Source organism: Rossellomorea vietnamensis, from assembly GCF_008180615.1.
GTDB classification, from domain to species: Bacteria; Bacillota; Bacilli; order Bacillales; family Bacillaceae_B; genus Rossellomorea; species Rossellomorea vietnamensis_D.
In genome coordinates this window covers 1-57,671 of record NZ_VTEH01000015.1, presented here as the reverse complement: position 1 = coordinate 57,671, position 57,671 = coordinate 1, and the positions used below count along the sequence as shown (strand labels likewise).

The following is a 57,671-nucleotide window of genomic DNA, read 5'->3' as shown; positions in this document are numbered from 1 at the left end:
AGCTTACGCGCCATTGAAATTCCCACTTTCGCACCATAACGGCCCGCAAACGGAGCTTACGGGCCATTGAAATTCTCATTTTCACATCATAACGGCCCGCAAACAGAGCTTACGGGCCGTTGAAATTACAATTTACACAGCTTAACGGCCCGCAAACAAAGCTTACGGGCCATTGAGATTCTCATTTTCACATCATAACGGCCCGCAAACAGAGCTTACGGGCCGTTGAGATTACAATTTTCACATCATAACGGCCCGCAAACAAAGCTTACCGGCCATTGAAATTACAATTTTCACATCATCATAACGGCCCGCAAACGGAGCTTACGGGCCATTGAAATTCTCATTTTCACATCATAACGGCCTGCAAACAAAGCTTACGGGCCATTGAGATTACAATTTACACATCATAACGGCCCGCAAACGGAGCTTACGGGCCATTGAAATTCTCATTTTCACATCATAACGGCCCGCAAACAGAGCTTACGGGCCGTTGAAATTACAATTTACACAGCTTAACGGCCCGCAAACGGAGCTTACGGGCCGTTGAAATTACAATTTACACATCATAACGGCCCGCAAACAAAGCTTACGGGCCATTGAAATTACAATTTACACATCATAGCCGCCCGCAAACCGAGTTTACGGACCTTTGAGATTGCTAGATTCAAAACAAACAGGTCAGTTCAGCTTAACCTCCGACATGATCGGCAGACTCGCCATCAGTCCGTTATACAGTTTCAAGAGAACTAAGAAAACTATCAGGAACAGTGAAGACCACGTAATCACTTGAAAGAAGATGACGCCGAATAATCCCGGTTTTGTCAAAGACGGGCTTATCTTGTAAATGAAATAAACAAAGTAGGCGATGGATGTCAATGCAAAAATCGCCAGAAGCCCCAAGAAGGATTTAAGGCTTATGACCGACACGAGTGCTCCAATGAAATACACCATTGATCCAGAACGGACTCTGTGGAGGATTTCCCCTTCATTATCCTGCGAGAAAAACAGAAGCGATACTTCATTTATCGTTTCGGCGATGAGTTTCAAGGCTGCAAACACCATGAAACAGACGATCATCAGGAGAATAAGGAGAATAATTTTCAATTCAAGATCAGAAAGAAACTCCCGCATTCCAGGATAAATACCGATTTTTTTAAAAAGATCCACAAACACATCAACACCATAGACAGAAAACGTCAAACTGAACAGAAGTATAGAGAATAAAGGCAGATAGCCTGTTAAATATGTATTTCGCACGCAGTTCTCCCCTTGATTTAATTTACCGCATGTCCATCATAATCTTTTACGGCAAAATTGAAAAGGGGAGACGGGCGCCTAAATAAACAATTGGGGCAGCAGTGCATCATAGGCGCCTTCTATTTATTTGTTGTCACTTTGCAAGCCTAATGTACTCTCTCGGTTTGAACGGCTCCCGGGTGACTTCTTTCTGCAGGTCCGCAACAGGTTCTATCTCAATTGCGGCTTCCGCGTCGACGACTTCACCATTCATGCCAGCCGGCTGCAGCAGGTTCTTATTTGCCCATTGATTTCTCTTTTCTTCGTGCTCCTGCTCCTGCACATACCAGGCTCCAATGAACATACTGGAAAAGATCATGGCTGAGACAGTTTTTTTCATTTTCATACTACATCACCACCTAGGGATAGCTTGTGCATTTTTGGCTCATACTATTCGCAGAAATGGACATTTCAAGGGATATGGAATCACGGTAAAAACGCTTACAGAAATAGAATGATGAAATCTTCATAAAAAAAATTAGCTCTTGTTATGCCGTGTTTCTTCATATTTAATATCAAAATTCACCTTTTCGACCAGGCAGCCTTTCATAAATGCACACCTCATTTTTTTACGTTATAATTTCTCAAGAGGTTTCTTTAGGACGATGGACAACTATGAGCAGAAAGATATTAACTCGTGGAAGATGATAAGTGTTGAAGATAAATAAAATTTTATAAGGGGGTTTTTCGGTGACATTATTACATTGGGCAATTATTTCACCTTTTTTAGCAGCTATTCTTGTACCGCTTTTGTATAAAAAGCTGCGTTCGATACATACCGGATGGTTTGTCCTCATTCTTCCCGCAGTGCTCTTTCTTTACTTTTTCCAGTTTCTCGCAATAACTGCAGATGGAAATACAATTAAGGAAACGGCAGAATGGATGCCGTCTTTCGGAATCAATTTCACTGCTTACGTGGACGGTTTAAGTTTATTATTCGCACTGCTGATTACAGGAATAGGTGCCCTGGTTGTTCTTTATTCCATTTATTATTTGTCGAAGGAAAAAGAACAGCTGCACAACTTCTACGTTTATTTACTCCTCTTTATGGGAGCAATGCTTGGGGTTGTCCTATCGGATAACCTGATTGTCCTTTATATGTTCTGGGAATTCACTTCCATTTCATCTTTCCTGTTGATTGGTTATTGGTATCACCGCGAACGCTCCCGTTACGGGGCGCAAAAGTCGATGCTTATCACCGTTTTTGGCGGCCTCTCCATGCTCGGAGGATTTCTGCTTCTTTATTTAATGTCCGGGACATTCAGTATACGGGAACTCGTTGCAATGGCCGATGTACTTATTACAGAGCCTTTGTTCCTTGGTGCCTTGATTCTTGTCCTTCTTGGAGCCTTTACAAAATCGGCGCAATTTCCGTTCCATATCTGGCTGCCGGATGCAATGGAAGCTCCGACACCAGTCAGTGCCTACCTACACTCTGCGACAATGGTCAAGGCGGGTATCTATCTCGTTGCGCGTATGAGTCCGGTTTTTGCTGAGTCGGGTGTTTGGCTGTGGCTGGTTGCCAGTTTTGGGATTTTCACTTTGTTCTGGGGTTCTTTTAATGCTGTAAAACATACAGACTTGAAGGCGATCCTTGCTTATTCGACCATCAGTCAGCTCGGTTTGATCATGTCGCTGCTGGGAATCGGTGCTGCTGCCCTGCATTACGATTACCTGGATGAAAATATCTACGGTGTTGCGACAATGGCAGCGGTTTTCCACTTAATTAATCACGCGACCTTTAAAGGCAGCCTGTTCATGGTTGTTGGTATTATTGACCATGAAACGGGATCCAGAGATATCCGCAAACTTGGCGGACTCATGAACTTCATGCCTATTACATTTACAATAGCGGTGATCGGTGCCTTTTCAATGGCAGGAATTCCTCCATTCAACGGCTTCCTGAGTAAGGAAATGTTCTTTACAGGTATGATTCAGGTCCTTGAAATGGATATTTTCAATCTCCAAACATGGGGTATTCTATTCCCTGTTCTTGCTTGGGTAGGAAGTGTATTTACGTTCATTTACAGTATGATTGTTGTATTTAAGCCATTCACCGGAAAGCATCATCCGGAAAAGCTTGACAAAACGCCTCATGAGGCACCGCTTGGAATGCTGATTCCGCCTGTAATCCTGGCTTCTCTTGTGATCGTATTCGGATTTTTCCCGAATATCCTGACAAGGACGGTGATTGACCCGGCCTTTTCAGCAATCACAAACCTAAATGTAGAAGACACAGAAATTTACTTCTGGCATGGATTCACGATTGAATTATTCATGACCCTGGGTGTCTTCCTGTTCGGTGTCCTTCTGTACACCCAGCTTCCAAAGTGGATCAGCATCTACAATAGAATGCCGGAAAGGCTGACATTGAACTCCTTTTATGACAATGGACTGCTTAATGGTGAAAGAGGAGCCTATAAACTGACAAGCTCCTATATGACCGGCTTCATCAGGAGTTATCTAGTGTATATATTTACCTTCTTAATCGGAATTCTGGCTGTTACTCTGGTAGTAAAAGATGCCTTTACCGTGGATACCTCCGAGCTTGCTTCCATCGGGGTGTATGAAGTGTTGATCGCTATAGTCATGGTGGTCAGCGCCATAGCTATACTATTCGCGAAATCCCGTCTGACGTCGATCATTGCTTTGGGAGCTGTTGGATATTCCGTTGCACTGTTCTTTGTCCTTTTCCGCGCACCTGATCTCGCATTGACACAGCTCGTAATTGAAACTGTTTCTGTCGCGCTGTTCTTGCTGTGCTTCTATCATCTGCCTCCTTTAAGCAGGCATGAAGAAAGAATGAGCTTTAAGCTTGGGAATGCACTGATCGCAATCGGGGTCGGGGTGGTTGTCACACTTATTACCATTGCCTCATACAGCAATAAGCTGTTCGATTCCATATCGGAATATCATATTGAAAATGTTTATGAAGAAGCTGCAGGAAAGAATATGGTTAACGTAATCCTAGTTGACTTCCGCGGATTTGATACATTATTTGAAATCTGCGTTCTCGCTATCGCTGCCCTCGGCATCTTCGCGATGATCAAACTCAGGATGACAAGGAGGAAGGAAGAATGAAAACCAATGATGTAATCCTCCAAACGGTTACCACAATAGTGAGTTTTATTATTATCCTGTTTTCAATCCAGCTTTTCTTTGCGGGCCACTATACCCCCGGAGGAGGTTTCATAGGCGGATTGATGACTTCAGGTGCCTTGGTATTGCTGCTGCTGGCGTTTGATATCAAAACGGTCAATACCATCCTGCCTATCGATTACAGGCTGCTTACGGCCATAGGCTTGCTTTTGGCCGTAGGGACCGGGGCGGGAGCATTATTGTTTGATGTTCCATTCCTGACCCATGCCTATGATTACTTCCACCTCCCTTTGCTTGGGGAAACATCACTGCATACAGCTGTGATATTTGATACTGGTGTTTATTTTGTTGTTATCGGAATCACCATGACCATTATTCAAACGATTGGAGTGAGCGAATAATGGAAATTTTAATGGCCATAGTAGTTGGCATTTTATTTACATGTGCCGTTTACTTGATGCTTTCCAAGAGCTTGCTGCGCATCATTATCGGCACAGCACTGCTAAGTCATGGAGCACATCTCCTGCTCCTTTCCATCAGCGGTTTGAAAGCAGGTGCACCTCCTATCTTGGGTGAAAAAGCCGCATCATATGCTGATCCCTTGCCGCAGGCATTAATATTGACGGCAATCGTTATCAGCTTCGGTGTTACTTCCTTTTTCCTTGTATTGGCTTATCGTGCCTATCAGGAACTTGGAACTGATAACGTGGATCAAATGAGAGGAAACGAAGAAAATGATTAATTTACCGATATTGCCAATTTTAATCCCGTTATTTGCCGCGATAATACTCATGTTTCTAGGAAAGAACATTACCTTACAAAAATGGATCGGTGCCATTGCAACAGGTGGAACCATTGCAGCTTCCATTGTCTTGGTAAATGTTGTACGCACGGAAGGTATACAGACTGTCAATCTTGGCAGCTGGGATGCTCCATTCGGTATAACAATGGTCTCTGATATGCTGTCTGCCCTTCTTGTTACAACAACAAGCATCATTACGTTTTTTGTCCTTCTTTATTCATTCCGCTCCATTGGAAAAGAGAGAGAACAATTTTACTATTACCCTGTAGTCCAGTTTTTGCTGGTCGGGGTAAACGGAGCTTTCACAACCGGGGATATCTTCAACTTGTTCGTATTCTTCGAGGTCATGCTGATGTCTTCATATGTGCTTATCGTGTTAGGAGGAACAAAGGTTCAGCTGCGGGAATCCATTAAATACATTCTGGTGAATATTATTTCATCGGCACTTTTCGTCGTGATGGTTGCCTACCTGTACTCGGTGATTGGTTCCTTGAATATGGCTGATATCTCTGTAAAAATCGCTGAAGTCGACCAGCCAGGTATTCTTACAGTCATAGCTGTAATGTTCCTTGTGGTGTATGGATTAAAAGGAGCCATTTTCCCGCTGTACTTCTGGCTTCCTGGTGCCTATAATGCACCGCCGACACCGGTGCTGGCTTTGTTTGGGGCGTTGTTGACAAAGGTTGGGGTCTACTCCATCATCAGGACCTACACCCTGTTCTTCTATCATGATACAGGCTACACACACACCATCCTTGCATGGCTGGCGATTCTTACAATAGTTGTCGGATGCATCGGCGCCATAGCTTATTGGGATGTAAAGAAAATCCTTATCTACAACATCATTATTGCTGTAGGCGTCATTCTCTTTGGAGTTTCAGTCATGTCTCCTGAATCTCTTGAAGGGTCCATCTACTACTTAATTCATGACATGATTATTAAAGCAGCCTTGTTCCTCTTGGTTGGTGTCATGATTGCTATAACCGGAACGAGCAATCTAAGGAAGATGGGCGGCCTTATAAAAGATTACCCATGGCTTGGATGGACATTCCTGATTGCAACATTGACACTTGCGGGCATCCCGCCATTCAGTGGATTTATCGGGAAAGTGCTCCTTGTAAGAGGCAGCTTTGCAGCAGAAGCTTATGTCGGCGGGGCTCTGATTCTGCTTTCAAGCCTTTTCGTTCTCTATTCAGTAATTAAAATTTTCTTGAATGGAGTATGGGGAGTTCCCAAGGAGTACCACGGAAAGAACAAACACAATGCGTTCTATCTTTGGGGCTCTACCGTCTTTCTGGTCATCCTTGCTGTTGGCTATGGAGTAGGTGCTGAAGCAGTCCGTCCGCTGATTTCCCAAGCGTCAGAGGCACTTTCAGATCCGGGAATCTATATACAAGCAGTACTAAAGGAGTAATGTAGAATGGCCTTTCAAATATTGTTGAATTTCTTTCTTGCTTTTCTGTGGATGTTCTTGCAAGTTTCTTTTACTTCAACATCCTTCATTATTGGGTATCTTCTTGGGCTGATCGTTACCTTTGCATTCAGAAGGTTTTTTAACTCCCGTTTTTATATGGAACGGGTCGTTGCGATCATAAGCTTGATTTTATTGTTTTTAAAAGAGTTGATTCTTTCCAATATTTCAGTGCTGAAAACTCTGCTTAAACCAAAGCTGGATATTAAACCGGGTATCTTCGCTTTGCCGACTGATCTTACAAAAAATTGGGAGATTACCCTGCTTGCCAATTTGATTACTCTTACACCAGGAACACTTGTGGTGGATATTTCTTTTGATAATAAAATCCTCTACATCCATACACTGGATATTCCTGATGTAGACGAAGCCATCGACGATATCAAGAACACTTTTGAAAAAGCAATCATGGAGGTGAGCCGCTGATGCTTCAAACAATCATCCAGATTTCATTGCTCGCCGTTTCCATTTCAATGGTTGGACTTGTATATCGGGTTATCGTCGGTCCCTCGACTCCTGATAGAGTCGTTGCACTGGATGCCTTAGGAATTAACTTGATTGCCATAGTCGCCCTTGTGTCTATGGTATTGCGATCTCACTCATTTCTTGAAGTCATTTTGCTGATTGGTATACTAGCTTTTATCGGGACAGTTGCGTTCTCTAAATTCTTAGAGAAAGGGGAGATCATTGAACATGACCGAAATAATTAGATTTTTCATTGGGTTCTTCCTGATTGTTGGATCATTCCTTACACTGGTCACCGCTTTCGGACTGATCCGCCTTCCGGATGTTTACACACGTAACCATGCTGCATCCAAAAGCGCCACGCTTGGAGTGATGTGTATCCTGCTGGCCACCTTCCTCTTCTTCTATCTGGAAGAAGGGCATTTCAACTCAAGGCTGATCCTGGGTATTATCTTTATCTTCATCACGGCGCCTGTTGCCGGACATTTGATTTCAAGAGCCGCCTATAACAGCGGCGTCCCCCTTTGGGATAAAAGTGTACGAGATGATCTAAAAGGAAAGCAGAAATACGAAGAAAGAAAAAGAAATATGTAGGTACCAAACAAAAATCAAGCAGCATGGAAAGGGGGTTCTCCTCTTTCCATCACTGCTTGATTTTTTTGTTGTGTTGATATAGAAATCTTTTCTGTTGGACAGTAAATGCACCTCGCTTGACAGCCCGGGCGAAGTACATGATCTTTTAGTTTTTCCGGTTTAATGTACCTCGCTTGCTGAGCGAAGTACATTATCTTTCAGTTTTTCCGGTTTGATGTACCTCGCTTGCCGGGCGAGGTACATTATCTTTCAGTTTTTCCGGTTTGATGTACCTCGCTTGCTGAGCGAAGTACATTATCTTTCAGTTTTTCCGGTTTGATGTACCTCGCTTGCCGGGCGAAGTACATTATCTTTCAGTTTTTCCGGTTTGATGTACCTCGCTTGCTGAGCGAAGTACATTATCTTTCAGTTTCCCCGCTTTGATGTACCTCGCTTGCCGAGCGAGGTACATTATCTTTCAGTTTTTCCGGTTTGATGTACCTCGCTTGCTGAGCGAAGTACATTATCTTTCAGTTTCCCCGCTTTGATGTACCTCGCTCCCTGGGCGAAGTACATGATCTTTCAGTTTTTCCGCTTTGATGTACCTCGCTCCCTGGGCGAAGTACATGATCTTTCAATTTCCCCGCTTTGATGTACCTGGCTTGCCGAGCGAGGTACATTATCTTTCAGTTTTTCCGGTTTGATGTACCTCGCTTGCCGGGCGAGGTACATTATCTTTCAGTTTTTCCGGTTTGATGTACCTCGCTTGCCGAGCGAGGTACATTATCTTTCAGTTTCCCCGCTTTGATGTACCTCGCTCCCTGGGCGAAGTACATGATCTTTCAGTTTTTCCGCTTTGATGTACCTCGCTCCCCGGGCGAGGTACATAATCTTTCAGTTTCCCCGCTTTGATGTACCTTGCTCCCCGGGCGAAGAAGGCTTCTTTTCGCTCACTCATGTCCGAAGGCGAGGCTCCAAGAAGCAGCTCGATAAAAAACAGATTTAAGCAGAGAAATTCCGCTTATTCTCTTAAAAGATACGAAAAAGGGTTGGCTTTACTGCTCATAAGCGAAAAACCCAGCTTCTTTACCCATATCGATTTCTATTCAGCAGCTTAAGCGGTAATTTTCCACATAATTTATATAGAATTATTCATGTCCTTAAAAGGCCTACCTCTCTCTATGATGGAATGAGGTGGTCTGGAAACTGACTTTATTCTTTTGTGAAGTGAGGTTTGTTTAATACCACGTTATAAGCTCTTTTGAGCCCCCGGCATAGCCAGGGCTTTCAAGACCATAAAAAAGGGCTGCAGAACCATTCCCCCTGTTCTGCAGCCCTTCTTAATCAGTTGTCATATAACGTGTCCGAGACATCGCCATCCGACTTGTGGACGACAAGGATGCCGTCATGATCATTCACATAAGGCTTGGCTTTTTCAAGCAGATCTTCTTTTGTGTCTTCCGTATAGATTGACTTGCTGCTGCCTTCCTTCTTCAATTCCCATCCATCTCCATTGGATTGCACGTGAAACGTTGGTTTATCCTCAGAATCGCCATCGACATACTTTTCAGCCCGATCTGTCGCTATAGCAATGGCTCTTCCATCATCGTATCCCTCACGAAGCAAGGCATTGCCTATTTCGATCGCCTTATTTCTGACATCAGACGATAGGTTTTTCCATGAAGCCGGATAGTCGTTCTTTGACCAAGGCATGCGATCATCTCCTCATAACGTATTTTTTATTAAAATTCCCCGTTCTTGAGAAGGTAAACATGCTCTTACATACGTAAAAGCGGTGAAAGGGATATTCCCCTTCACCGCACTAAAGTGTTTATTTTTTCGGTACAACCGCCATTGTACAACGTGATACGCAAATCAGATTGTCCTCTTCGTCTGTAATGCGGATATCCCAAACCATCGTACTTTTTCCCTGGTGAATCACTTCAGCGGTCGCTGTCACAATTCCATCTTTCTTCGCCCTGATATGGTTGGCGTTGATTTCCAAGCCAAAGCAGATTTCTTTTTCCAAATCAATCAGTTCCACTGCCCCTACACTTGCAACCGTCTCGGCCAATGCAACCGAAGCACCTCCATGCAGGTACCCGAAAGGCTGCCTTGTTCTTTCATCCACAGGCATAGTCGCCACCACTTTGCCTTTTCCCAGTTCAATAAATTCCATTCCCAATGCACTGATCAGCGTATTTTCGTTATTCAAATTCTTCACCCCTGCTAATTCTTTGTTTAAGCTACCTTTCTCTACTTCTATATAAAAATCCTCTTTTATCACAGGATTCTTTAAAATTTGGTTTCCGAAATTCAGCTGCCTTGAGGCGGAAAATTTTCTAACCGGCATCTCAGCCTCCTAATATAAATGCTATAGAATACAGACAAAATATCAAGCATATAGATTTTTAAGGAAGCAGGAAATGTCTGTAAAAATCTCCACCTGCCTGTACACAGATTGGAAGGAGGAAACGCATGAATAGATATCATCCTTTCTATACTCCCATTCAACGTCCGCAAACGCCGAAATGGCCGCCTGTTAACCCATACTATGCAATGAATCGCTACCCCATCCAGTATCCGCCAATCCAGCCTCAGCAATTCATGGATTCTGCCGGTAAGATGACACCGCTCCTGGATGATGCCAAAATGATCATGGATAAGGTATCTCAATCAAAAGATTTTTCAGAGAAGCTGATGGATGCAGCTCAGAAATCAAACATGGGAGAACTCAACCGCATTATAAAGGGAACCGGGGTCAAACATACACCAGGCATTAAATTTGATCCAGATGGGTTCACCCTTATATTCAGCAATAAGACAGCCAACATCGACTGCTGTCATTTGACGATAATCCTCAGATGGAAATAAAAAAGAGGCGTGGTCCTTTCAGCCCCTGCCAGTAAATGTTTCAAAAGTGAAAAATAAATGGTCTTGTTTATTCTCTTTACATTAGGAACCGCCAGCTTCAGTACCGCAGCCGAATTTTATTCTCACAAACAAAAAAGGAGCCGCTCTATATCCAGAGCAGCTCCTTCTCATATTAATAAGGGTATCCTCCTGGGCCGCCGTACCCTGGGGCTCCATACCCCGGGTAACCATATCCAGGATAGCCGCCTCCTGGGCCGCCGTATCCGTATCCATAGCCATACCCGTAAAATGGCGGTCTGTAATAACGGGGTCTAACAAGTGCACCGCCCAGCACACCGCCTAACACCCCTCCTAGAAAAGGAAGGCCGAACCCCCATCCGAACCGGCTCTGTCCAAAATGCTGGTTCCTCGGTTGAAATCTTGGATGCATCATAATTGAAAACCTCCTCATCTATTTAAGGCTTCATTATTTATGTATGCAAACATGATCCCATCCGCATGGGCTTACTAGGGATAATTCGTTTATCAGGTTCTTGAAAGCAAGCTTTATGGAGATCGGCAGTGGCGGCTGGGCTTTTAGAGGACAGTAAGATCTAGATTAGCTCTGGATAATGGCCCGCAAATCTACTTTACGGGCCATTGAGATGAGGATTGCCTCTGGATAGTGGGCCGCAAACCACTTTTACGGGACAGTGAGATGAGGATTGACTCTGGATATTGGGCCTTAAAACTGCTTTAAGGACCGTTGAGATTAGGATTGGCTCTAGATAGTGGGCCGTAAACCTACTTTACGGGCCAGTGAGATGAGGATTGCCTCTGGATATTGGGCCGCAAACCAACTCTACGGGTTAGCACTTTGTGTTGGTCCCAAAGACTTTAAATAAGATATACGCTGCCTGGTTTTCGCACTCTAAAACATAACAAAAGACCCGTCAACAGACAGGTCTTTTATCAATATTATAGCGGAAACTCTCTCAAGGGATCTAGTTTCCTATAAGATTACTGCGGCAATCCAGCCAAACAAAATCATTGGAATATTAAAGTGCAGGAATGTCGGTACACAGGTATCCCAGATGTGGTTATGCTGCCCGTCTGCGTTTAACCCAGCCGTTGGCCCGAGCGTCGAATCGGATGCCGGTGATCCTGCATCACCCAGCGCTCCGGCTGTACCTACTAATGCAATTGTAGCTAACGGACTGAAGCCCAGCTCTAGTGCAAGCGGTACAAATATAGCGGCTATGATTGGGATTGTCGCAAATGAAGAACCGATTCCCATTGTAACAAGCAAGCCGACTATCAGCATCAGCAAGGCAGCAAGCGCTTGATTGCCTCCGATGATATCCGATGTTGCTTCTACAAGAGTATCTACGTGGCCAGTCGATTGAACAACGGCTGCAAAACCATTTGCGGCAATCATGACAAACCCTATGAATGCCATCATTTTCATTCCTTCAGTAAGGACACCGTCAGCATCCTTCCACTTCACAGATCCTGAAGCATAAAGAATGGCAATACCCGCCAATGCGCCAAAAATCATGGAATCCAATGCCAGCTGCACATACAAAGCAGCCACAATCGAAATGAGTGCAAACACTATTGCCTTATTAGAATAGGTTGTTGTGTCTTCAGCTTTCGTCTCGGCCACTCTCTTATATTCTCTTGGTTTTCGATAACTGAAGAATACGGCTGTCAACAAACCGGCGACAAGGCCTGCTGCAGGCAATAGCATCGCTTTCGGGATATCAGCCATTGAGATGGCCAGCCCGCTCGCCTCCATGTTTTGGGCAATGATCTCATGAAACATGAACCCAAATCCATACGGCAGCAAGATGTATGGTGCCGTCAATCCAAACGTCAGAACCGACGCTATCATTCTTCGGTCTATTTCAAGCTCTGTCATCACCTTTAGTAATGGCGGTATCAAGATCGGTATAAAAGCAATGTGAATTGGTATTAGATTTTGTGAAAAACAGGCCATTATTAATATAGAAAAAACAATTAGTGCTTTAGACAACGCTTTTTTTCTAGAATCCTTTTCTTTGCCTACTAAGCGGATAACAGAATCGACAAGCAGGTTCGGAATGCCTGTATATGAAATTGCGACAGCAAATCCTCCAAGCAAGGCATAACTGATCGCAATGTTCGCGCCTCCTCCTAATCCATCCGTAAATACGCTGACTGTTTCATTTATTCCCAAACCGCCTGTCATTCCTCCAGCAAGTGCTCCGGCAACCAATGCGAACACGACATTCACGCGGAGCAAGCTGAGGATCAGCATGACCAGGACAGCCACGATGACTGCATTCATGTTGAAAAACTCCTTTCATTTGATGTTTTTATTTTTTCACTTTAAGTATAGAATCACAAAACGCTTTAATGCGCTAAATTGGTAGAGAACTAAAATACTTTTACTAATCTATCAGAGAGAGTCACAGCTGTCAATGCTTTAGTCTGGTAAATTACTAAGATACCCTGCTCCAATATTTTCTAACCTTTCGTTGCTTCTGCCTTTCTTGAATACCCGTTAAGATAAGCAAGATTTTCTAGTTAAACTTAGAATTCAACACAGTTCAGAATATATAAAGGAAAATTTTTCCCTTAAGATGAAGAATGGAAAGCGTTTTGGGGTGAATAAGGGAAGATTTTTCCCTTAAGCAAAGCAAAATGATTCATTTGCCCGTTTTTTTAGTAAATAACGGAAACTATTTCCTCTATTTACGCTATTTTTGGGTCTATTTCTTGTATAAGGGAACTTTCTTCCCTTATTTATCTAAGTTTTAAGCTTACCGATAGCCCCAGAGCTGGATTCATATTTTTTCATCTGAAACTTCTATATATAATTATCTTTTGAAAAAGGCTTAGAGATATTGATATCTCTAAGCCTTTTTCACTGTAAATTTTATATGATTTGGGCTGCGATTTACCGATCTTGCACCTCTCATGTAAACCGTTAAAAAGGATTACTAAGTCAACTGCTCATCAAAATTTTCTATTCAGAGCCACAAAAAAAAGCCTGTCCCATAAGAGACAAGCTTTCTAAACCAATTATTTTTCTGCAGGCTCAAATCGTTCAACAAGCAGAGCAAGTGTACGTGCCATGGAACCTGTTGCACCGGCCGGTCCGAGGTTATGGTCGGACTTCGAAGTGGCAGTTCCCGCGATATCCAGGTGGACCCAAGGAGTGCCTTCAGCGAATTCCCCTACAAATGCACCAGCCATGATGGCATGCCCTTCGCGTCCAGGCGAGTTATTCAAATCAGCGATCTTGCTGCCTCTGACTCTCTTCTTGTCATTTTCCGTATAAGGAAGGCGCCAGATGAACTCTCCCGCTTCTGACGATGCCTCCAGCACCTGTTCAAACAGGGCTTCGTCATTTGTCATCGCACCCGTTTTGTCCGTTCCAAGAGCTACAATGACGCCGCCTGTCAGTGTGGCAACATCAATCAGATAGTTGGCTCCATGATGCTTGGCATACGTCATACCGTCAGCAAGGGCAAGGCGTCCTTCTGCATCTGTGTTCAGGACTTCAATGGTCTTGCCGCTCATCGCGGTGATAACATCATCCGGCTTGAATGCATTTCCGCTTACCATGTTGTCTGTTGAAGGAATGACAGCCACAACGTTTTGTTCCGGCTTCAGTTCACCGATGATTTCCATTGCACCTAGAACAGCTGCCGCGCCTCCCATATCGGTTTTCATGCCCACGATGCCGTCCTTCGGCTTAAGGGAATAGCCGCCGGTATCAAATGTGATCCCTTTCCCTACAAGACCAATAACATCGTCCCATTCGTCTCTTCCTTGATATTTCAGGACGATCATTTTAGGAGGCTCTACAGAACCTTGATTGACTGCCAGCAGGGCACCCATTCCGAGCTTTTCCATTTCTTCCTTCTCAAGGATTTCCACTTCAAACTCGTACTTTTTACCGATTTCAGCCGCATAGTCCGCAAGCTTTGTTGCTGTGATGATATTTCCCGGCGCATTGACCAAAGCACGGGCAGAATTCGTTCCTCTTCCATGTGCATAGCCGACTTGAAGAGCAGCCTCGATCTCAGCACTGTCACCTTTTGAAAAGGCAGTCAGGTTTTTAATGAATGTGTCCGGGATATTTCCCTTATGTTTATACCCAGGGAATCTGTATGTGGCCATGGTAAACGCTTCGCTGACAGCATGGGCAATGTCAGAAGCATCAAGCTGTTCGGTCGTCAATGTATCTACTGCAACTGCGAAAGAAGAAATCTTCATTTCCTGAATTGCTTTTGAAGCAGCACCAATTGCTTCTCTCAGTTCGTCGAAGGAAAGCTCTTTCGCTTTTCCAAGTCCTACAAACACCAGACGCTTTGCAGGAATTTTACCAAAAGTATGTACCTTTGAAACAGTATTCAGTTTAGAAGAAAGGTCTCCGGATTTTACTAAGCCCGTTAACTGTCCTTCAAACTTTTCATCCAATTCGGCAAGCTCTCCTGAAAATTCTGGGGCATTGAATAGACCGACAAGGATACATTCCTGTTCATTGTTTAAAAAACCATTATTATCAACTGTAAATTTCATTTAAAAGCACCTCCGATTTTATTATATATAAATTTTCGGTATATTTCGAATGAGAGGGACCACCAGGACCGATTATGTGCAGAATTTCTATTTCCATGATTTTCTATGGTATAATTGGGAATACATTTTATAAGTCAGAACGGGAATATAACTACTATTACCAATAGGAAAGGATGTTTTTAGACAGCAATGGAACTACTTACAAACTTCCCATTTTGGGCCGCATTATTCGGAATCTTTTTCGCCCAATTCATTAAAGTACCCATTCAATTCATGGCAACAAAGAAAATCGATTGGTCACTGCTCACCTCGACCGGCGGAATGCCAAGCTCCCATTCAGCAGCTGTTACGGCACTGTCTACTGGTGTTGCTCTTGAAACAGGCCTGGACTCTCCTATCTTCGCTGTTTCCGCCATCTTTGCCATCATTACAATGTTCGACGCAACCGGAGTCAGGCGCCAGGCTGGAGAACAGGCCATTGTCCTTAACCAATTGGTTGGCGATTTCCAGAAGTTTGTAGGCGAAGCAAAAGGCTGGCAAAAGAAACCGGAAGAAGTAAAACGAAAAGAATTGAAAGAACTTCTCGGCCACAAGCCGATTGAAGTCTTCTTCGGCGGTCTATCCGGCATCCTGTTAACGCTGGTTATTTATTACACGCTATAAAAGGGGGAACTGTTATGAGAATTGTATCAATTTGCCCCAGCAATACCGAAGTCGCTGATTACTTGGGGCTGACTTCTTCCCTGGTCGGCGTCGATGACTTTTCTGATTTTCCTGAAGAAATCAAATCCCTTCCAAAGCTTGGTCCTGACCTCAGCATTAATATGGATAAGGTCGAGGAACTTCAGCCTGACTTGATCCTTGCCTCTCTCAGTGTACCCGGAATGGAAAAAAATATTGAGGAACTGAAAAAGCGAAGCCTGCCTTATATTGTAACTGACCCGCAAAGCTTCGATGATATTGCCGATGATTTGCTGACAATTGGAAAGGCCTGCGGAATTGAAGCTAAGGCAAAAGAAATGCAGAAAGAGTTCAGGGAGAAAATTACTCTTTTGAAAGAAGCAGCTGCCAAAACGGAATCGGCTCCAGAGCTGTATTGGGAATGGTGGCCCAAACCTGTTTTTACCCCGGGGAAAATAAACTGGCTGACAGAATTAAGCGTACTGGCGGGTGCCAGAAATATTTATAGAGATGTAGAACTTGCCAGCATCCAGACGGATTGGGAAGACGTTCATAGCAGAAACCCCGATTACATATGTCTCGCCTGGGTAGGCGTGAGGCGGGAAAAAGTCAATCCGGCTGTCGTCAAAAAGAGAGCCGGATGGGATACCCTTCAGGCAGTTGCGGAGGACAGAATCCTAGTGCTTGAAGAGGAATTGTACTGCAGGCCCTCCCCTCGGCTGCTGGAAGGTGCATTGAAGCTCGGTCATATTCTGCATCCTGACCAGTACTCCCGCATCAAATTTTAATATAAAAAGAGGAAGAGCCGCGGCCCTTCCTCTTTTTTATTATTCCTGGTTCTTCTGAATATACTGCTGCCTGAAAACCTGCATGCTCTCATTCTCATTGAGGGCTGTCAGCTCATCTTCCGTCAGTTTGCCTGTGCCCTTCGTAACAACATAAACATCAAGGTCCTTCTTGCCCCAATTCTCGTACACTTCATTAACTGTATCGTAATATAAATCAAGCTTATGTCCTTTAATGGCACTCCCCGTATCCGCTACCACACCATATCCGTATCCCGGAATGAAAAGAATGGTTCCTATCGGAAATACATCCGGATCAGCGGCAACGGTCGAATACAGATCTCTTTTCACTTTTACACCTGAATATGTAATACCGTATGCAGGGTCCCCTGGAACCTTGCCTGTTGACTCAATTCCAGCTGTGTAACCTGTTGCTGTAACAGTGGATTTCGGATACTGAGACCAATCCACAGCTTCTTCAAGCGGCCTTGGCTTTGCAACTACCGGTTCTGAAGCTGATATTAATGTGGTAAGGGTTTTTGCCCTTTTAAATAACTTTTCTCTTAATGATAAAGTTTTATATGAATGCTCTTTCAAAGTGCTTTCTGCTTTCTCTGCGCCTGTTTCTTCTGTCAGCCAGCCGGAAAATGTCTCAGCCTTGACTCCAGAAATCGATTGGAATGTGACTAGCAGCGCTGCTGTAAACAATAGTGCCATAACCAGCCTTTTAGACCATTTTTTTAATATATTCATGTAAGAATCACTCCTCCCATCACTATTACTTTCCCAAAAGAAAAGAATATATTCAGGAATTAGTTAAAAAGTCTAATAGTTTCAACTTTCTGAATAGGAGGCGAACTTAAAATAATTGAAGAAAGACTCTAGTCTTGAAATGAATTGATAGTCCCAAAGTATTGTTGCTTTAAGGTTTTCCAAGGCTTATTGGAGAAGAAATCCATTACTTTTAATGAAGCCGCAATCCTTGCGAAAACAGCTATTTAAAAATAGCATTTTGAAAATAGGCATAAAAAAAACCCTTTGCCTATGAGCAAAGAGTTTTGAAATTAAAACATTTGATAGCCTTTTTTTCTAAGTATCTTCATGGTGATCCCCGATACAATCGCACCGGCGAGTCCACAAGAAAGAATAAGCACATCCACCGCAGTAAGTGCTCCGAATTTTGTTCCCAATGCAGTAAATGATTCTCCTGCGTTTCTGAAATATTCTATGAATCTTATCTCATCCACAATAAAAATGGTGATAAGAGGATAGATGACCGCCATAATCCATGTCATTCTCAGCAGCATGTTCAGCAAGAAACCGATGCCAAAGAACAAAATAAAAAATAATAACATTGATATAATTACAACCGGAATTCCCATTTGCATTCCTGAAGCACCTCCATTGACACTAAAGTTTAGTGTACTCAATGTTTAATCTACCGTCAATAAACATTGGGACGAATTGGGGGTTCTTCACAAAATGAACATATTTTCATCCTGAGAACAGCGAATTTTTTAAGACTTGCCTAGAAGAGTGCTGCTTAGAAAGCCAGTTAATTCCCCTTCCCATTTTATATGAGGGGTGCAGTGGAAGGTGTTCAATCTTCTGCGTTGCCATGATGGGGGGAGTGCTGCAGCTTATACATTTTTAAATAGGCTCTTTTCGTAAACTTTGTTGCTAGTTGATATGAATTTCGTAAGGTGACGTCACATTCATTGGAACTATCCTGGTAAGCAAACCAGAGAAGAGCTACTTTCTCCATGTTAAGGAGAGAAACCTTAGTAACCGGGGAAATCCCGTGTTTTAAGGATTTTTCTAAAAGAAACAATATTTGTAAAAAACCTTTCTAAATGATCGATGCTTTTAAATGCTAATTTATCCTACTCCCCTCTTACGTAGAAGGATTGGAGCGTAAGGCGGGCGACCTCCTGCGGGACTAGCGGGACAGGTGAGACCCCGCAGGCGAAGCCGAGGAGGCTCAACGCCCGCCCCGCGGAGTCGTGAGCCTGGAGTGGAAATCCATTACTTTAAAAACAGGCACAATCTTTGCGAAAACAGCCTTTAAGTGATAGAGGGAATAATTCCCCTTATTTTATTTTCAGCATCTGAAATTGCTAAAATAGAGGGAGAAATTCCCCTTATTTACCTTAAAGCTCTAAAATATAAGTACTTTTTTTAATATAAAGGGAATAATTCCCCTTATTCAACCTTAAATGAGCTTTAAATCTATACTTAAAGGGAAAATCTCCCCTTATTTTTACCGCTGACTACAAATAAGGAAATGACATTCGTTGACTCCTTCATCTACAAGTAGACTTTTCAAAACAGACGGTTCCAACTTTATCCAATCACCAATGAAACAGCATTTAAGAAAAACAAAAGAGCCAGCCAATGGCCAGCTCCTAATATAGATAAACAGTGCACTTATTTATTATTTTTTACCGCTGCCGCTGCAGCATGGACATGTCTCAGAGCCGCCAAGAACGAGTTGGAAATACCCTTTACCTGAGCAATAATCACATTTCTTTGATGCCGTTTCAATCGCTGATCTCATCGTCCTTATCTCCCCTTTATTCAAAAGTTTTTGGTGATTTCTGATAATATAACACCGATTGTTTTATTAGAAAAGGGACAAAAACACGCGTGTACAGCCATGAAAGCGAATACATCATCTTGTTTCGTGAATTATCTAACTATTTCTTTAAATTTCAGAAAATTAAAAAAATAGTTTATAGCTGGTATAACCGAACTGTTTTCCAGGGTCAATCGGATCCAACCCGGACTTTAACAAGCTGAAATCATACTTAATCATCTCATGAATCATGACCGACGTTTCCTCACATTGAAGAAGCTCTTCTTTTGTCTTCCATGCGACTTCAGAAATTTCTCCTTCACACGGAACCGGCATTTGAGCGGTATCCTTTTGCTTCAAAAGAAACAGCACCATGTTGTCGCTGATCTTGTCCTTAATCACTCCGGACCGGATTCCTATGATTCCGTCAACCGAGGTATCGAGACCCGTTTCTTCTTTTACTTCACGCTGTGCTGCCTCTTCAAGAGTTTCACCCTCATCCACAAATCCTGCCGGCAGGGACCACATCCCCTTCAGCCCTCCGTATCTTTTCTTGACCACCAGCCAGCGGCCGTCTTCATCAATCAGCAAGCCTGCAGCAGCAAGCCAGACGTTTCCTCGCTTCACCCGATTCTCCTCCTATCCTATAGTGGCTGTATATTTATCGTTTAGCTCAAGCGCCAGGGTGTTTTTCCTGTGATCATCTTCCTTCAACTACTTCGCTATCGCTTTATCAGGGTGTTTAGCACTTAATCACCTTGCTCCAGCTACTTCGCTACCCTCTTAGCAGGGTGTTTAACTCTTAATCTCCCTGCTGCTACATCTTATTATTCTTGTACCGCCCTCTTGAGCCAGTAAGGTTGAATCCAGCTTCATTTAAAGAGTAATCTCTAAATCTTTCTACAAAAAAAGCAGAACGAATTGAATCGCTCTGCTTGTGTTTATACCTTAAAAGAACTTGAATTTACCTTTTTTCATGACAAGGCCTGCTCCGCCTACCATGTAAAGTGCACGGTTATCGACCATTTTCTTCATGAATGAAGCTTTGGTACCCATCAATTTCTTGCCGAAAACAAGGCCGATGGCATCGTCTTCGCCAAGAGAACAAACGGTTCCCTTGATGTCCGGCTTGAATTGCTCAAGAGCATCATTGCCTTTAATCAATGCAGCGATATTGCGCGCACAAGTTTCACCCTGCTGCATCGCGATTTGAGCAGTCGGCGGGTATGGACGGTCAACTTCTTCGTTGATCATCAATGAACAGTCACCAATGACGAAGATGTTGTCGTGACCCGGAGCTCGCAGATCTTTACCGACTTTAACGCGGGCTCTCATGTTTTCAATACCGGATTTCTCGATGACAGGGTTTCCGCGGACTCCCGCCGCCCATACGATTGTTCCAGCTTGGATTTCTTCCACTTCATCTTCACCTTTTGAGATGATGACAGAGTTTGCCGTAGCTTCTTTAAGCGGAGTGCCGATGCGGAATTCCACACCTTTTTTCTCCAGTTTGGCACGCGCATACTTAACAAGCTCCGGATCGAAACCAGGAAGGATCATTGGTGCAGCTTCCACACATACGATTCTGACTTTCTTAAAGTCCACATCGTATTCTTTGCAAAGCTCAGGGATACGGTTTCCTAGTTCTCCAAGGAATTCGATTCCTGTAAAGCCTGCACCGCCGACAACGATAGTCAAGCGCTCGTCTTTTTTGTCTTCTTCATTTCTATAAGTAGCAAATTGATATTCAATGTGTTCACGAAGCTGGCGTGCAGAATTGATGTTGGCAATCATGAAAGCATGCTCATGAAGGCCAGTAATTCCGAATGTTTCCGATACAGCGCCAAGAGCGACAACTAAGTAGTCGTACTCTACTTCGCCTTCAGCCGTGATGACTTTCTTCGCATCTGTCTGGATATCTTCCACCGTCGTCTGCATGAAATTCACTTTGTGGCTGTCAATAACGTCTTTGATATCATAACGAACTTTATCATGATGCAATGTTCCTGCGGAGGCCTCGTGCAGCCATGTTGTTTCGTAATGGTAATCGTTCTTGTTGATCAAAACGATTTCCGCTTGGTCTTTACTGAATTGTTTTTGCAGTCGAGTCACTGTCATCAAACCGCCATAACCGGCACCTAATACAACTATTCTTGGCTTTCTCAACTAAATCACATCCACCTTTTTCTTAGAATTTACGATGAATAATAAGATTAGCATCCACCGCAGGCAAGATTTTTATTTGAAAAATAGTAAATAAATAAAGAAAATAAATAAGTATGTGACACATTTCACGATAAGGAATAGAAAAAGAGTGAAAAATGTCATAAAATCTTAACATAATGCCCTACACTACATATTATTCTTTTTACCTTTTATTTTCAAGATATAACCTTAAAGAATAAAACTTAAGAAAATTTAGAATATAAGACAAAGGCGGGTCTTTAAACCCGCCAGCCATGGAAGCGCATTCTATATAACTGATTATTCGCAATTTTAATACATATTTTGTGAAGAAGTGAGCTCATGTGGTAGAATAGATACTATATTGCAAAACAAACAGGAGGGAATTCATTTGAAAGAGGATCAAAAAGTATATGATATTACCATTATCGGTGGAGGTCCAACCGGACTGTTCACTGCTTTTTATGGCGGCATGAGGAAAGCGAGCGTCAAGATCATCGAGAGCCTGCCGCAGCTTGGTGGACAATTGTCTACCCTATATCCTGAAAAATACATCTATGATGTTGCGGGCTTCCCTAAAGTCAAAGCACAGGATCTTGTCAATAACCTTAAAGAACAAATGGCACAGTTCGAATCTACTGTCTGCTTAGAGCAAGCAGTCGAAAATGTCGAAAAGCAGGCAGATGGTGTCTTTAAATTAACAACTGATAAAGAAGTACATTATTCCAAGACGATCATCATCACTGCAGGAAACGGTGCGTTCCAGCCTAGAAGACTTGATTTAGAAGGCGCTTCTACATATGAAGGAAAAAATCTTCATTATTTCATAGACGACATGCAATATTTCGCAGGAAAGAAAGTCGTCATCTGCGGCGGCGGAGATTCTGCAGTCGATTGGGCATTGATGCTTGAGCCGATCGCTGAAAAAGTTACGCTTGTTCACCGCCGGGATAAATTCCGTGCCCATGAACACAGTGTAGATGAATTAAACAAATCATCTGTTGAAATCAAAACACCATTCGTTCCAACAGAAGTAATTGGCGACGATGAAAAAGTAAACCAGTTAGTATTGGAAGAGGTCCGCGGCGATGCTAAAGAGGCACTGGACCTTGATGAATTGATTGTGAACTTCGGTTTTGTCTCTTCTCTTGGACCGATCAAGGATTGGGGCTTAAACATCGAAAAGAACTCCATTGTCGTGAACTCTAAAATGGAAACGAACATCCCTGGAATCTACGCAGCAGGCGATGTTTCCACTTATGATGGAAAAGTTAAGCTGATTGCCAGCGGTTTCGGTGAAGCACCAACAGCTGTGAATAATGCGAAAGCGTACATGGATCCGGACGCACGCGTGCAGCCGCTGCACAGTACTTCTTTATTCAGTTAATTTCAAAAGCGGAAGCGCCTTGATCAGCCCCGACAGGCAAATGTTCCGARGAGAAAAAAAGGCGGTCTTTCCTTTTATTCTCTTTGGGTTATTTGACCCCGAGGGGCTAGGCGCTGGAGCTGGACGGATCAAAAGCGGAAGCGCCTTGATCAGCCCCGACAGGCAAATGTTCCGAAGAGAAAAAAAGGCGGTCTTTCCTTTTATTCTCTTTGGGTTATTTGACCCCGAGGGGCTRGGCGCTGGAGCTGGATTCAGAAACGCTCCCTAATTTTCAATTCTAAAGTTTTATACTTTTTTAGCTCTTCAAAAAGCTGGTACCTAAAGACATTCGTCTACGGTATCAGCTTTTTTTATATAGCTCTGAGAATAAAACAGCTTCAAGGTGTGACTCTATATAGGGTAAACAGCGAGCGTTTATTAACCGCTGATCCGGGTAGACCCATTAATAAGAATACTTTTAAATTAGAGGATGATTCTCATGAATGTATTAGTTATCGGAGCCAACGGAAAAACCGGGAAACTGGTCATTTCCTCACTGGTCAATAGCAGCCAGCATTTTGCAAAGGCGATGATCCGCAAGGCTGGACAGATTGATGCAATGGAAGAACTCGGTGCTAAACCGCTTGTCGGAGATCTGGAAGAAGACTTTTCCTATGTGTTCGATGAAGTGAACGCCGTTATTTTTGCAGCAGGATCAGGCAGCTCGACCGGGCCTGATAAAACAACAGCAGTTGACGAAGACGGAGCAATCAAAGCAATCGATTTTGCAAAGGAAAAAGGGCTGGACCGCTTCATTATGCTGAGCTCTATGGGAGCCGACACCCCTTCAATCGCCCCAGATGCTATGGAGCATTACTTAAAAGCAAAAGGCCGTGCAGACCAGCACTTGCTTGAAAGCGGACTGAATTACACCATTGTCCGTCCAGGAGCTCTTGTTGACGGGGAGAAAACAGGAAAAATCATTGCTTCTCCATCCATACCAGACAAAAGCGGAAGCATTACCCGTGAGGATGTGGCTGAAGTGCTGACCGTATGCCTGAACGAAACAGAAACCTACCATAAAACGTTCGAGATCCTTAATGGAGCTACACCTATCCAGGAAGCATTGAAAAGAGTATAAAAAGAAGCCCCTTCCGAGAAAACATTCTGCTGGGAAGGGGCTTTTTTTATGATGAAGTTATTAACAATTCTCCGGTGTACCCGTATTCGTCGCCGTCCTGAACGACGATCCGCATCCGCAGTTCGCAATCGCATTCGGATTATCGATCGTAAACCCGCCGCCCATCATGGATTGTTTGTAATCGATCTTGGTTCCATTCAGGATGGGAGCGTCCTGTTTATTTACGACAACCTTGATGCCCTCGATTTCAAGCTGGATGTCATCTTCGGCTGCTTCATGTTCAAATCCCATTCCGTATGAAAGCCCGCTGCAGCCACCGCCTTTGATTGATACACGAATGAATGCACCTTCCTCTTCATTCTGTTTCATCATATCCTTGATCTGCAGAGCTGCGGCTTCTGTGATAACTACCACATCTGACATGTAAAATCACCTCCGTCTAAAGATTTTAAAAATCTATCTTCTCACTATAGTTTATGACTATTATGTTTTCAGTATATACTTTTTCGCCCTTATCCTCAACCAATCTGCAAAATGGGCAGTTTAGAACTTAATAGTTCTTTATACCTTATTTATGAGTTATAATATGAGTACAATGAACTACATGAGTGGAGGGTGAACGATGACTGAAATTACACCTTTTTATCAAAAAAATATAGAGTGCCTCTCTTGCAAAAACTCATTTCGGACCACAAAAATCCGGTCCCGTTTCATCAAACTGCGCTGTCACGAGACTGACTTTCGCCCTGTATATCAAGACGAGAAAATCAATCCCCTCTTATATAACGTAAATGTCTGCCCGGCGTGCGGCTTTTCATTTACGGATGATTTCAACAGGTATATTGTTCCCGCAATCAAAACCGAAATCCAGGAAAAACTTTCGGCCCAGTGGACGGAACAGAATTTTGGCGGAAACCGGTCAACCCTGGAGGCCATCAACACTTACAAGCTCGCGATTCTGTCAGGCACGCTAAAAAGAGAGAAGAGCGTAACAATGGCCGGTCTTTACCTGAGGACCGCCTGGCTGTACCGATCTATTGAAAATGAAGAACAAGAAAACAGATTCATGACGCTTGCCATGAATACCTATACAACAGCTTATACCAATGAAGATTTTACAGGCATGGGAATGTCAGAGACTAAAATACTATATCTGATAGCTGAACTGCAATTAAGGCTGCAAAAATACCGCGAGGCTGCCTCTTACTTTTCTAAGGTACTCTCCAAACAAAAAAACTCCCTTGAACCAAGGATCGTTGAAATGGCCAGAGACCGCTGGCAGGAGATGAGAGAAGACTATAGAAAAGCCACATAAAGACAAGGGGAGCCGGATTACAGGCTCCTCCTCCTCAATCAATCATAAATTCCCGGGCAAAAAGCTTCCAGCATGTTTCCATCGGAGTCATAGAATTTAAAGTGGCCTTTATGAGAAGGACTCTCTTCCACCTCTACATCATTCTTTTTCAATTCATTATAGAGATCCCCGCAGTGTTTCTTTGAGATCCCCAATACTGGATGGGTCGTATTTCTTCCAGCCTCAGCATTCTTACTTTCAATCAAGCATAGAACAGGAATCCCGCTCTTCCCCTCATCATAGGAAGGTGAGTCACCGAACGCCAGAATCACTGTCGTCCCGTAATCAGCAGCAATGGTGAAACCCAGAATATCCTGATACCATTTTGATGCCTGATTAATATCTTTCACATATAAATTTGTTTGCAGCAGTCCTGTAAAGTAAGCCATGATTATTATCCCCTTTAAGAAAAGTTTGGTTTTACAATAAAAAAACAGGCAAAAGAAGACTTCTTCTCTGCCTGTTCGTTGTTGAATAATAGATTTATGCGTTAAAACATCGGATTTTCTTCTAAGAATTGATAAATATTCTCCACAAGCTCATCCGGGCTGTCTCCCGTTACCACATCACCGTTGACAAGCGCAAAGAATGCTGAAGCGCACTTTCCGCAGTATCCCAAACAGCCATATTCGACCACATCCAGATTAGGGTCCCTTTCAAGAGCTTCCAGCGCCTTTTGGGCCCCGCTTGCAAGATTGCTAATGCAAAACTCAATGATTGGTTTCACTTTCTTCACCTCGCTAATGCTACAAGATTATGCTACCTTTTTTCCTGTACAACGTCAATGAATACTCTTGAGCCAATGCTGGCTTTTTATAGATATCCATTAGGGGGTCAAGGGCCAAAAACAGCTCTTTTGTGTGAATAATTTGTCATAATTCTGTTGTGAAAAATCTATTATTTCGATATACTTTTTAGTGATTACGTTTTGTTATATAGAGAAAAAGAAGAATATATGTCTATTATTGAAAGTGCTTACTAAACCTGTCCCTCATTTCGATAGCTTTGCATCTCCCCGCATTTTGAAACAGCCGGGCTTTTCTGCATAGTGTTACGAAAATGAGTTTCAACATTAAATGCTAAAAGGGGAAATTATTTTATGAAAAATTTAGTCCTGCTCGGAGGCGGCTACGGAAATATGCGGGTGCTTCTTCGCCTGCTTCCTAACCAGCTTCCCGATGATGTTTCGATCACCCTTATCGACCGGGTGCCTTATCACTGCCTAAAAACCGAATACTACGCCCTTGCTGCGGGAACGATATCCGACCAGCATGTCCGAGTGGACTTCCCGGAACACTCCCGGCTGACTGTAAAATATGGTGACGTCACCAAAATTGATGTAGCGAACAAGCTGGTTCATTTGGATGGTGAAGAAGCGGTCACCTATGACGATTTAGTCATAGGCCTCGGCTGTGAAGACAAATACCATGGTGTACCCGGCGCGGATGAATTTACTTACAGCATTCAATCTATCGAAAAATCCCGCAAAACATATGAGGCACTTTGCAATCTTCCTGCAGGGTCTGTGGTCGGCATCGTGGGAGCAGGATTGAGTGGAATTGAATTGGCCAGTGAACTGCGCGAAAGCCGTTCCGATCTGGACATCAAACTTTTCGACCGCGGATCGAGAATCCTGGGCAGCTTCCCTGAAAGGCTAAGCTCCTATGTCCACAAATGGTTCGAGGAAAATAACGTGGAAATTGTTAATAACTCCAGTATCACCAAAGTGGAACCGAATACCCTCTTCAACCATGAAGACAGCATCCACTGTGATGCCATCGTTTGGACAGCCGGCATACAGCCTAATAAAATTGTCCGTGAAATGGAAGTTGAGAAAGATAAGCAAGGCAGAGTCGTGCTGACGAAGTATCATAACATCCCTGAAAATGAACATGTCTATGTCGTCGGAGACTGTGCAAGCCTCTCACAGGCACCAAGTGCACAGCTTGCTGAAGGACAAGCGGAACAAATCGTCACGGTCCTCCTAAAACGCTGGAAAGGCGAAGAGCTTCCGGAAGAACTGCCTCGCATTAAGCTTAAGGGAATCCTCGGATCTCTTGGCAAGAAGCACGGTTTTGGCCTGGTGAACGAACGCTCCATTACCGGACGAGTAGCAAGGCTCCTGAAGTCAGGTGTGCTTTGGATGTATAAGTACCATAATGGGTAAGTTCATTTACTTGAATATCAAAAAGGCTAAGAGAATCCCTCTTAGCCTTTTTATTTGAATGACTGAATGTGGTCTCTCAAAGACTCGAAGCCACGTTACTTGCTGTCCGTTTCATCCTCGTCAATATTCTTGCCCCATTCAAATCCTGCCTTACCCATATAATAAAGAACCGCTGCAGAAGTTAAAATTCCTAATAATGTTAAGGTTAATCCCACTATGTCCCTCCTCTGGATCTCTTTATCCTTATTTTAACATATTTAGTTAATTGGATTCGATATCCTGCAAAAAAACGCACTGAGAGCTTATCAGTGCGTTCTGCTAGTCATATTCAGTTTACGTCTATCCAGGATCACTATCACCCAGCTTGATATCCGAATTTCTCCAGCTCGGCAAATACCGTTTTTAGTTTCGGATTTCCTTCACCGACCACTTTCCCCGATATCAAAACGACTGGGTAAAACATATCTTCGTCGATGACGCGGGAAGCAAATTCCTGCAGTTCCTCTTCTTCCGGAGGATTGAATATATCAACATACTTAATTGTAAATGATTGCTCAGGAAATTTCCTTGAGATAGCGGCATCCAGCCACTCATAGGTTTCCTTGGATGTCGGCAGATTGACACAGCTTGCACAAACCTTCTCTGCTCCGTAGACGATGATTTCCGCTTCTTTTCTTTCCATGACTACACCCCTTTATCTTCCTATCTCTTATTTTACAGAACTTTCCCGTTAATCGTAAATCAAAAGTTTTTAGATATTATTTATCGAGCACAGGCGGAAGATAGTAAAATTTAAGGCAGCTTTCAATCCTTGAATGAGGGAAAACAGGATAACCGCTTACAGAAAAACCGCCAAGGCAAAATTTAACACATGAAATCGGTTCAACGGATAGATTTTTTCAGCATATATTATTATAATAGAGAGTAAGGAAAGGAGTCGATTTTACATGACACAACAAGAATTAGTGCCTCAAGTACAAGAGGTGTTAGATAAATTGCGTCCCTTCTTGCTTCGTGATGGCGGGGACTGTGAATTGGTCGATGTCGAGGATGGCATTGTAAAGCTTCGTCTTCTTGGTGCTTGCGGAAGCTGCCCGAGCTCAACCATCACTTTGAAAGCTGGTATTGAGCGCGCGCTATTGGAAGAGGTTCCAGGGATTGTTGAAGTAGAACAAGTCTTTTAATTAACAAGGATGACCTGCAGAAGCAGGTCATCCTTTTATTTTTGCCATTCTTTATTCACCAGTGTTTTCGGTATATTTCCTTCAAGAACTGCTCTGATGTTGCTGACAGAGAGCTCCATCATTTCCATTCTTGTTTCGACGGAGGAGCTTCCGATGTGAGGCAGTGCGACGACATTTTTTAAGGAGAGTAATGGATGATTCTCATCAATCGGTTCTTTTTCAAAAACATCCAGCCCGGCTGCGGCAATGTCACCGTTCACAAGCGCATCGTATAATGCATTCTCATTCACGATCGGCCCCCTGGCAGCATTGACAAAGACTGCCGATGATTTCATCTTTTGGAATTGCTCTCTCTGCAGAAGACCTTTTGTTTCAGGTGTCAACGGTGCGAGGCAGACAACAAAGTCCGATTGGGACAGCAGTTCATCAAGATCCGCATATTTTGCTCCGAGTGTCTCTTCTGCTTCGGGTTTTCTGGAGCGGTTGTGATACAGGATGTCCATATCAAAACCTTTTGCTCTCTTGGCAAAGGCTTCCCCGATGCTTCCCATTCCAATGATTCCTACCGTTTTATGATGGATGTCCATTCCCGCCATCAAAAGCGGTGACCAGCTTTTCCACTTTCCTTCCCTCACATACCGGTCAGCCTCAATCAAACGGCGTGCTGCTGCCATCATCAGGCCAAACGTCAGATCAGCCGTTGTATCTGTCAGTACATCCGGCGTGTTGCAGACTGCCGCGCCTTTTTCATTTGCCGCTGCCAAATCGATATTATCATATCCTACAGCAAGGTTCGCCACAACCTTCAAATTGGGTGACTGTTCAAAAAGCTCCTTATCAATGGTATCGGACAGCATGGATAAGATCCCGGAAGCTTTTTGTGCTTTTTTTAGTAAGACGTCTCGTGGAACAGAGATATTTTCATCCTCCCACATATCGACTTCATATTGATCCTGAATAGGCTTCAAAACTTCCTCTGGCAGCTTTCGTGTTATATAGATATACGGCTTCATGCTTTCAACCCCTGTTAGCTTTTTCTCTATATTTTAGCAATATCCAGGGGTGTTGAAAAGCAACTCGTTTCACCCGAGCCAGGTCACTGCCGGAATACCGTAGGACTTAACGGGAACTTCCCCAATCTGATAAAAACTGCCAAGAAACCGCTCATATTGACGGGTTGAATTCAAGTATCCCTGCAGTTTGTCTTCCAGCTGGAAGTGCTGCCCTTCAGAATTAGAGAGATAGTAGTTCTCAATGGTTTCGAAGTAGTGGAGCGGAAACAAGAGCCTTGCATATACCAGCCTCCATGAGAAAGAAGACAGAGGAGCTACAGACTGATATTCACGGAAAAATTTCTGGATGTCAGGCTGGTGCGTGGTTTGTCTTTTAAAATACCGTTCGCGGACACTTTCCGCAATGTCCCTTCCGCAATGATCGAATACCCAGTCAAAAGGATTGCGTATGCTGATCTCCCTTCCCCATACTCCCTCTAAGAAACGTTCATGACAGACTGTGCCTGAATCTGTGTATACGGGATTATCATCCATTTCAGTATCCACCAAATATTGCACGGCATTTTCAGCGAGCCCCAAGTAATACGGACAGCTGTCAATGAAGATCCTCTCAAATTCGTCTCCCGGACGATTTTCTATAACTAATTGAAAGGCCTTCTCCATCTGCTCAATCCGTTTTTCCCATAGGGATTTCCACTGGCCGATGCGGCTGATATGACTGACCTTTTCTTCAATCGCAAGCCCTCTCTGATGAAACTTCGCCAGCTTCCTTCCAAGCCTGTCACCTGGATCACCGCTGTGGTATTCATTCTTCAGGACCGTGAAATCCTGTTCGTTTTCCGAAACCAGAAACCTGCCTTCCGTTGTGGGTACAAACGAAGAGACATAACGGTCGCCATATTTTTTCATATGTTCCGTAATCTTATATAGCTCCAACAGGGCATCCTGTTCCATCTTCGTCACATTCACAATAGTATATATTGACCCATCCGCCATATATCTCTGGTCTCTTCCGTCCTTGAATGACCTTTCCGGCTGAAGTCCATAATGCTTTGTTAATAGATCCTCCATCGATTTCTCCCCCAAAATTTCCTTTTATCCTATGTATATGTAACAGAAAGGATTATTCATGATGGGAAAATGTGTAGAGATCAAAATATGCTGCGCACTTCTAAAACTGCAGCATGTGTCATATGAATATAAGTACACCCTGAATTTCCTGCGATTTTGCAGATTCATCACTATCCTGACAAGATAAGGGCAATAATAACGGAATGAATAACAACTTGAATGGATAGGGTTTCATGAAAAAATTTCAGAAAAAGGTGACGTAGATGAAGGATAAAGAATCCAAAGAATTATCAGAAGAAACGGCACGCAGATGGCTGCATGAACGCGGTGTCGAAATAGATGATATCGCTGAACTTGTCCTGTTCCTGCAAAAAAAGTACCATCCAAATCTGGGGATTCAAGAATGCCGGGATAATATTGAACGGGTATTATCAAAAAGGGAAGTCCAAAACGCTATCCTTACAGGAATTCAATTAGACAGACTTGCCGAAAAAGGAATGCTTGAAGAGCCTTTACAATCCATCATAGAAGTCGACGAAAGCCTGTATGGCGTCGATGAAATCCTCGCCTTCTCCATAGTGAATGTATACGGGTCTATCGGCTTTACCAATTACGGCTATATCGATAAGCAAAAACCCGGTATCCTGGAAAAATTAAATGACAAGTCATCAGACAAATGCCACACATTCCTTGATGACATCGTCGGCGCTATCGCTGCTGCCGCCTCTTCCAGGCTTGCACACCGGTATGAAGAAGCTGAATAAACTAATTTTCATGTGAAGGCTCTCCGCCTTCTTTTTTATTTTGGAGATTGGGTTTGTTGTGATTTGGTGTTCGAAATCTCTTTTGGGAAGAGATATCCTTTTTGTTGGAGTTTCTATGGCCTTTTGGGTGACACCTCATCCCGATGGATTTTCGACCGCTCTCGAGGGACACCTAGACCTCGTTTTCTGAGCTTTGATGTCCTTCAGGCGCTCCTCGAGGGACACCTGAACCTCCTTTTCTGAGCTTTGATGTCCTTCAGGCGCTCCTCGAGGGACACCTGACCTCGATTATTGGACTTTGGTGTCCTTCACACGCTCCTCGAGAGACACCTACTCTTCGATTTTTGGACTTTGGTGTCCTTCACACGCTCCTCGAGGGACACCTGAACCTCGTTTTCTGAGCTTTGGTGTTCTTCACACGCTCCTCGAGGGACACCTGACCTCGATTTTTGGACTTTGGTGTCCTTCACACGCTCCTCGAGGGACACCAGCCTCAAATTTCCCCACATCAGGTGTCCTTGATTTACTTTTCTGCGCCCCCCCATAATCTTTTTGGTAATACCCACGTCAAACATCCCCTTGCTTCTAATCTGCACCTTCAAATGACAGTCTTCTATTCCAGGCAACAAAAAAAGGAAGGCTATCCGCCTTCCTTTTAAACAAAAATCAAACTTCCCATTCATCAAGGGAATTGATGGTGTACGTGGGTTGTACTTCTTTTTCACTCAGAATCTCTCTTGTAGTGACGCCTGTATGAACGAGCAGCGTATCCAGTCCCGCATTGATCCCTGCCAGAATGTCGGTATCATAGTTGTCCCCGACCATCAGCGTGTTCTCTTTCGGTACCCCCAATACTTCCTGCGCTTGTTCCATAATGATGGACTCTGGTTTACCGATGAAGATCGGCTGCGTTTGCGTTGAAACGGTGATGACTGATGTCAATGATCCATTACCTGGCAGCAAACCTCTTTCTGTCGGAATCGCGATATCTCCATTTGTGGAAATGAAGGTGGCACCATTCCGGACGCCCAGGCATGCCAGTGCCAGCTTTTCATAATTGATGGAACGGTCGATTCCGACCACGACGAAATCCGGGTTTTCTTCAACGATAGACAAGCCGTTTTCTTCCAATGCAGAACGGATGCCTTCTTCTCCAATAACATATGCCGTGGCTCCCTGCTTTTTCTCTGAGATGAATTTTGCTGTAGCCATTGATGTTGTAAATACTTGTTGTGGTTGGGCAGGAATATCAAAGTTCCTTAATTTTTCCGCAACCTTCTCAGGAGTTGCCGATGAATTATTCGTTACAAAAAGATATGGCAGCCCTTTTTGGATCAGGCGGTTCACAAAATCTCCTGCTTCTTCAATTTTTTCTTTTCCTCTGTACATCGTTCCGTCGAGATCGATTAAGTACCCTTGATAGTTCTTCATAATTACCTCCAGCATGGCTCTCTTTAAAAAGAGCATCATGTATGTCTTGTTATGTTAGTATCCGCTGTTTCATTTCAGGTCTTGCCTGAGCTCCGTGCTTTATTCCTCAGTTTCTAAAAGCAGAAACCGGACCCAGTTCATTTATCAAATACTCCCTTATGCGGCCAGGGAATGATTGCAGTGATTCCATCTGGTTCGAGAAGGTTTTTTCCACCGCTTCATGATCGATTCTAGTGTATTCCTGCACGATCATTTTGCGGTAAAGAATAACTTCTTTCAAGCCTGATTCCATTTCTTTAGTAATGACTTTTTCATCGAGAAGAATATCAATAATATCCTCGTAGCTGCCCGGGTCCCTCATGATGAATCCATCGATCATCGCATTGCCTGTATCAAGGATGGATTCGATCAATGTGTGTGAAATACGTTCCAGCGCAAGCTTTTCAAGCGGTGACGTCCATTCGGACTGAGCCTGAAATAACTCCAGCTGACTCTCCATATATAACAGAATTTCTTCAATTTTTTCACGGTCAACAAAATACATTCTGCAGCACCTCGCCTAGTAATGACAGGACCTCCCGCAATCACCATTGCTTTTTCCTTCTCTGCGGATAAAAAGCAACCCTTATACGAAGACAGCCTTTGTCTAGTTTTCAACTTATAGTGTAACATATTCCTGCAAAATTCTTCTCCATAATACTACCAGCATGATACAGCGGCACCTCCATATACTAAATACTAATCGGAGGTGGCTAATATGTTTTTTAACAAGGAAAAACGCACCCTTGATAAAGAAGAAGAAGAAGTGTACTCGGATTTTTCCAACGTGGAGACCATGCGGAACTTCCTGGTGCCTGAACAAACTCCTGAAGGGCCCTATGGTGCTCCCAGGGGAAAATATACACCTGTTGAAAATAAATCAACTCCATGGAAGGAAGGACAGCGTTATTACAGCGCCTTCAACTATGAGTTCAAGTCCCTGCATCAGGACATTCCTCGGCAGGACCCCGGTTCCCATCCGGTCCATGCCGATCCGGACCGCAATGAAGAACCCCCTTATATGGAAAATAAATAAATTAAAAGCCGGCATCCCGATATGGAATCTGCCGGCTTTCTCACATTAAAGCACTAAAAGGGACAGTCCCTCTTAGTGCTTTAACGTACTAAAGTCATTGTTTTGTTTTCTTGACAACAAAATAGGGACATCCAAAATTGCAGAACTCGTATAGATAATCCTTGATTGTGGTGATTTTGGTATCAAAGGTTGCTTTTTGATTCTGATCATCAAAGAATCCTTTGAGGCGAAGCTGACCATAACCCCAGTCACCAAGAATGTAATCATATTTATTCAGGATATCACTGTAGCGTGTACGAAAGGCTTCTTCGTTGAAGCCCTCCTGGAATTCCTCGATGACTTCGTAACACACGTTATTAATGCATACCATCTTACTTCACCTACTTTCCATAAATAAACCGTTATCCGATGGTTAAAAAACCTCTACTTTAAATTATAACTGATTGTCCATTAATTACTAAGAGAAAAATACAATTCTACTGGTCATTATAACAAATGAGGAGGTGTTTTATTTGAAGAAGAAAATGCTTGCAGCAGGAGTCATCGGTTTTTCCCTATTAGGGGCAGGATGTGCCAGTGACCTGGCTTCAGACGGCGATGAGATTTTCCATGACAGCGGGAACACCATCAATGTTACTGAAGATGAAGACATTTACAGGGAAGTTGAAAATTCCGAACATGCCCGGGGAGAGCAGTTTGGCTATGTCAGACATCAAAAAAGCCCGATTGCCGGAAGAACCATTTCCACAGAAGATATGTACACCGTTGACCGCGAAAAGGTCGCCGACTATATCAGCCGCATGGCCGTCACACTACCAAAAGTCCAGGATGCTTCAACCCTTGTGACGGATGAAGAAGTATTGATTTCATACAAAACGGATGTCAAAGACAAAGATCTGCGTTTTGAAGTGGCTGATCAGGTCAAAAAATCAGGATTATCCGCGGTGCCGCGCTGGTATCATGTTTATGTTACCGATGATCCAAACCTAATGCAAAACGTTGAAAACCTTGCTTCGATGGATACCGATATGGCTAATGTCAACACAGCCATTGACGATACAATCAACCAAATGCTTCAGGCTTCCCCGCAAGGAAGGGCAGTTGACGCAGGTGAAAATGCCAATGGTGAAATGTATGACGAAATGGATGAAACCAACGAAGATGATGTACACCGAATCAACCGTGACAGACAAAAAAGATATGATCACACCGGCCACGATTCCACTCAATAACATATTAAGCTGTAGCTGAACCCAGTTAAATAATGCAAAAGGACTGACTCCTGTTAAAGGATCAGTCCTTTCTAATGTATTATGCCTTTTGAACTTCTGCTTCGCCCATTTCCTGTCTGGCTTTGGCAGCGGCATTAACTTGTTCGTCTGCATGGTAAGAAGAACGCACAAGCGGGCCGGCTTCACAATGGCTGAAACCTTTTTCCATCGCGATTTTGCGAAGTTCGGCAAACTCGTCTGGATGGTAATACTTTTGGACCTTCAGATGCTTTTTCGATGGCTGGAGGTATTGACCGATCGCCATGATATCCACATTTGACGCCCTCAAATCATCCATGGTTTCAATGATTTCTTCTTTTGTTTCCCCAAGTCCGACCATGATGCTGGACTTAGTCGGTATTTCAGGCTGAAGTTCCTTAGCACGGGAAAGGAATTCAAGAGTACGGTCATACGTTGCGCGCGCTCTGACTCTCGGTGTCATGCGTCGAACCGTTTCGATATTGTAGTTCATGATATCCGGTTTAGAGTCCATCAATGTTTTGATGTTGTCAAAAACACCGCCCATATCGGAAGGAAGTACTTCGATCGTGGTGAATGGATTTTTTCTGCGGATGGCTCTTACGGTTTCAGCAAATACAGCAGAACCTCCGTCTTTCAGGTCATCACGGGCAACAGCCGTTATAACGACATGCTTCAGGTTCATTAACTGAACTGAATCTGCCACTCGTTCCGGTTCAGCCAGATCCAGCTCATTCGGTAGACCTGTTTTAACCGCACAGAAACGGCAAGCACGTGTACATATGTCCCCAAGAATCATGAATGTCGCAGTACGTCTTGTTCCCCAGCATTCGTGAATATTCGGGCAGCGTGCCTCTTCACAAACTGTGTGAAGATTTTGTTCACGCATCATTTTTTTCAAGCCCATATAATTATCGTTCGTGTTTAACTTGATTTTAAGCCAATCGGGTTTACGAATGTGCTCTTCTTTTTTACTCATAATTTCATCTCCATTCATTGAAGTCACTGTCTAATGCAAACAGAGTGAAACGCTATTTATAGCGTATGCCTATATTTATGTAAAAAAATACTGAAGTAAACAAGGTGTTCCTTTGTCACTTTATCACACTAAATTTGGTAAGACAAGCCTTCATTCCCCCGATTACCAATTATTGATATTTATGAAAACAGAAGACTGTAACACAATAATGATAGGACTAAAAAGAGTGTTTACACATAAATCAAGGCAGCATCTGCTAAAGGTGATTGCCGGTTCACCCTACAGGCTTTGCCACATCAATAAACCATCCCTAAGAAAAGGTGGAGATATCAATTGTCCAGAAAAATAATCGCCCTTATTCTATGCAGCTTTCTCCTTTCATCTTTTAACATAAAAGTGCAGGCAGCAGGAGAAGAAGAGCACTTGCAGGAAAGAATGGAGCTTTTCAAAAAAATGGAGGCAGCCACGCAGATCCCTTGGTATTACCTTGCTGCTGTGGACCAATATGAACGGAGCCTGCGTTTTGCCAGAAAAGACTTACCCAAACCAGAGAATCCTATCTCCATCTACTTCCCTGCATCAGAGTGGGCAGGTCCTCTCAACCCGAATCCGGAAGACCAGAATCCTAAAACCATCACTTTCTTTGAAGGAATCGGGGCGGATGGCAACAGCGATGGAATTGCAGACCGGAACAACGATGAAGATGTACTGGCCGCTTTCTCTCACTTCATTCTGAATTATGGAATAGATAAAGATAACTTCAGGATAGCTTTATGGAACTATTATAAAAGAGATAAAACCGTCAGTATGATCATGGGCAAAGCCAAACTTTATAAAACATATGGCCACCTTGACCTTGGAGGAAAAGCATTTCCCCTTCCTTCAAGATTTAATTACAGCTATAAAAATACATGGGGAGATGCCCGGGGATATGGCGGCAGAAGGATTCATGAAGGCACCGATCTTTTTGCGGATTATGGTGTCCCCGTCAGATCAACCAGTTACGGAATCGTTGAAATGAAAGGATGGAACCGCTTTGGCGGCTGGCGCATCGGTATACGTGATATCAATAATACCTACCACTACTTTGCCCACTTAAGCGGCTTTGCTAAAGATATCGAAGTCGGGCAGACCGTTGAACCCGGCATGCTGATCGGAGGCGTCGGAAGCTCAGGCTACGGACCGCCGGGAACGTCAGGAAAATTCCCACCGCATCTGCATTATGGAATGTACAAAGACAATGGATACACTGAGTGGTCCTTTGATCCTTACCCATACCTGAGAGTGTGGGAAAGACAGGATCGTCAGAAGAAGAGCTAGTTGGGATTTTTACCTTTTATTTTGAGCCTGGCTCAGATTTACTTTTTTGAGCCAGGCTCAGATTTCACCTTTTGAGCCTGGCTCAGATCCACCCTTTTGAGCCTGGCTCAGATCCACCCTTTTGAGCCTGGCTCAGATCCACCCTTTTGAGCCTGGCTCAGATTTACCCTTTTGAGCCTGGCTCATATCCACCTTTTTGAGCCTGGCTCAGATTTACCTTTTGAGCCTGGCTCAGATCCACCTTTTTGAGCCTGGCTCAGATCCATCCTTTTGAGCCTGGCTCAGATTTCACCTTTTGAGCCTGGCTCAAATCCACCCTTTTGAGCCTGGCTCAGATCCACCCTTTTGAGCCTGGCTCAGATTTACCTTTTTGAGCCTGGCTCAGATTTCACCTTTTGAGCCTGGCTCAGATTTACCCTTTTGAGCCAGGCTCAATTCCACCTTAATTCCCCACATAAAAAAGAGCCCTGGGGAATCCCAAAGGCTCTTCAATATTCATTACTTTGATTTTTTCATTGCATTAAGGATGCTGCCTGCCAAGCCGCCCCATATGATTACCATACCGAGAATCATCATAAAAATAGCACTGCCTGTCATATTAGCTTACCTCCTTATAACTTTCAGCTTCTGTTTTTGCATGCCAGCGTTTGAATGTTAAAGCAAATCCTGCAAGCAGCGCAAATGCTGCAACGAACCAGCCGCCGAATAAGATGAATGAATCGGCATATCCTTCATAGTTACCCGTTTCAGTATCAAACTCTTTAAGCAGGTTCATCTTGAACAGTCCGAACATCATATAGCCAAGAACGATTGGTGTGATGACTCCTAGACAAGCTTTCCACCAGCCGCCTAGACGGATGTCGGAAGCGATATTTGCATGCTCCTGGAAGCTGTTCAGCTTGCGAAGGAACCAAGCGATGGCCACAACTTCGACAAGTCCGACGAATGCTACACCGAACTGATTGATAAAGTAGTCTGCTGCATCAAGGAAGTAAAGACCTCCTTGTGTAGCGAAAAGAATCGAGATAAGAGCTGCAGCCCCTCCTCCGAAAGCGATTGCTTTATTCCGGGAGATACCGAATTTTTCCGAGAAACCTGCAACGTACGTTTCTGTAATCGAAATCAACGAAGACAAACCAGCCAGAACTAATGAAGCGAAGAACAAGAAACCAAATAGTCCATTAAGAGCCGGGAATGCATTGATGATCTGCGGGAAGACGACGAAGGCCAGCCCTACTCCTCCTTCTACCACTTCTTGGACAGATACACCTTGAGAGTTTGCCATGAAGCCCAAGGCTGCGAATACTCCGATACCAGCGAGCAATTCGAAACCGGAGTTGCTGAATCCGGTGATGAATGCGTTATTTGTGATATCAGATTTCTTTGGCAAATAGCTTGAATACGTAATCATAATAGCGAATGCAATGGATAAACTGAAGAAAATCTGACCGTATGCAGCCATCCATACACTTGGCTCCATAATCACATCAAAGTTAGGCTGGAAAAAGGCATTCAATCCATCCAGCGCACCCGGCAATGTAACAGCACGGACAACGATGATTAAGAAAAGAATGACCAGTGCAGGAATAAAGATTTTGTTGGCAACCTCAATACCTTTTTTAACGCCTTTAAAGAGAACTCCAAGCGTAATGATCCAGACTAGGACCAATGGCAGGAATACCCCCATGACAAGACTTCCAGTTTGCCCTGGTGTTTCTGCAAGCTTTAAGTAGTCCCCGTAAAGGAATCCCTGTGTGTCGCTTCCCCAGCTTTGTTTGAAAGCAAATACACTGTAGGACATAGCCCAGGCAATGATGACTGCATAGTAGGTGGATATGACAAACGAAACAAATACAGCCCACCAGCCAATCCATTCTGATTTTCTGTTCATGCGGAAAAATGAAAGCGGTGCAGATCCCCTGTACTTATGGCCAAGAGTGAACTCAAGGACCAAAAGTGGAATTCCTGCAGTCAGCAAAGCAAATAAATAAGGAATAAAAAATGCCCCTCCGCCGTTCTCATAAGCTACTGCAGGGAAACGCCAGATGTTTCCGAGGCCGATTGCAGAACCGACCGCCGCCAGAATGAATCCGGCTCTCGTGCCCCATTGTGAACGATTTTCCATGATAACTCCCCCCTGAATTCGTTTTAAATGTTTAGTATTTTCAGATTATTTGGATAATCTAAAAACAGTATAGCTAGTAATAGGACGAATGTCAAAGTATTATTTGAATTTTCACTTTTGTTATTTCTATTCTTAAAATAGAGCCCCTTCTATACGTGTATACAAGTCTGGATGCTATCTTGATATAACTTTTAATTTTTATCACTAAACTCAACAAACTTATCAGGCATTCTCCTTCGCCAGACATTGAGTTATACACAAAACGATTGGCAGATTTTTTTCAATTCACAACGGGTCAACGAGGTGTTCGGCGTATCTATCGACGAAATCGGTCTTCCTATCAACGAGTTCGGTGCTTCTATCAACGATATTGCTCTTCCTATCAACGAGTTCGGGGCTTCTATCAACGACTTTGCTCTTCTTATCAACGGGTTTAGGGCTTCTATTAACGACTTTGCTCTTCCTATCAACGGGTTCGAGGCTTCTTCTATCGACTATTTATAGATTGCTATCAACGCTCTCTATTCTTTCTTTTTGGCTTTTTTCTAAAAGATTGTTGCTTTTGATGCTCTTCATTTTCACGTGAAAGGATTGGAGCGGAAGGCGTGCGACCTCCAGCGGGACTAGCGGGACAGGTGAGACCCCTAATCCAGTTGCAGCGCCCACCCCCTCGGGGTCGCGCTCCTTGAGCGGAAATCCATTACTTTCACAATAGCCACAATCTTTGCGAAGCAGCCTTCTTTTTATAAAAAAAAGAGGGTCCGCTAAATAGCGAAACCCTCTCTTTTTTAAAAAGTATAATCAGCTTCCGGCTGCTGCATTGGCTGCTTTCTTGCCAAATACAGCGAATAGAACCAGAAGGATAATCGTTACCCCAAGACCCGCAAGAGTGCTTCCTGTCAGTCCAAGGGCCACAAAACCGATTGATGCGATGACAGCTCCAGTAATTGCATACGGAAGCTGGGTGATAACGTGGTCAATGTGATTGCTTCCCGCACCTGTAGAGGAAAGAATCGATGTGTCAGAGATTGGCGAACAGTGGTCACCGAAAACTGACCCCGCAAGTACCGCCGCCATGGCTGGCAGCAGAATGCTTACATCTGTAGCCGCTGCAATTTCTCCGGCAATCGGAAGCAGGATACCGAATGATCCCCAAGAGGTACCTGTCGCGAATGCCATGACTCCCGCCACTAAGAACAGGATGACCGGCAGCAATCCGATATTCAGATTGGAGCTTTCGACTAGACCTGCCAAGTACTCTCCGGTTTGAAGTGAACCGATCAGTGTCACGATCGTCCACGCAAAGATCAGGATATAAACGGCAGGAAGCATGGATTTGATTCCTTCAATGAACCCGGTTCCCAATGCACTTCCAGTAATGGCAGTCGATGAAGACATCTGTCTGAAGAAGAAAATCAGAGAGACTAGAAGTCCGAATAATCCACCATAAAGCAGAGAAGTCGATACGTCTGTATTTTCAAAGATAGCTAAGAGAGATGCCTCTCCTCCATCAGCAGCAACAGCCTGATATCCTGTCCAAAGCATGGCACTGACTGTACCGGCAACCAGCGCAATAATCGGCCAGATCAGGTCACCTACTGTCCCTTTCTCACTCACAGGCAGGTCATTTTTCAACTCGCCTGGTATGTCTTTTTCAGGATCGTAAACTTCGCCAGTATTGATTGCACGCTGTTCATGTTCACGCATTTTTCCGAAATCAATTCCTCTGTAAGAGGTAATGAAGACAAGTCCGATGGCAGCCCACACATAAAGATTCATCGGAGCGATTTGGAGAAAGGCAGAGAACGCCGTATATCCTGTAATCGCGTGGTCTGCTAAAATTCCGCCGATGAGTGCGATGATAAATGCTCCCCAACTTGAAATTGGTGAAACAACACAAATCGGAGCAGATGTAGAATCGATGATATAAGCCAATTTAGCTCTTGAAATTCTATGGCGGTCTGTAATTGGTCTTGAAACCTGTCCAACTGCCAGCGCATTAAAATAATCATCAATAAAAATAATGATACCCAGAACCGCAGTCAGGATTTGAGCGCCCGCTCTTGTTTTAACACGTTTCAGTGCCCATTCCCCGAAAGCCCTGCTGCCACCTGAGATATTCACAAATGCAGTGATGACCCCAAGGATCAATAAGAAAAGGATGATATAAACATTCCATGTATTGAGCTCGCCGCCATCTACGAAAATGCCTTTAAATGCATCCCAAATGATAGAGAATGTTTCCGTGATAGAGAATTCCGCCAGAAGCAGCCCGGCAGAGAGGATTCCGACACCAAGTGAAAGAAGTACTCTTCTTGTCAGAATGACCATTAAAATGGCTAATAGTGGTGGTACTAAAGAATAAATAGAGTTTTCCATTGTTTCTCCTCCTATAATGACAGGGAGGGAATTGCAGAATGATAGAAGAAAATAAAAAAAGGCAGTAATAGAGAATCCTATTATTACCTTTTGTAATATAGTCATTTCTCCATCTCGATCTGTAGCTCCCCATTATAATCTTCGAAAGACTTATAATGACAGTGTTACCCTTATTCAAGGTAACCCCAGCAGCAAGGATTCCGACCAATCCCATTCTGCTTCGGCACATATCCCCTTTCAACCAAGATCACAGTTGTCATTCTCACTCGGTTTACTGATGAATAGGTGCAGCCTCTACCCCATCGGATTTAGATGATTGAGTAAATATTAAATTCACTTGATTAATATATCAGGTATATCGGTTCCTGACAAGAATATTTTGTTCTTTTCCGTGAATTTCCACTGTACTCTATACCTCAGCTTTTACAGCATCACAGCTGTTGGTAACATACTGTGGTACTTCTTTCTCCTTTTCCGATAGATTACTGCCAGGAATATAGGGGCTGTTCTCCTACCACCAGGCTTAGTGCTGCAGGCAATATCCTCTTTCATGCAGGGTCTTCTTCGCATAGGTTGTTGCTTATGAAAATTGATGGATTTCCGCTCCAGGGGAAGGACTCCGCTCCAATCCTCATACGTAAAGGGAATGAAGGTAAAATCAGATTCTAACATCAAAATAGAATGTTTTAGCATTTAGAGTTGTCTAGGAAAAATTTAAGTGCAGGTTCCATTCCGGATACAAAGATTTTCTCTCTCTAAACAAGAGAACAGCTCTCTTCTTCTTGCTATAGCAATACTCCCTTTGAATAATGGCCTTAACTTAATAAATTCATATTAAAAAGCCAATCTTTTAGAAAAAAGTCTTAAAAAAATCCCTGCTTACAAGCAATATATGCTTCTAAGCAGGGGAACACTGTAACAAAATATTTTATACTTCCATCAATCTGCTTTCAAACTCGGAATCGAATCCTGTGATGGTTGTATCCAGGCTTCTTCCCAAATCTAGAGAGTATGGTTGTGAAAGCTCTTCTCCGTTTTCCGCAATGATGCGGAGAATCGGTCTATGGGTAAGCCCTTTATTCTGCTTCTCGACAATTCCCCTTCTGCCATCACTCAGGACGACCACCATCCCGTTCGGATAGATGGCTACAGACTTTCTGAAAGCGTGGATCACATTGGCATCAAACAGAGTGCCTGAACCAGCGTACAAAATCTCAAGAGCTTCATGCGGCAGCATGGCGTCCCGGTAAACCCGGTTGGAAGTCAGAGCATCGAAAACATCCGCAACGGCAATGATTTTGGCAAAAGGGTGTATTTCATCCCCTTTAAGGCCGCGCGGATATCCAGATCCATCAAGGCGTTCATGATGCTGAAAGGCGCAATGGGCCACAAGAAGAGATACATTATGTAACTGCCTCAGAAGATCAAACCCGTATTCTGAGTGTTTTTGTACTTCATTGAATTCTTCATATGTAAGTTTATCCGGCTTCATTAAGATATCTTCCGGTACCTTCATCTTTCCGATATCATGCATGATGGCTCCGAGTCCAAGCATATCAAGCTGCTTCGGAGGCATCCCAAGCTCGATTCCAATCGCGAGGGTATAAAGAGTGACATTGAACGAATGATGAAATACATAAGAGTCATAGGTAAAGACATCTGTCAGTAACGTCAGCAAATCGCCGCTGCCTTTGATTTCGTTAAGAATCGTATCTATGACTTCCTTAAAGCTGCCGGCACTTTGTTCCAAGGCAACAAGGTTGCTGGACACAGAGTTCTTTTCCAAATGGCTGAAGGTTGAATCTATCTTGTTGACCGCATCCTGCCTGACCTTAGCAGGAATGGAATCAGCCGCTTCAATTCCTGCCGATAAACCATCTTCTATGTATACATACTGGATATTCAGTTGGATTAATCTTTGGACCATCCGGTTTGTAACGGAGACACCCGACTTGATAAGGGCCTGTCCGTTACCATTATAAACGGTTGATGCCATGACCATACCTGGTTTTAGAGTTTTGGCTGATATAAATCTCATCGAATTCTCCTATGTATACTTAATCATTTTCGACAAATTTTACTAATATCTTCATTATAAAGCATTTAAAGGTATTTTCAAGAGAACCATAATTGATTCGATTATTATTTTTCAATAATCCTTTTGTCGTCCTAATTTCCTTGTAAGAGTATTCCAGTTTCTATCTCTATAAGGGATTTCCCGCTTCTTTTGAAAAATACCATTAATTCCACTTACTTATATACCCTCTTTTTTCACCTTGAAACATAAATATTCCAATTGTTCTATAATTTTCTTGGTAACATTCACTTCTTGATGTGCTAATGAGTTAAAAAATCCTGAACCAGAACGGGCTCAGGATTTCTAACTTATATCATCTTCAATAGCGCCTCTCTTCCAGGCATCCCGGAAGTAATACCTAATTGTTCTGCCTCATGAGTCACCGATTCCAAGGGAGCGTCTATCAACTGCTGGATTGTTTTCACCCCTACAGCTCTGCCTGCAATGATTTTCCTGTCCTTCAGCTTTTCATTCAGCAGGCCGACATCAAGCGCACCGCACATTATATATCCCTTGTCGCTTGTGACGACAAGCAGGTTTGTTTTGGGAAGCTGCACAGATACAGCCAGAAAAGTGTGACCCTCTATCTCCACTGGGGAAAGATTCATCAATGTCATCCTCTCCTTTCAACTGTTATGTTATGAAAGGGGGCAAGGAGAGGTTACAGTTTATCTTGAATTCATTCCTTTAAGTTTCCAGGCAAGCACATCTCTAAGAAATTCCGGCATATAATACTGCTTTTCATTCCGCTGCAACTCAGGGAAGAAGTGCCCGAAAGTAAACATGTCTGTCGTTGCCAGCTTATACGTACGACGGTGATTAATAGGCTCTCCATTGATAAATATATGGTGAATATCTTTTCCAAAGGTGATCGAACTGTAAGCGAAGATCCCCATGACTTTCCCGCGGAAACCCAGCCCTTTTACTTGTAGATGATGAAGTTCTTCATCTCTTGTTGCCTTGATCACTTCTTTCAATTCCGCCCCAGTCAAGTGAATCACACAGGGGTTGATCGGATGAGGCAGAATCCTGTGTATATCAAACTTGCTGACCTTGCCCTTCCGCAGTCCTTCCAGTACCAGTCCGGCATTCAGGAAAGCGCAATCTGCTTCACACCAATGAAGCAGGGCGTCCGAAAGCAATTGAGGCAGTTCTGAAGGGTTAAACCAGTCCGCTTTTAGATCCCTTTCCAAAACGGCTGCCGTTTCATTCAGCATCTTTTCCCCTTCGTCATGCCACCCTTTTATCTGCTTTTCTTCATCTTTTGAAACAGGAAGTCCATCTTGCTCATAAAGCTGAGCCTTTCGTGTAGAGAAGATCTTTTGATCAGTATCAAACTCTAATATAATATGGCCCACATAATGTCCATGTTTTCCCGCCGCCCCCAGCAGCGTTCCGTTGATTTCTTTTCCTTCATGAAAAATATGGTGGGTATGAGCTCCCAAAATGATATCAATCTCTTGGTACGATTCCGCTATCCACTCATCGTCCCTTATTCCCAAGTGAGAAAGAAGGACAATCATATCAGTCTGAGGCGACAGCTCCTTCATCCAGAAGTCCAGCTGATCCATCGGAGAATATATATTCCATCCTAATGGTTTATAAAAAGGAGCAAAATGGGCGGTCAAACCCAGGACACCAACCCTCGTTCCTGCTTTGGTTTCATAAATGCTGTAAGGCTTTGCCCAGGCAGGGATCTTGCCATCCTTCGTATGTAAATTGGCAAGCAGCACTTCAAACCGGGCATCACTATATAAGTCATTCAGTTCGCTATATGAGAACGTGATTCCCTCATTGTTTCCGATTGTAACCGCATCATAGCCAACATCATTCAGCATCTCGACATTGCCTTTCCCCAAGGTGGCTTCCGAAAGAGGATGCCACCTGTCGACATGATCCCCGATATCAAAGAGAAACACTTCATCTCCAGCATCAAGATGCCACTGTTTTCTCAATTTCAGAAAGTCGCGGATTCTCGGCCAATTTTCAAAATGGCTATGTAAATCGTTTGTATGATAAATATGAATTGTTTCTTTCACTCTTTCACCCACTTCCTTTTAAAACACTGAATCCCAGACAGAGTACCGACTAAAAAACTCAATCAGGGATTGAAAGTCCAGCTGGTACTATTACGTTTCATTTTACCTATGTATAGTGAATGAAAACATGAAGCCCTCAAATTCACCCGGTAAATCCTTGATAAACAAGCCGGATCCCGATCAGGACCAATATGATTCGCAGAATATTGACAAGTGCCCCTGACTGAAGCTTTGAATTCAAATACGCTCCCCCTTTTGCTCCAAACCAGGCTCCCGGGATAATCGCAAGCGCATAAAGCCAGTTAATGTTTCCTAAATAAATGTGTGTGGCGGAACTGACTAAGGCGGATAAAAACACCATGAACATGGAGGTAGCCACCGCGACATGTGGGGGAAACAGGAATACCAGAATCATGGCCGGCACCATCAGCGATCCGCCGCCGATTCCGAATAGGCCGGAAGTAAAACCGACAAAAAAGGCTATTGCCACACCAAGCACAGGCGGAAATCCATAGGAGAACTGTCTTCCCGAAGCATCCGTAAAGCTGCGCTGGTAACTGCTCTGTTTAAAAGTTTCAATTGGTTTAATCTTGTTGCGGATCATCAAAATAAAGGAGACTAAAATCATAAAAAAACCAAAATATAAATTGAAGGATTCCATACTAAAAGACTTATTTGCAACAGCACCAATAATGGAGCCAGGACCGGCACCAATAAAAAATAACAGTCCGCTCTTGTAATCCACCGTCTTATGCTTAATATAGGACAGAGTTGAAGAAAGGCCTGTAAAAATCATGATAATCAGTGAAGTTCCAACCGCCACTTGCGGACCTAAGTCATCAAGTAAAGCGGTGTATCCCCCAAAGAAAACCAGGGCAGGAACGATAATCACTCCTCCTCCTAACCCGACCAATGAACCAAGCGCTCCAGCAAAGAGGCCGATCAGCACTAATAGTATCCATTCCATGTTGTCATCTCCAAATCTTTTACTTCGTTAGTTTGCCATGAACCGAAAAATTCTCCAGGCAGGCTTAAAATAAATCAAGCTGCCTGGGAGCAAGGTCCGTATATTGTATATCGAGCATGTCCAGGAACTGCCTGGCGTTGTCTGCTGCATCTCCGCCCGAATTATTATTAAAAACAATAAAAATATCTTTCGTTTGCTCTTTCAGCGTTTCAAGCTTTTCTTTCCAATCTGATAATTCTTCTTCATTATACCGATAAAGATAGCGGACCTCACGCCAGTTATCTCCATTCGGCTTCTGCCACCCATGTACGTTTCTTCCATGAAACCTGACCAGCGTCATATCTTCCCTGGCCGCTTCAAGCACAGTCGGCACCGATCCCTCCCCTGATTGGGGTTCGTCACATATGCTGTGTATCCAGCCCTCTTCTCTCATAAACGAAAGCGTCCTTTCCCTATATTGAGGGTAGAACCATGATTGATGCCGGAACTCCAAGGCCAGCGGCAGATCTCCCAGCCTGTCCTTGCAATACCTTAAGTATTCCACATTCTCTTTTTTACAATCGAACCAGGGTGGAAATTGAAGAAGCACCATACCAAGTTTTTCTGCTTCGATGTATGGCTTCAGCGAGGATGTGAATGCCTGGAACATTTCTTCTTTGCTGCTGAATGGAATATCCCCTCGGTTATGTCCAGTCATTCCTTGATACGCCTTTACAATGAACTGAAAAGAAGCCGGCGTCTCTCTCACCCACTTTTCTGCATTTCTTAATGGCTGGACAGCATAAAAAGTAGAATCCACTTCAACAATCGGGAAGTGCGCTGAATACTCCTTCAGCTTATCCCTTTGTGAGATATTGGTATACAGTGAATCATGATCACCCCAGCCGGTTAATCCGATATATATCAAAACAGCACCCCGTTTCGCAGTATGCTTTTATCCAGGCTCTTGTTTTAACCTTTGCTGCTATCTAATATACCTTTCAAGGAATAACGCCATAGTACACTGGCTTACTGAAAGAACTGAGTTTCTCTCCCTGTTAAAATCTTCAGGGACCAAGGAGTTAAATCAGGTTTTAAGATTATTCCGAAAGCAGCAATTTATTTGAGTTCAGCCTTTATTTAACATACCACTGTTGCCGGTTATTGGGCAAACAGTTGATTTTGCCGGCTGTCTTGAAGATGTTATCACCAAAATAAATAATTTCCCTCCGTACTATTTTCAGGTTTGTATTGATACTCACCATTCTTCAGCTGAACAATATGGATGACTTTCGAATAGGCAGCTCCTTAATGCAGTCGAAGGGTTGTTCTATCGGCGATTTGGCTGCTTTTATCGGCGTTTCCGGTAGGTTTATCGGCGGATAATAACTTTTATCGGCGATTTCTTCTAGTTTATCGGCGGAAATCCCTCATTTATCAGCAAACCAGCTAATTTACTCGCACTCCGCAAATTTTTCGTTATCAGAGGGGCGGAAAATCCTAATCGTGCGTACAACCAACGGGCCTTACACACAAAAAACCCGCATGCATAATGCATACGGGATTTCTGTATTAACCGATAGAACCTTCCATCTCGAACTTGATCAGACGGTTCATTTCGACTGCGTACTCCATTGGAAGTTCTTTTGTAAATGGCTCGATGAAGCCCATTACGATCATTTCTGTCGCTTCTTCTTCAGAAATTCCGCGGCTCATCAAGTAGAACAATTGCTCTTCAGATACTTTTGAAACTTTTGCTTCATGCTCCAATGAAATATTGTCGTTCAGGATTTCATTGTAAGGAATTGTATCTGAAGTTGACTGATTATCCATGATCAGCGTATCACACTCTATGTTCGAGCGCGCTCCATCTGCTTTACGTCCAAAGTGAACGATCCCGCGGTATGTTACTTTACCGCCTTGTTTAGAAATCGATTTAGAAACGATTGTAGAAGAAGTATTAGGTGCAAGGTGAGTCATTTTCGCCCCTGCATCCTGATGCTGGCCTTTACCTGCCAAAGCGATTGACAGGGTCATGCCTCTTGCGCCTTCTCCTTTAAGGATGACCGCAGGGTATTTCATCGTCAGCTTACTTCCGATGTTTCCATCCACCCATTCCATAGTTGCGTTTGCTTCACAAACTGCACGCTTTGTAACAAGGTTGTATACGTTATTCGCCCAGTTCTGGATCGTTGTATAACGGCAGTAAGCATCTTTTTTGATGATGATTTCAACAACCGCTGAGTGAAGAGAGTTCGTTGTATAAACAGGTGCAGTACAACCTTCAACATAATGTACGCTTGCTCCTTCATCAACGATGATTAGTGTACGCTCGAATTGTCCCATGTTTTCAGAGTTGATACGGAAATACGCTTGAAGAGGTGTTTCCACTTTGATCCCCTTCGGTACGTAGATGAAAGATCCACCTGACCATACTGCGGAGTTCAGAGCAGAAAACTTATTATCCGTCGGCGGGATGACTTTCGCCCAATGTTCACGGAAAATTTCTTCGTTTTCCTTTAATGCAGAATCTGTATCCTTGAAAACAATACCTTGCGCTTCAAGGTCTTCTTGCATATTGTGGTAAACAACCTCAGATTCATACTGCGCTGAAACACCGGCAAGGTATTTCTGCTCTGCTTCAGGAATACCAAGCTTGTCAAATGTTTGTTTGATCTCTTCTGGAACCTCATCCCAAGAGCGTTCTGATCTCTCAGAAGGCTTTACATAGTAAGTGATTTCATCAAAGTTCAAACCAGCCATGTCTCCGCCCCATTGCGGCATTGGCATGTTATAGAAATGCTCCAAAGATTTCAAACGAAAATCAAGCATCCATTGAGGCTCATTCTTCATGCGTGAAATTTCTTCAACAATTTCACGAGTAAGGCCGCGTTTCGAACGGAAAATTGATACGTCTTTATCAGAGAAACCGTATTTATAATCTCCGATCTCAGGCATTTTTTTCGCCATGTTGATTCCTCCATTCTAGTGTGAGTCCTTTAGGGTTAGTTCCCTTCCTTGACTCCTTTTTCCATCGCCTTCCAGGCAAGTGTGGCACATTTGATGCGTGCCGGGAATTTTGCCACTCCCTGAAGGGCTTCTATATCACCAAGGTCAATATCCTCATCATATTCTTTTCCTTGCATCATATTCGAGAAAACTTCAGAAAGCCTCATTGCCGTCTCAATGTCTTTTCCAATGATAATCTGAGTCATCATTGAAGCGGAAGCCATTGAGATTGAACAGCCCTCTCCATCGAATTTGGCATCTGTCACTTTCCCATCTTCCACTTTCAGGTTCAGATGGATACGGTCGCCGCACGTAGGGTTGTTCATATCTACTGTAAAGCTGCCGTCTTCAAGTGTGCCTTTGTTGCGAGGATTTTTATAATGATCCATAATCACCTGTCTGTACAATTGATCTAAATTGTTAAAAGACATCGCTGAAATACTCCTTTGTTTTCACTAGTCCGGAAACAAGTTTGTCAATATCTTCTTCTGTATTGTAAATGTAGAAGCTTGCGCGCGCCGTAGCGGATACCTGCAGCCACTTCATCAATGGCTGTGCACAGTGATGTCCTGCACGGACAGCGATCCCTTCTGCATCTAGTACTGTAGCAACATCGTGAGGATGGACATCATCAATATTGAAGGTGACAAGGCCAGCCCGCTTGGCAGGATCCTTCGTTCCAAAAATGGTCATGCCTTCTACTTCGGACATTTTTTCCATTGCATAGGCCGCTAAGCGGTGTTCATGCTTTTCAATGTGATCCATACCTATTTCCTCAAGAAAATCGATGGCCGCTCCAAGACCGATTGCGCCCGCGATGATAGGTGTACCGGCTTCAAACTTCCAAGGAAGCTCTTTCCAAGTCGATTCATACATGCCGACAAAATCGATCATTTCGCCGCCGAATTCAACAGGCTCCATTTTTTCAAGAAGATGTTTTTTACCATATAAGACACCGATCCCGGTTGGACCAGCCATCTTATGGCCGGAAAAAGCGAAGAAGTCACAATCTAGGTCCTGGACGTCGACCTTCATGTGAGGTGCCGCCTGGGCCCCATCGACCATCATGACCGCGCCATTTTCATGGGCGACCTTCGTAATTTCCTTGATAGGATTCATCGTCCCGAGGACATTCGAAACCTTCATGATCGATACGATTTTGGTTTTGGATGTTACTGTATTTTTGACATCTTCTACTGAAATCGTTCCATCTTCTTGAAGGGGAACATATTTTAAAGAAGCGCCGGTTTCTCTGGCAAGCTGCTGCCAAGGAATGATATTGCTGTGATGTTCCATATGGGAAATGACGATTTCATCGCCTTCCCTCACATTGGCTCTGCCATAACTTGCAGCTACCGTGTTAATCGCTGTAGTTGTTCCCCTGGTGAAGATGATTTCCTGGGTTGACTCCGCATTGATGAACTTGCGGACCTTTTCCCTGGCACCTTCATACCCGTCTGTCGCAAGGGTCCCAAGGGTATGGACACCACGATGGACATTTGAATTATATTCACGGTAGTACTTATCCATAGCTTCAATAACCTGCACAGGTTTCTGTGAAGTAGCGGCACTGTCCAGATAAACTAACGGATGGCCATTGACTTCCTGGTCGAGAATCGGAAAATATTTACGAATCTCTTTTGCATTCATTAATTTACTTTCCTTTCGATGACCTCTGTCAGCTGCTTTTTAACTCCTTCGATAGGAAGCTGGTTAACAACCGGGGCCAGGAATCCGTGGATGACAAGGCGTTCTGCCTCTTGACGAGGGATACCGCGGCTCATCAGGTAGTAAAGCTGAAGCGGGTCAACACGGCCGACGGAAGCAGCATGTCCTGCTGTAACATCATCTTCATCAATCAATAGAATCGGGTTGGCATCTCCGCGTGCTTTTTCGCTAAGCATAAGAACGCGTGATTCCTGTTCTGCATTGGATTTCGAAGCTCCATGTTCAATTTTTCCGATGCCGTTGAAGATGGAAGATGCTTCGTCCTTCATGACACCGTGTTTAAGGATGTATCCTTCAGAGTTCTTTCCGAAGTGTACCACTTTCGTCGTGAAGTTCTGCTTTTGCTTCCCTCGTCCGACTACCACGGTTTTTGTATCAGCATAAGAACCGTCGCCCATAAGGTTCGTTACATTTTCTGAAATGGTATTTCCATCATTCATCAAGCCTAGAGCCCAATCGATGCGGGCATCTCTTGCAGCCGTCCCTCTGCGGTTAACGTAAGTTGTAATCCCGCTTGCAAGGTTGTCCACTGCTCCGTAAGTCACTTTAGCATTGTTGTTAGCGAACACTTCCGACACGATATTGTAGATTCCCTCTTCTACATCTGTAGTGGAGATATAATTCTCAACATATGTGACAGAACTATTGTCATCTGCTACAACAAGTACATGGTTAAAAAGAGTAGTGTCTGCATTGTCCTGGATGTAGACAGCCTGGATCGGCTGTTTCACCTCTACGTTCTTAGGTACATATAAGAATACACCGCCGTTAAGAAGCGCAGCATGAAGGGCAGTCAATTTGTGTTCGTCCACTTTGACGCCTTCCTTCATGAAATACTTTTGCACAAGATCGCCATGTTCCTTGATGGCAGTCAGAATATCCGTGAAGATAACACCCTGGTCCTGCAGTTCTTGTGAAAGCGTCAAATAAGCAGGAGTGTTGTTCCTCTGAACGTATAAGTTATTACTGCTGCTCTCTGTATCAATTAACGCTTTAGCAGCATCAGGAAGCTCGCTTAAGTTCTCAAAAGGCTTGCTTTCTACTGTATGCTGTTTAAACTCAGTGAAATTCCACTTAGTGATTTTCGTTTTATCCGGTTTAGGAAGCTCCAATTCCCCCGCTTTAGCCAAAGCCTGGGTACGAAGGCCTGAAAACCATTCAGGTTCTCCAAGACCTTTTGAAAAGGAGTCCAAATATTCCTTTTCTACTGGTAGTTTCGTTTCTACAGTCATCTTAATCCCCCTAACGCTTACGCTTCTTGGCCGACAGTTTCGTCTTTGATGCCTAACTCTTCTTTAATCCAGTCATATCCTTCTGATTCAAGACGTTTCGCAAGCTCAGGTCCACCCGATTTCACAACGCGTCCCTGCATCATTACGTGTACTTTATCCGGTGTGATGTAGTTAAGAAGACGCTGATAGTGGGTAATGATTAAGCAGCCGAACTCTTCTCCACGCATTTTGTTAATACCGTTTGAAACGATTCTCAAAGCATCGATGTCCAAGCCGGAGTCAATCTCATCAAGGATTGCAATCTTTGGCTGAATCATCATCAATTGAAGAATTTCGTTACGTTTCTTCTCACCGCCGGAGAAGCCTTCGTTTAAATAGCGCTGAGCCATATCCGGATCCATTTCAAGCTCTTCCATGTTTGCATCCATTGTGCGGATAAATTTCATAAGTGATATTTCCTGTCCTTCTTCACGACGGCTGTTGATAGCCGAACGAAGGAAGTCGGCATTTGTTACGCCGCTGATTTCACTTGGATACTGCATCGCTAGGAATAAACCTACACGCGCACGCTCATCCACTTCCATTTCCAGAACATCTTCACCATCAAAAGTGATGCTGCCCTTTGTTACTTCGTACTTAGGATGTCCCATGATAGCTGAAGACAAAGTTGATTTACCAGTACCATTCGGACCCATTACTGCGTGGATTTCTCCACCTTTTATTTCAAGGTTTACACCTTTGAGGATTTCTTTTCCTTCGATCTCAACATGAAGATCTGTGATTGTTAAAGTTGAACCTGCCATTATTATACCTCCGCGACTTTATAAGAAAGTTTATTTTTAACCATTCTCAATTTATTCTCATTCCAATCTTATAACAAATAAAAGTTATAAGCAACTGTTTAAACCGAGGTTAAAAGGACATAAAACTGCATTATACTGACCTTTCATATTGTTTGCTTCCCCAGCTTTAAACATGTACAAAGATGCCTCCCAACAAAAAGGATTATGAGGCTTTCCTTATATTTCTCTACTCCAATAAGATTAACAAAGAATTCCCTATCAGTAAACACAACAAAAGCGGAAGCGCCTTGATCAGCCCCGACAGGCAAATGTTCCAAAGAGAAAAAAAGGCGGGCTTTCCTTTTATTCTCTTTGGGTTATTTGATCCCGAGGGGCTAGGCGCTGCAGCTGGACGCAACGAAAGCGCAAGCGCCTTGATCAGCCTCGACAGGCAAATGTTCCAAAGAGAAAAAAAGGCGGGCTGCTGTTTTTACGTCTATAAACAAAGAAAAGAGGCTGGGACAAAACCCTCCTCTAAGATGAAAAAGCTGGAGAAATTTTACGACGAGTAAAATTTCTCCAGCTTAGATTATTTTTGAATTAAAATAAGGACCTCTTCTGATAAAATAAAGTTACCACACAAAATTCCATCTGAAAGAAGGGTCCTTATGTTTAAAAATTATATCATGAATCAAGTGGTTTTGCCCCTGGATTTAGAAATCAAACTTCAAAAAAATGATATTGCCTTCTCCGTGCACGACCTCGTTGAGCAAATACCACACGAAGCCTTCGATTCGTTCATACGAAGCACAGGCTGCCCTGCTTACCATCCACGTATGATGATGAAGATTATTTTATGTGCTTATACCCAATCCGTTTTCTCAGGAAGGAAAATTGAAGCTCTCCTCGGCGACAGTGTCCGGATGATGTGGCTTGCCTAAGGGCATGAACCGAGCTACCGCACGATTAACCGGTTTCGTGTCTGCCCAGAAGTAAAAGCGCTTCTTCGTGAGTGCTTTGTTCAATTTCGCTGCCATCTCGTTAAGCAAAAGCATATTGATGATGAAGCGATCTTCATTGACGGAACCAAACTTGAAGCTAATGCCAATAAGTTCACGTTCGTTTGGCGGAAAACGGTGGAGAACTACAGTGCTGGTCTCATTGAAAGATCGAATCAACTCTATGATGAACTAGTGGAAAAGGAAATCATACCTGAAATAGAACGGGAAAGTCCGGAGGTGCTCTCTACAAAAGAGTTGGCTAAAGTCGTGGGGAAACTCGAAGACACCGTTGATGAACTCACTACAACCATCGAATCCAGTAAGGACGTAAGCGAACGAAAACAGCTTCGCTCAGCACGTAAAATGCCCAAGCAGCTCCTCAAACAGTTTAAGGATTTTGTCGCACGCAAACAAAAGTATGAACAGGCCATGGCCACTTTCGGTACGCGCAACAGTTATTCTAAGACAGATCGCGACGCCACCTTTATGCGGATGAAGGACGATTACATGAAGAATGGACAACTAAAAGCTGGCTACAATGTACAAATTGCGAGCGAAGGGCAGCACGCTCTTGCCTATGATGTTTTCCCTAATCCGACCGATACACGGACGTTCATTCCATTTCTGAATACGATCGAAAATCACTTCTTTACACTCCCAAAATACATAGTGGCTGACGCTGGTTATGGGAGTGAAGAAAATTATGAGGATGTCTTTGAAAATCGAACCGCTACGCCACTGATTACCTACAACATGTACCGCAAAGAGAAAACGAAAAGGGCTCAAAAGAATAAATTCAATACGGCCAATTGGAAGTACGACGAAGAAACCGATTCATTTACTTGTCCGAATAATCAACAACTCACATTCCGCCACCTGTCACACAAGACAGACCGAAACGGGTTTTCTCGGGAGTTTAAGGTGTACGAGTGCGAAAGCTGTACGGGATGTCCTTTCCGTTCTGAGTGCACGAAAGCCAAGGAAGGAAATCATCGAAAACTATTATTAAATGTAAAATGGGAACAACAAAAAGAGAAGATAAGAACACTGCTTTCAGACGAGAAAACGGGTGAAATCTACGGCCGACGTAAAATCGACGTAGAACCAGTTTTTGGATTTCTGAAAGCTAATTTAGGTTTCACAAGATTGTCGGTCAGAGGCCAGGAGCGCGTGCAAAATGAAATGGGCTTCGCGCTGATGGCGGTTAACTTGAGAAAGTTGACTGCCAGGAACGCAACCTAATCCACGAGAGTAGTGAAAGAAAAGGGCTTCAATCATCCGAAATGATGATTGAAGCCCTTTTTTCATGATTTTTGGCTAGTTATGTCCCAGCCTCTTTTCTCCTTGTTTCTTCCTATTATATATTAGCGTGTACTTTACGATCCAAATCGGCAATCATTCTTCTGCTTTCGACGTATTCATTCTCTCTTCTCTTTTCCACTTGCATACGAACTTTATGTTTTCTCTTATAGGTTTCATAGCCTACTCCATGGGCTCCATGCATCGCCTTTTCCATTTCATTCGTATACTCCATTTTTAGAGAGTCGTTGATAATGAATCATTCCTTTCAGGTTTTTAACTACGTATATAATGTTACTACCCCCGTATTTTAAAAACAAAACGCATATAAACTGATTTCCAGTTTTTAACGGAGTTGTCAGCTGTTTTAAAAACACTGAAACCCCTCCACCTTATATTTTCACAATATTCCCACGCTATGCTTCTGTTTTGAACTTTTAAAATTAAGTTTTGTGTAGCACAAATTGGCTTTAGTGAGAATGACACAGAGTGCCATAAGTGATACCAAACTTCATATTACCTGGACACCAAGGAATATTTCACCGGCTCTGATGGTCTTCAAACTACTCTAAAGGGACACTATACACCTATTTTATCAGCTGAGGGACTGTCCCTCTTCGCAGTTAATGTTAATTCAAAACCTATCTATAAAATGAGAAAAGCTGACAAATCGATTCTGTCAGCCTTGTAGTTACTATTGTTTTAGTTGGTTCAGTTCTGTAATTGATTCCTGAACAAGTGTGACCGCCTGGCTCATGGCAGCTCCACCGCCAAATGCAGCCGTTACTCCAACAGCTTCAAGGATTTCCTCTTCTGAGCATCCTTGATCGATGCATCCTTTGGTGTGATAGATGATGCAATACTCATCTTGTGAGTACAAGCTGATGCCCAGTGCGATCAGCTGTTTATCTTTTTTAGAGAGAACTCCTTCTTTGAAACATTCTTCTGTGAACGCATTATAATGGTGAGCCAACTCCGGCATTTTTTTAGTAAATACACCTAATCCCTGCTTATAATGGTGCAGTGCAGCTTCTGTAGAATTTCTGAAATCCATTTCCATTTGCTCAACTCTCCATTCTGTAATTGAATCCAATTCAGAAATAGTATGAGCAAAAGGGGGAAATTTTATTTAAATAAGTAAGAAAGCGTCATCCAATTAAGAAACTTGAAACATGCTAGCCGACTTGCTTTTCCTTTTAACTCTAGCGTGAATTTATAACCAAATTTATATGAGAAGTTGATACGCCGGTTTATATTGGATTCTCAGTTCCTTGCTTATGTTGACTGGAGTGGAAGGTGTACGACCTCCTGCGGGACTAGCGGGACAGGTGAGACCCACTGGCTTTGCGTAGGTTCCAAAATAAGTAAATAGAGCGGGAGAAGTTATAGACAAACACAAAAAAAGCTCCTATTGTAGATGTATTGACTGTTTGTTCCCAAAAACAAACTATCTACAAAAGGAGCACAAAACCTCTATTATGTTAGCTCAAAAAACAGTCATTAGTCAATGTTTATCTTTATTACCAACAAAGCATTTAGCTTGTCCTCTTATGAACTACGATATGAAAAAGCTTACTAAC

General features: G+C 43.4%; 58 protein-coding genes, 1 pseudogene and 1 riboswitch. Of the genes and pseudogenes, 22 read left to right on the top strand and 37 right to left on the bottom strand.

The window, feature by feature from the left end; all coding sequences use genetic code 11:
• Positions 1–681 precede the first annotated feature (681 nt).
• Together FZC79_RS17175 and FZC79_RS17170 are read right to left on the bottom strand one after the other, a co-directional pair.
• Positions 682–1,260 (bottom strand): DUF5366 family protein, encoded by a 579-nt coding sequence (locus FZC79_RS17175; protein WP_252183378.1) that lies wholly within the window; start codon positions 1,258–1,260, stop codon positions 682–684.
• Between the two features lie 133 nt (positions 1,261–1,393).
• Entirely contained in the window at positions 1,394–1,645 is a 252-nt protein-coding gene (locus tag FZC79_RS17170) for a hypothetical protein (RefSeq protein WP_148947985.1), read from the bottom strand.
• 344 nt (positions 1,646–1,989) lie between these two features.
• On the opposite strand from FZC79_RS17170, the gene FZC79_RS17165 reads away from it, so the two are divergent.
• Genes FZC79_RS17165 through mnhG form a run of 7 tightly spaced genes read left to right on the top strand, consistent with a single transcriptional unit; the run spans position 1,990 to position 7,730 of the window.
• A complete protein-coding gene (locus FZC79_RS17165) occupies positions 1,990–4,380 on the top strand; it encodes a Na+/H+ antiporter subunit A (RefSeq protein ID WP_148947984.1) in 2,391 nt (796 codons plus the stop codon).
• Positions 4,377–4,799 carry a Na(+)/H(+) antiporter subunit B gene (locus FZC79_RS17160; protein WP_148947983.1) on the top strand — a complete coding sequence of 141 codons (423 nt, stop codon included), beginning with the start codon at positions 4,377–4,379 and terminating at the stop codon, positions 4,797–4,799. Before FZC79_RS17165 ends, FZC79_RS17160 begins: the two co-directional genes overlap by 4 nt.
• Positions 4,799–5,140, top strand: a complete 342-nt coding sequence (locus tag FZC79_RS17155; protein WP_148947982.1) for a Na(+)/H(+) antiporter subunit C — start codon at positions 4,799–4,801, stop codon at positions 5,138–5,140. Before FZC79_RS17160 ends, FZC79_RS17155 begins: the two co-directional genes overlap by 1 nt.
• A complete protein-coding gene (locus tag FZC79_RS17150; RefSeq protein WP_148947981.1) occupies positions 5,133–6,614 on the top strand; it encodes a Na+/H+ antiporter subunit D in 1,482 nt (493 codons plus the stop codon). The genes FZC79_RS17155 and FZC79_RS17150 overlap by 8 nt, the downstream gene beginning before the upstream one ends.
• Before the next feature lie 6 nt (positions 6,615–6,620).
• Positions 6,621–7,097, top strand: coding sequence for a Na+/H+ antiporter subunit E (locus tag FZC79_RS17145; RefSeq protein WP_148947980.1), 477 nt, complete (start codon positions 6,621–6,623; stop codon positions 7,095–7,097).
• Positions 7,097–7,381 (top strand): Na(+)/H(+) antiporter subunit F1, encoded by a 285-nt coding sequence (locus FZC79_RS17140; RefSeq protein WP_148947979.1) that lies wholly within the window; start codon positions 7,097–7,099, stop codon positions 7,379–7,381. Before FZC79_RS17145 ends, FZC79_RS17140 begins: the two co-directional genes overlap by 1 nt.
• Positions 7,365–7,730 (top strand): monovalent cation/H(+) antiporter subunit G, encoded by a 366-nt coding sequence (gene mnhG / locus FZC79_RS17135; protein ID WP_148947978.1) that lies wholly within the window; start codon positions 7,365–7,367, stop codon positions 7,728–7,730. The genes FZC79_RS17140 and mnhG overlap by 17 nt, the downstream gene beginning before the upstream one ends.
• 1,323 nt (positions 7,731–9,053) lie before the next feature.
• On the opposite strand, the gene FZC79_RS17130 is transcribed toward mnhG, so the two are convergent.
• Both FZC79_RS17130 and FZC79_RS17125 read right to left on the bottom strand, forming a co-directional pair.
• Positions 9,054–9,422, bottom strand: a complete 369-nt coding sequence (locus tag FZC79_RS17130; protein WP_148947977.1) for a DUF2188 domain-containing protein — start codon at positions 9,420–9,422, stop codon at positions 9,054–9,056.
• A 118-nt stretch (positions 9,423–9,540) separates the two neighbouring features.
• Positions 9,541–9,924: a hotdog fold thioesterase gene (locus FZC79_RS17125; protein WP_148948032.1), complete on the bottom strand. Its 384-nt coding sequence runs from the start codon at positions 9,922–9,924 to the stop codon at positions 9,541–9,543.
• A 263-nt stretch (positions 9,925–10,187) separates the two neighbouring features.
• Between FZC79_RS17125 and FZC79_RS17120 the strand changes: the two genes are divergently transcribed.
• Positions 10,188–10,583 carry a hypothetical protein gene (locus FZC79_RS17120; protein ID WP_252183377.1) on the top strand — a complete coding sequence of 132 codons (396 nt, stop codon included), beginning with the start codon at positions 10,188–10,190 and terminating at the stop codon, positions 10,581–10,583.
• 172 nt (positions 10,584–10,755) lie between these two features.
• On the opposite strand, the gene FZC79_RS17115 is transcribed toward FZC79_RS17120, so the two are convergent.
• From FZC79_RS17115 to FZC79_RS17105, 3 genes are all read right to left on the bottom strand, one after another.
• Positions 10,756–11,016 (bottom strand): hypothetical protein, encoded by a 261-nt coding sequence (locus tag FZC79_RS17115; RefSeq protein WP_148947976.1) that lies wholly within the window; start codon positions 11,014–11,016, stop codon positions 10,756–10,758.
• A gap of 558 nt (positions 11,017–11,574) precedes the next feature.
• Complete coding sequence (locus FZC79_RS17110) at positions 11,575–12,891, bottom strand: Na+/H+ antiporter family protein (RefSeq protein ID WP_148947975.1); 1,317 nt, start codon at positions 12,889–12,891, stop codon at positions 11,575–11,577.
• A gap of 737 nt (positions 12,892–13,628) precedes the next feature.
• The gene (locus tag FZC79_RS17105) at positions 13,629–15,134 is read right to left on the bottom strand and encodes a leucyl aminopeptidase (protein ID WP_148947974.1); all 1,506 of its coding nucleotides are present in this window, start codon (positions 15,132–15,134) and stop codon (positions 13,629–13,631) included.
• Between the two features lie 189 nt (positions 15,135–15,323).
• Between FZC79_RS17105 and FZC79_RS17100 the strand changes: the two genes are divergently transcribed.
• Both FZC79_RS17100 and FZC79_RS17095 read left to right on the top strand, forming a co-directional pair.
• Positions 15,324–15,797, top strand: a complete 474-nt coding sequence (locus FZC79_RS17100) for a divergent PAP2 family protein (protein ID WP_148942164.1) — start codon at positions 15,324–15,326, stop codon at positions 15,795–15,797.
• A gap of 14 nt (positions 15,798–15,811) precedes the next feature.
• On the top strand, positions 15,812–16,603 hold the full coding sequence (locus tag FZC79_RS17095; RefSeq protein ID WP_148947973.1) for a cobalamin-binding protein: 792 nt from the start codon (positions 15,812–15,814) through the stop codon (positions 16,601–16,603).
• 39 nt (positions 16,604–16,642) lie between these two features.
• Here FZC79_RS17095 and FZC79_RS17090 read toward each other — a convergent pair whose 3' ends face one another.
• From FZC79_RS17090 to FZC79_RS17075, 5 genes are all read right to left on the bottom strand, one after another.
• Positions 16,643–17,353 (bottom strand): 3D domain-containing protein, encoded by a 711-nt coding sequence (locus tag FZC79_RS17090; protein WP_148947972.1) that lies wholly within the window; start codon positions 17,351–17,353, stop codon positions 16,643–16,645.
• Positions 17,354–17,664: 311 nt separating this feature from the next.
• Complete coding sequence (locus FZC79_RS17085; RefSeq protein WP_148947971.1) at positions 17,665–17,988, bottom strand: YuiB family protein; 324 nt, start codon at positions 17,986–17,988, stop codon at positions 17,665–17,667.
• A gap of 1,046 nt (positions 17,989–19,034) precedes the next feature.
• Positions 19,035–19,157: a YuiA family protein gene (locus FZC79_RS23290; protein ID WP_162785043.1), complete on the bottom strand. Its 123-nt coding sequence runs from the start codon at positions 19,155–19,157 to the stop codon at positions 19,035–19,037.
• 162 nt (positions 19,158–19,319) lie between these two features.
• Complete coding sequence (locus FZC79_RS17080; RefSeq protein ID WP_148947970.1) at positions 19,320–19,802, bottom strand: NUDIX hydrolase; 483 nt, start codon at positions 19,800–19,802, stop codon at positions 19,320–19,322.
• A gap of 321 nt (positions 19,803–20,123) precedes the next feature.
• Positions 20,124–21,341: an NAD(P)/FAD-dependent oxidoreductase gene (locus FZC79_RS17075; protein ID WP_148947969.1), complete on the bottom strand. Its 1,218-nt coding sequence runs from the start codon at positions 21,339–21,341 to the stop codon at positions 20,124–20,126.
• Between the two features lie 409 nt (positions 21,342–21,750).
• Between FZC79_RS17075 and FZC79_RS17070 the strand changes: the two genes are divergently transcribed.
• Together FZC79_RS17070 and FZC79_RS17060 are read left to right on the top strand one after the other, a co-directional pair.
• A complete protein-coding gene (locus tag FZC79_RS17070; protein ID WP_148947968.1) occupies positions 21,751–22,746 on the top strand; it encodes an NAD(P)/FAD-dependent oxidoreductase in 996 nt (331 codons plus the stop codon).
• Positions 22,747–23,224: 478 nt separating this feature from the next.
• Positions 23,225–23,866 carry an SDR family oxidoreductase gene (locus tag FZC79_RS17060; protein WP_187442841.1) on the top strand — a complete coding sequence of 214 codons (642 nt, stop codon included), beginning with the start codon at positions 23,225–23,227 and terminating at the stop codon, positions 23,864–23,866.
• A 60-nt stretch (positions 23,867–23,926) separates the two neighbouring features.
• On the opposite strand, the gene FZC79_RS17055 is transcribed toward FZC79_RS17060, so the two are convergent.
• Positions 23,927–24,289 carry a HesB/IscA family protein gene (locus FZC79_RS17055; protein WP_148947966.1) on the bottom strand — a complete coding sequence of 121 codons (363 nt, stop codon included), beginning with the start codon at positions 24,287–24,289 and terminating at the stop codon, positions 23,927–23,929.
• Positions 24,290–24,488: 199 nt separating this feature from the next.
• Here FZC79_RS17055 and FZC79_RS17050 point away from each other — a divergent pair, with 199 nt between their 5' ends.
• A complete protein-coding gene (locus FZC79_RS17050; protein WP_148947965.1) occupies positions 24,489–25,181 on the top strand; it encodes a DUF2225 domain-containing protein in 693 nt (230 codons plus the stop codon).
• Between the two features lie 38 nt (positions 25,182–25,219).
• Here the strand turns inward: FZC79_RS17050 and FZC79_RS17045 are convergent, their stop codons facing one another.
• The gene (locus FZC79_RS17045) at positions 25,220–25,609 is read right to left on the bottom strand and encodes a VOC family protein (RefSeq protein ID WP_148947964.1); all 390 of its coding nucleotides are present in this window, start codon (positions 25,607–25,609) and stop codon (positions 25,220–25,222) included.
• A 101-nt stretch (positions 25,610–25,710) separates the two neighbouring features.
• Complete coding sequence (locus FZC79_RS17040; protein WP_113926749.1) at positions 25,711–25,947, bottom strand: YuzB family protein; 237 nt, start codon at positions 25,945–25,947, stop codon at positions 25,711–25,713.
• Positions 25,948–26,319: 372 nt separating this feature from the next.
• Here FZC79_RS17040 and FZC79_RS17035 point away from each other — a divergent pair, with 372 nt between their 5' ends.
• Positions 26,320–27,387 (top strand): NAD(P)/FAD-dependent oxidoreductase, encoded by a 1,068-nt coding sequence (locus FZC79_RS17035; RefSeq protein ID WP_148947963.1) that lies wholly within the window; start codon positions 26,320–26,322, stop codon positions 27,385–27,387.
• A gap of 355 nt (positions 27,388–27,742) precedes the next feature.
• On the opposite strand, the gene FZC79_RS17030 is transcribed toward FZC79_RS17035, so the two are convergent.
• Positions 27,743–28,069, bottom strand: coding sequence for a YuzD family protein (locus tag FZC79_RS17030; RefSeq protein ID WP_148947962.1), 327 nt, complete (start codon positions 28,067–28,069; stop codon positions 27,743–27,745).
• A 265-nt stretch (positions 28,070–28,334) separates the two neighbouring features.
• On the opposite strand from FZC79_RS17030, the gene FZC79_RS17025 reads away from it, so the two are divergent.
• On the top strand, positions 28,335–28,571 hold the full coding sequence (locus FZC79_RS17025) for a NifU family protein (RefSeq protein WP_113926752.1): 237 nt from the start codon (positions 28,335–28,337) through the stop codon (positions 28,569–28,571).
• 35 nt (positions 28,572–28,606) lie between these two features.
• Here the strand turns inward: FZC79_RS17025 and FZC79_RS17020 are convergent, their stop codons facing one another.
• Positions 28,607–29,584: a 2-hydroxyacid dehydrogenase gene (locus tag FZC79_RS17020; protein WP_148947961.1), complete on the bottom strand. Its 978-nt coding sequence runs from the start codon at positions 29,582–29,584 to the stop codon at positions 28,607–28,609.
• A 69-nt stretch (positions 29,585–29,653) separates the two neighbouring features.
• Positions 29,654–30,655, bottom strand: coding sequence for a spore coat putative kinase YutH (gene yutH / locus FZC79_RS17015; RefSeq protein WP_148947960.1), 1,002 nt, complete (start codon positions 30,653–30,655; stop codon positions 29,654–29,656).
• A gap of 263 nt (positions 30,656–30,918) precedes the next feature.
• Between yutH and FZC79_RS17010 the strand changes: the two genes are divergently transcribed.
• A complete protein-coding gene (locus FZC79_RS17010) occupies positions 30,919–31,419 on the top strand; it encodes a phosphatidylglycerophosphatase A family protein (protein ID WP_148947959.1) in 501 nt (166 codons plus the stop codon).
• Positions 31,420–32,085: 666 nt separating this feature from the next.
• Here the strand turns inward: FZC79_RS17010 and FZC79_RS17005 are convergent.
• Positions 32,086–32,850, bottom strand: coding sequence for a TIGR01457 family HAD-type hydrolase (locus tag FZC79_RS17005; RefSeq protein ID WP_148947958.1), 765 nt, complete (start codon positions 32,848–32,850; stop codon positions 32,086–32,088).
• 106 nt (positions 32,851–32,956) lie between these two features.
• On the bottom strand, positions 32,957–33,394 hold the full coding sequence (locus tag FZC79_RS17000) for a DUF86 domain-containing protein (RefSeq protein WP_148947957.1): 438 nt from the start codon (positions 33,392–33,394) through the stop codon (positions 32,957–32,959).
• A gap of 213 nt (positions 33,395–33,607) precedes the next feature.
• Between FZC79_RS17000 and FZC79_RS16995 the strand changes: the two genes are divergently transcribed.
• A complete protein-coding gene (locus FZC79_RS16995; protein ID WP_148947956.1) occupies positions 33,608–33,925 on the top strand; it encodes a cytosolic protein in 318 nt (105 codons plus the stop codon).
• A 94-nt stretch (positions 33,926–34,019) separates the two neighbouring features.
• Here the strand turns inward: FZC79_RS16995 and FZC79_RS16990 are convergent, their stop codons facing one another.
• On the bottom strand, positions 34,020–34,295 hold the full coding sequence (locus tag FZC79_RS16990) for a YutD family protein (RefSeq protein ID WP_148947955.1): 276 nt from the start codon (positions 34,293–34,295) through the stop codon (positions 34,020–34,022).
• 133 nt (positions 34,296–34,428) lie between these two features.
• Between FZC79_RS16990 and FZC79_RS16985 the strand changes: the two genes are divergently transcribed.
• Complete coding sequence (locus FZC79_RS16985; RefSeq protein ID WP_148947954.1) at positions 34,429–35,157, top strand: YhcN/YlaJ family sporulation lipoprotein; 729 nt, start codon at positions 34,429–34,431, stop codon at positions 35,155–35,157.
• Between the two features lie 79 nt (positions 35,158–35,236).
• On the opposite strand, the gene lipA is transcribed toward FZC79_RS16985, so the two are convergent.
• Positions 35,237–36,154 (bottom strand): lipoyl synthase, encoded by a 918-nt coding sequence (gene lipA / locus FZC79_RS16980; RefSeq protein ID WP_148948029.1) that lies wholly within the window; start codon positions 36,152–36,154, stop codon positions 35,237–35,239.
• Between the two features lie 333 nt (positions 36,155–36,487).
• On the opposite strand from lipA, the gene FZC79_RS16975 reads away from it, so the two are divergent.
• Positions 36,488–37,474 carry a M23 family metallopeptidase gene (locus tag FZC79_RS16975; protein WP_435873953.1) on the top strand — a complete coding sequence of 329 codons (987 nt, stop codon included), beginning with the start codon at positions 36,488–36,490 and terminating at the stop codon, positions 37,472–37,474.
• Positions 37,475–37,972: 498 nt separating this feature from the next.
• Here FZC79_RS16975 and FZC79_RS16970 read toward each other — a convergent pair whose 3' ends face one another.
• Together FZC79_RS16970 and FZC79_RS16965 are read right to left on the bottom strand one after the other, a co-directional pair.
• A complete protein-coding gene (locus FZC79_RS16970; protein ID WP_113926762.1) occupies positions 37,973–38,071 on the bottom strand; it encodes a methionine/alanine import family NSS transporter small subunit in 99 nt (32 codons plus the stop codon).
• A 1-nt stretch (position 38,072) separates the two neighbouring features.
• Positions 38,073–39,599, bottom strand: a complete 1,527-nt coding sequence (locus tag FZC79_RS16965) for a sodium-dependent transporter (RefSeq protein WP_148947953.1) — start codon at positions 39,597–39,599, stop codon at positions 38,073–38,075.
• Between the two features lie 303 nt (positions 39,600–39,902).
• Between FZC79_RS16965 and FZC79_RS16960 the strand changes: the two genes are divergently transcribed.
• A complete protein-coding gene (locus FZC79_RS16960; RefSeq protein ID WP_187442840.1) occupies positions 39,903–40,103 on the top strand; it encodes a hypothetical protein in 201 nt (66 codons plus the stop codon).
• A gap of 297 nt (positions 40,104–40,400) precedes the next feature.
• Here the strand turns inward: FZC79_RS16960 and FZC79_RS16955 are convergent, their stop codons facing one another.
• The 11 genes from FZC79_RS16955 to sufC form a co-directional block, all read right to left on the bottom strand.
• A complete protein-coding gene (locus tag FZC79_RS16955; protein WP_148947951.1) occupies positions 40,401–41,978 on the bottom strand; it encodes a Na+/H+ antiporter NhaC family protein in 1,578 nt (525 codons plus the stop codon).
• Positions 41,979–42,092: 114 nt separating this feature from the next.
• Positions 42,093–42,283: riboswitch (Lysine riboswitch) on the bottom strand.
• A 623-nt stretch (positions 42,284–42,906) separates the two neighbouring features.
• On the bottom strand, positions 42,907–44,016 hold the full coding sequence (locus FZC79_RS16950; RefSeq protein ID WP_148947950.1) for an HD-GYP domain-containing protein: 1,110 nt from the start codon (positions 44,014–44,016) through the stop codon (positions 42,907–42,909).
• A gap of 347 nt (positions 44,017–44,363) precedes the next feature.
• Positions 44,364–44,672: a YunC family protein gene (locus tag FZC79_RS16945; protein WP_397541130.1), complete on the bottom strand. Its 309-nt coding sequence runs from the start codon at positions 44,670–44,672 to the stop codon at positions 44,364–44,366.
• Positions 44,673–44,723: 51 nt separating this feature from the next.
• Complete coding sequence (locus tag FZC79_RS16940) at positions 44,724–46,094, bottom strand: bifunctional metallophosphatase/5'-nucleotidase (protein ID WP_148947948.1); 1,371 nt, start codon at positions 46,092–46,094, stop codon at positions 44,724–44,726.
• Between the two features lie 142 nt (positions 46,095–46,236).
• Entirely contained in the window at positions 46,237–47,061 is an 825-nt protein-coding gene (locus FZC79_RS16935; protein WP_148947947.1) for a sulfite exporter TauE/SafE family protein, read from the bottom strand.
• A 64-nt stretch (positions 47,062–47,125) separates the two neighbouring features.
• Positions 47,126–47,968: a DUF72 domain-containing protein gene (locus FZC79_RS16930; protein ID WP_148947946.1), complete on the bottom strand. Its 843-nt coding sequence runs from the start codon at positions 47,966–47,968 to the stop codon at positions 47,126–47,128.
• A gap of 644 nt (positions 47,969–48,612) precedes the next feature.
• The gene (gene sufB / locus FZC79_RS16925; RefSeq protein WP_148947945.1) at positions 48,613–50,010 is read right to left on the bottom strand and encodes a Fe-S cluster assembly protein SufB; all 1,398 of its coding nucleotides are present in this window, start codon (positions 50,008–50,010) and stop codon (positions 48,613–48,615) included.
• A 35-nt stretch (positions 50,011–50,045) separates the two neighbouring features.
• Positions 50,046–50,480, bottom strand: coding sequence for a Fe-S cluster assembly sulfur transfer protein SufU (gene sufU / locus FZC79_RS16920; RefSeq protein WP_148941499.1), 435 nt, complete (start codon positions 50,478–50,480; stop codon positions 50,046–50,048).
• Complete coding sequence (locus tag FZC79_RS16915; RefSeq protein ID WP_148947944.1) at positions 50,470–51,699, bottom strand: cysteine desulfurase; 1,230 nt, start codon at positions 51,697–51,699, stop codon at positions 50,470–50,472. Before FZC79_RS16915 ends, sufU begins: the two co-directional genes overlap by 11 nt.
• Positions 51,699–53,009, bottom strand: coding sequence for a Fe-S cluster assembly protein SufD (gene sufD, locus FZC79_RS16910; protein WP_148947943.1), 1,311 nt, complete (start codon positions 53,007–53,009; stop codon positions 51,699–51,701). Before sufD ends, FZC79_RS16915 begins: the two co-directional genes overlap by 1 nt.
• Before the next feature lie 17 nt (positions 53,010–53,026).
• Entirely contained in the window at positions 53,027–53,812 is a 786-nt protein-coding gene (gene sufC / locus FZC79_RS16905) for a Fe-S cluster assembly ATPase SufC (protein WP_113926776.1), read from the bottom strand.
• A gap of 287 nt (positions 53,813–54,099) precedes the next feature.
• Between sufC and FZC79_RS16900 the strand changes: the two genes are divergently transcribed.
• Positions 54,100–54,363 (top strand): hypothetical protein, encoded by a 264-nt coding sequence (locus tag FZC79_RS16900; protein ID WP_187442852.1) that lies wholly within the window; start codon positions 54,100–54,102, stop codon positions 54,361–54,363.
• A gap of 96 nt (positions 54,364–54,459) precedes the next feature.
• Positions 54,460–56,160: pseudogene (locus tag FZC79_RS16895) on the top strand (IS1182 family transposase).
• Here the strand turns inward: FZC79_RS16895 and FZC79_RS23285 are convergent.
• Both FZC79_RS23285 and FZC79_RS16890 read right to left on the bottom strand, forming a co-directional pair.
• A complete protein-coding gene (locus tag FZC79_RS23285; RefSeq protein WP_187442851.1) occupies positions 56,150–56,308 on the bottom strand; it encodes a hypothetical protein in 159 nt (52 codons plus the stop codon). The pseudogene FZC79_RS16895 and the gene FZC79_RS23285 sit on opposite strands and share 11 nt — an antisense overlap.
• 477 nt (positions 56,309–56,785) lie before the next feature.
• The gene (locus FZC79_RS16890) at positions 56,786–57,151 is read right to left on the bottom strand and encodes a carboxymuconolactone decarboxylase family protein (RefSeq protein ID WP_148948027.1); all 366 of its coding nucleotides are present in this window, start codon (positions 57,149–57,151) and stop codon (positions 56,786–56,788) included.
• Between the last annotated feature and the right edge of the window lie 520 nt (positions 57,152–57,671).

Bases quoted from the DNA above. Each gene is read 5' to 3' on its own strand.
- FZC79_RS17060 (WP_187442841.1), top strand. From the start codon at position 23,225: ATGAATGTATTAGTTATCGGAGCCAACGGAAAAACCGGGAAACTGGTC.
- FZC79_RS17110 (WP_148947975.1), bottom strand. From the start codon at position 12,891: ATGAATGCAGTCATCGTGGCTGTCCTGGTCATGCTGATCCTCAGCTTG.
- FZC79_RS17115 (WP_148947976.1), bottom strand. From the start codon at position 11,016: ATGATGCATCCAAGATTTCAACCGAGGAACCAGCATTTTGGACAGAGC.
- FZC79_RS16990 (WP_148947955.1), bottom strand. From the start codon at position 34,295: ATGGTATGCATTAATAACGTGTGTTACGAAGTCATCGAGGAATTCCAG.
- FZC79_RS16970 (WP_113926762.1), bottom strand. From the start codon at position 38,071: ATGACAGGCAGTGCTATTTTTATGATGATTCTCGGTATGGTAATCATA.
- FZC79_RS17120 (WP_252183377.1), top strand. From the start codon at position 10,188: ATGAATAGATATCATCCTTTCTATACTCCCATTCAACGTCCGCAAACG.
- FZC79_RS17140 (WP_148947979.1), top strand. From the start codon at position 7,097: ATGCTTCAAACAATCATCCAGATTTCATTGCTCGCCGTTTCCATTTCA.
- FZC79_RS17010 (WP_148947959.1), top strand. From the start codon at position 30,919: ATGAAGGATAAAGAATCCAAAGAATTATCAGAAGAAACGGCACGCAGA.
- FZC79_RS17145 (WP_148947980.1), top strand. From the start codon at position 6,621: ATGGCCTTTCAAATATTGTTGAATTTCTTTCTTGCTTTTCTGTGGATG.
- FZC79_RS16995 (WP_148947956.1), top strand. From the start codon at position 33,608: ATGTTTTTTAACAAGGAAAAACGCACCCTTGATAAAGAAGAAGAAGAA.
- FZC79_RS17000 (WP_148947957.1), bottom strand. From the start codon at position 33,394: ATGTATTTTGTTGACCGTGAAAAAATTGAAGAAATTCTGTTATATATG.
- FZC79_RS16945 (WP_397541130.1), bottom strand. From the start codon at position 44,672: ATGACATTGATGAATCTTTCCCCAGTGGAGATAGAGGGTCACACTTTT.
- FZC79_RS17055 (WP_148947966.1), bottom strand. From the start codon at position 24,289: ATGTCAGATGTGGTAGTTATCACAGAAGCCGCAGCTCTGCAGATCAAG.
- FZC79_RS17030 (WP_148947962.1), bottom strand. From the start codon at position 28,069: ATGGAAAGAAAAGAAGCGGAAATCATCGTCTACGGAGCAGAGAAGGTT.
- FZC79_RS17025 (WP_113926752.1), top strand. From the start codon at position 28,335: ATGACACAACAAGAATTAGTGCCTCAAGTACAAGAGGTGTTAGATAAA.
- FZC79_RS17050 (WP_148947965.1), top strand. From the start codon at position 24,489: ATGACTGAAATTACACCTTTTTATCAAAAAAATATAGAGTGCCTCTCT.
- FZC79_RS17160 (WP_148947983.1), top strand. From the start codon at position 4,377: ATGAAAACCAATGATGTAATCCTCCAAACGGTTACCACAATAGTGAGT.
- FZC79_RS16935 (WP_148947947.1), bottom strand. From the start codon at position 47,061: ATGGAATGGATACTATTAGTGCTGATCGGCCTCTTTGCTGGAGCGCTT.
- FZC79_RS16915 (WP_148947944.1), bottom strand. From the start codon at position 51,699: ATGAATGCAAAAGAGATTCGTAAATATTTTCCGATTCTCGACCAGGAA.
- FZC79_RS17130 (WP_148947977.1), bottom strand. From the start codon at position 9,422: ATGCCTTGGTCAAAGAACGACTATCCGGCTTCATGGAAAAACCTATCG.
- FZC79_RS17090 (WP_148947972.1), bottom strand. From the start codon at position 17,353: ATGAATATATTAAAAAAATGGTCTAAAAGGCTGGTTATGGCACTATTG.
- FZC79_RS17020 (WP_148947961.1), bottom strand. From the start codon at position 29,584: ATGAAGCCGTATATCTATATAACACGAAAGCTGCCAGAGGAAGTTTTG.
- mnhG (WP_148947978.1), top strand. From the start codon at position 7,365: ATGACCGAAATAATTAGATTTTTCATTGGGTTCTTCCTGATTGTTGGA.
- FZC79_RS17105 (WP_148947974.1), bottom strand. From the start codon at position 15,134: ATGAAATTTACAGTTGATAATAATGGTTTTTTAAACAATGAACAGGAA.
- sufB (WP_148947945.1), bottom strand. From the start codon at position 50,010: ATGGCGAAAAAAATGCCTGAGATCGGAGATTATAAATACGGTTTCTCT.
- FZC79_RS17085 (WP_148947971.1), bottom strand. From the start codon at position 17,988: ATGCAAATGGGAATTCCGGTTGTAATTATATCAATGTTATTATTTTTT.
- yutH (WP_148947960.1), bottom strand. From the start codon at position 30,655: ATGGAGGATCTATTAACAAAGCATTATGGACTTCAGCCGGAAAGGTCA.
- lipA (WP_148948029.1), bottom strand. From the start codon at position 36,154: ATGAGTAAAAAAGAAGAGCACATTCGTAAACCCGATTGGCTTAAAATC.
- FZC79_RS17150 (WP_148947981.1), top strand. From the start codon at position 5,133: ATGATTAATTTACCGATATTGCCAATTTTAATCCCGTTATTTGCCGCG.
- FZC79_RS17100 (WP_148942164.1), top strand. From the start codon at position 15,324: ATGGAACTACTTACAAACTTCCCATTTTGGGCCGCATTATTCGGAATC.
- sufU (WP_148941499.1), bottom strand. From the start codon at position 50,480: ATGTCTTTTAACAATTTAGATCAATTGTACAGACAGGTGATTATGGAT.
- FZC79_RS23285 (WP_187442851.1), bottom strand. From the start codon at position 56,308: ATGGAAAAGGCGATGCATGGAGCCCATGGAGTAGGCTATGAAACCTAT.
- FZC79_RS16890 (WP_148948027.1), bottom strand. From the start codon at position 57,151: ATGGAAATGGATTTCAGAAATTCTACAGAAGCTGCACTGCACCATTAT.
- FZC79_RS17005 (WP_148947958.1), bottom strand. From the start codon at position 32,850: ATGAAGAACTATCAAGGGTACTTAATCGATCTCGACGGAACGATGTAC.
- FZC79_RS16955 (WP_148947951.1), bottom strand. From the start codon at position 41,978: ATGGAAAACTCTATTTATTCTTTAGTACCACCACTATTAGCCATTTTA.
- sufC (WP_113926776.1), bottom strand. From the start codon at position 53,812: ATGGCAGGTTCAACTTTAACAATCACAGATCTTCATGTTGAGATCGAA.
- FZC79_RS17035 (WP_148947963.1), top strand. From the start codon at position 26,320: ATGAAAAATTTAGTCCTGCTCGGAGGCGGCTACGGAAATATGCGGGTG.
- FZC79_RS17045 (WP_148947964.1), bottom strand. From the start codon at position 25,609: ATGGCTTACTTTACAGGACTGCTGCAAACAAATTTATATGTGAAAGAT.
- sufD (WP_148947943.1), bottom strand. From the start codon at position 53,009: ATGACTGTAGAAACGAAACTACCAGTAGAAAAGGAATATTTGGACTCC.
- FZC79_RS16965 (WP_148947953.1), bottom strand. From the start codon at position 39,599: ATGGAAAATCGTTCACAATGGGGCACGAGAGCCGGATTCATTCTGGCG.
- FZC79_RS16950 (WP_148947950.1), bottom strand. From the start codon at position 44,016: ATGAGATTTATATCAGCCAAAACTCTAAAACCAGGTATGGTCATGGCA.
- FZC79_RS17170 (WP_148947985.1), bottom strand. From the start codon at position 1,645: ATGAAAATGAAAAAAACTGTCTCAGCCATGATCTTTTCCAGTATGTTC.
- FZC79_RS23290 (WP_162785043.1), bottom strand. From the start codon at position 19,157: ATGAGATCAGCGATTGAAACGGCATCAAAGAAATGTGATTATTGCTCA.
- FZC79_RS17095 (WP_148947973.1), top strand. From the start codon at position 15,812: ATGAGAATTGTATCAATTTGCCCCAGCAATACCGAAGTCGCTGATTAC.
- FZC79_RS17155 (WP_148947982.1), top strand. From the start codon at position 4,799: ATGGAAATTTTAATGGCCATAGTAGTTGGCATTTTATTTACATGTGCC.